We start from the raw sequence: 57,671 nt of genomic DNA on the forward strand, positions 1-57,671 counted from the left end.
GAGCATTACCGGTAAGGCCTCTGCCGAGCATGGCTCGGCACTACCAAGGCATTGCTGGCCAGCGCTGTGGGAGCGGCGTAAGCCGCGAAGCCGATACATCGTCAGGCTGCGGTCTCCGCTCGCCTGGAAACATTGCCAGCTTCGCGGCTGACGCCGCTCCTACCACCGAATTACAGATCTTCCTCGATCGGCACGTCCAGCTCCGGGATCCACTCCAGCAATCGATCCAGGCGCCGCCGCGGGTCGCTTTCCTGCAGCAGCTGCAAGCGCTGGGTTTCGTGCAACGGCAATAGTTCGGCCAAGCGCCAACCCACCCACGCTGCCTGATCCAATTGCGCTGGACCGGCAGCTGCGTACTCGCCGCCTATCTGCTCGATGATGTTTTCCAGCAAGGTGCCGAGCAAGCTGTGCTCGGGCTGCAGCTCGTCGTCGCTGTCGCGCTCGCACCACTCGACATCGGCCATCACCAGACCGTTGTCGCGCACATGAGTCGCGGTTGCGTGGAAACGCCGCGCACCGCGCAGGCGCAGCACGAGCACGCCATCCGGGCCTACGTCGAAATCCTCGACCACCGCTTCAACGCCCCATGCGGCAGGGATTGCCGGCGCACCGACTTCCTCGCCATCAAGAATCAGACAGACGCCAAAGGTGCTGCCGGTACGCCCACATTCGCGCACCAGGTCCAGATAGCGCGGCTCGAATACGCGCAGGTTCAACATCGCACCGGGCAGCAACACCGCGTGCAGGGGAAACAGGGCAAGACTGAGCAATTGCATGATCGGTGTAATGACAGGTGTTCGGCAGACAAGCCGGATGGTACTCCACCACACCACGACGACAATTCATCGCGCGCCAACGCAATCAATGCAGCGCCGGGTTGCATGCAACCCGGCCTGAAAACCGCAGGATCAAACGCCTTGCAGTTGCACCAGGAAACGCCGCGGCGCGCCGTCGAAACCACCGTTGGACATGAACACCACGTGGTCGCCAGCGCGCGCGACATCGCCAAGCTTGGCCAGCAACGCATCGGTATCGCTGACCGCCTGCGCATCGCCGCGCACTGCGTCGATCACTTTGGCCGCGTCCCACGGCAGCTCCGGTCGCGCGAGGAACACCACTGCATCGGCGAGGGCCAAGGACGGCGCCAATGCGTCCGAATGTGCACCCAAGCGCATCGAATTACTGCGCGGCTCCATCGCCACCACGATGCGTGCATCACCAACCTTGGCGCGCAGACCTTCCAGCGTGGTGTGGATGGCGGTTGGGTGATGGGCAAAATCGTCGTAGATGGTTACGCCCTGCGCTTGTCCGATCACTTCCATGCGCCGTTTGACGCTGTGGAAGCCAGCCAAGGCCGGCGCCACGCTGGCGACGTCGACACCCACCGCATGTGCGGCGGCCAACGCAGCCAGACCGTTGAGCACGTTGTGCCGGCCCAGCAGCGACCATTCCACGGTTGCCACTTCGGCACCACGATGCAGGACGGCAAAGGCGCTGCCATCCTGATTGATCAGGCGCGCGCTCCATTCCAGCGACGGCTCAAAACCAAAGCGCTCCACCGGCGTCCAGCAGCCCATCGCCAGCACTTCGGCCAGGTACTTGTCCTCGCCATTGACGATCAGGCGACCGCGACCGGGCACGGTGCGCACCAGGTGATGGAACTGGCGCTGGATCGCGGCCACATCCGGGAAGATGTCGGCGTGATCAAATTCCAGATTGTTGAGGATGGCGACCAGCGGACGGTAGTGGACGAACTTGCTGCGTTTGTCGAAAAAGGCTGTGTCGTATTCGTCAGCCTCCACGACAAACTCGCGCCCTGTTCCCAACCGCGCAGACACCCCGAAATCCTCCGCAACGCCGCCAATGAGGAAACCCGGCTCGCGCCCGGCCGCCTGCAGCAGGAAGGACAGGATAGTGGTCGTAGTGGTCTTGCCATGGGTGCCCGCAACCGCCAGCGTGTCGCGGCCCGGCAACACCTGTTCGGACAGCCACTGCGCGCCCGAGGTGTAGCGACGGCCCGAATCCAGCACCGCCTCCACCGCCGGGTTGCCGCGCGAGAGCGCGTTGCCAACCACTACCTCGTCGCAGTCGGGACTGATATTGCCCGGCAGATAGCCCTGCGACAGGCTGATCCCCAGCGTTTCCAGCTGGGTGGACATGGGCGGATAGACCGCCTGATCGCTGCCTTCGACCTGATGACCGAGTTCGCGGGCCAGAGCGGCCACGCCGCCCATGAAAGTACCGGCAATGCCGAGAATATGGATCTTGCTCATCCCTAGATTGTCGCCGATGCGCCGGATTAGGGGTATCCAGATGCAACCTGAGCTGTATCCCCAACCCGCTGTAGGGGATTCCCCGATACCGTCACGCGACATTCACAATGAAAATACGTGACGCCAGCCTCAGTATCCCTCAGGTCCTACTCCCCAAGAGGCCATCCCCAGGGAGCTCATGCTGATGGGGCCGTGAGCACGCCCTTAGCTGGCTTTTTTTACAAACGAAACGCCCGGATCCAGCTCATGGACCCGGGCGTTTCTGTATGCGTGGCCGCCGCAGCGAACACGCAGATGGGCGCGGCAGTTACCCGCCGGCGCCCTGCATCATCAGCGCTTGATCGCCGCCAGGATGCGGGTCAGCACTTCGTCCAGCGCGCCAACGCCGTCCACACGCGTCAGGGTGCCCTTGGCGGCGTAGAAGTCGATCACCGGTGCGGTGGAATCGTTGTAGACCTGCAGACGCTGACGCACCGATTCCGGGTTGTCATCGGCACGGCCCTGCTCCTGCGCGCGGCCAGCGATGCGCTCAACCAGCAGTTCGGTCGGCACTTCCAACTGCACGATGGCGTCCAGCGGCTGGTTCAGCTTGGCCAGCAGTTCGCCCAGCGCGTTGGCCTGGGCCACGTTGCGCGGGTAACCGTCGAGGATGAAGCCCTTGGCGGTATCGGCCTGCGACAGGCGCGATTCCAGCATGCCCAGCAGGATATCGTCGGACACCAGGTTGCCGGCATCCATCACCGCCTTGGCCTGCTTGCCCAGCTCGGTGCCGGCAGCCACTTCGGCGCGCAGCAGGTCACCGGTGGAAATGTGCGGAACCTGCAGATGTTCCTTCAGGCTCGTCGCCTGTGTGCCCTTGCCCGAACCGGGCGGTCCCAACAGAACCAATCGCATTCCTGACTCCCATATGTTTTGAGGAAACGGGACGGACAGCGGCGTTAGACTCATGGGCCGATTCACGCTGCACCGCAATATGTGCAGCTTACCGCATCCGGCCAATGTCCCGGAATGTCCCCCGCTCTGGAGAGTATTGCCCATGTCCAAAGGCACCTTGCTGTATGCCCAGTCCGGCGGCGTCACTGCCGTCATCAATGCCACTGCCTCGGCCGTCATTACCGAAGCAAGAGCCAGGAAAATCAAGGTCTTGGCCGCACGCAACGGCATCCTCGGCGCACTGCGCGAGGAGTTGATCGACACCTCGAAGGAATCGGCCGCCAACATCGCCGCGCTGGCCCACACGCCGGGCGGCGCATTCGGCTCCTGCCGCTACAAGCTCAAGTCACTGGATGCGGACCGCGCCAAATACGAGCGCCTGCTGGAGGTTTTCAAGGCGCATGACGTGCGCTGGTTCCTCTACAACGGCGGCAATGACTCGGCCGACACCGCGCTGAAGGTCTCGCAGCTGGCCAAGGAGTACGGCTACCCGCTGACCTGCGTGGGCGTGCCCAAGACCATCGACAACGACCTGGCAGTCACCGACACCTGCCCGGGCTTTGGCTCGGCAGCCAAGTACACCGCCATCTCGGTGCGCGAGGCGGCGCTCGATGTGGCGGCGATGGCGGAAACCTCGACCCGCGTTTTCATCTACGAAGCGATGGGCCGCCACGCTGGTTGGCTGGCTGCCGCTGCTGGCCTGGCTGGCGAGAACGCCGACGACGCACCGCAGATCATCCTGTTGCCGGAGCGCGCCTATGACGAGCCAGTGTTCCTGGCCAAGGTCAAACAGGTGGTCGAGAAGGTTGGCTTCTGCGTGGTGGTAGCCAGCGAGGGCATCCATACCGCCGACGGCCAGTTCGTCGCCGACGCCGGTGGGATCAAGGATTCTTTCGGTCACACCCAGCTCGGCGGCGTGGCCTCCTACCTGGCCGGCAAGGTCAAGGCTGAGCTCGGCTACAAGGTGCATTGGACCCTGCCCGACTACCTGCAGCGCTCGGCCCGCCATATCGCCTCCAAGACCGATTGGGAGCAGGCGCAGGCAGTGGGCAAGGCGGCGGTGCAGTTCGCACTGAAGGGCCACAACTCGGTGATGCCGGTGATCGTGCGCAGCTCGGATGTGCCGTACCGCTGGAAGATCGAGGCCGCACCGCTGTCCAAGGTCGCCAACCACGAAAAGAAGATGCCGGCCAGCTTCATCCGCAAGGATGGTTTCGGTATCACCGAGAAGGCGCGTCGCTACCTGCAGCCGCTGATTCGTGGTGAAGCGCCGCTGCCGTATGGCCGCGATGGCCTGCCCAAGTACGTGACCTTGAAGAACCTAGCCGTAGCCAAGAAGCTCCCGAGCTGGGAAGGCTGAAGATCCGAAGATCCGATGTAGTGCCGAGCCATGCTCGGCAGAGGCTTTCCCGGTAAAGCTCCAGCCGAGCTTGGCTCGGCTCTACAAGTGGTGCCTGATCACCGGCATGACTTCAGACAGGTGTGCCGCCCCGATGGGCGGCGCATCCTTCGTCCAAGGTCTCCACACGGGCGGTGCACCATGTTCCGCAAGATACTGATCGGGATGCTTGGTTTTCTCGTCGTCTGCGCACTGGCCGCAGCGGGCTACCGCGTTGGTCAGCAGATGGCACAGCACGACCGCACCGCCCAATCCGCACAACAACGCTGAGCCAGCAGCAGCCTCAGCGGCAGGCCGTGCCCTGCATCGTCAGCTTGGCCGAATACGCCGGCAACGCAGCCAGTCGCCCAGCCGCAGCCTGCGCCTTGGCGTCGCCCAGATAGACCCGGTTCTGGCCCTGCCCGTCCAAGGCCACCTGCTGCCCGGCAGGCTTGCGCCACACCTCGATCACCGCCTGCTGCGAACTGCAGGACGCCGAGGGAATGCGCGCCACTTCGTTGAGCTTCCAGCCGGCCGCCTCGCTGGGGTTGACCTTGCCCGCATCCAGGAACACCGCGCGCGGCTGGCACTGCGGACTGGTGCGCACCAACTGCATGTCATACGGCTGCGCGGCGTTACCGGTGAAGCGGCCCTCGATGCGAGTACAGGCTTCGGGAATCTGCCGCACGGTGTGCACCGCGCCTGTTGCCTGCGCGCTGGCTGCTGGCCGTTCAATCTCGGGCTTGGCGGATGCCGCCAACAACGGCAGCGGCGACAAGGCCGACACGGCAAGTAATAGCAGGGCTTTCATCGGCAGTGATTCCAAATGGACAGGTACACGACGTTGCCAGCATTCGACTGAACCCAACAGCAAGAAGAGGCGGCTGGCGGTCGAGACAGCTGCCAGTCATACTCAGGCCGCCTCAGAGTGTTTGAACACAGCGACACGTACCACAGCCGCACGCGGCCCGGGTCTGTTCCAGTGCTTCGATCTACCCGGCGTGTCCCCGCTTCATCCACAGCTGTATGGCATCCACCAACGCTGGAGGGGTCATGCTCGAACAGTACGGTCTTGTGCTCTCGCTTGTCTGCGCCGCTGTCGCCATCGTCTACGGCATCATCTCGGCCCAATGGGTCCTACGCCAACCTGCCGGCAATGCCCGCATGCAGGAAATCGCCGCCGCCATCCAGGAAGGCGCGCGGGCCTACCTCAACCGCCAGTACCTGACCATCGCCATTGTCGGCGTGGTGTTGTTCGTACTGGTCGGCGTCTTCCTCAGCTGGTACACAGCGATCGGTTTTGCGGTCGGCGCGGTGTTGTCCGGTGCTGCCGGCTATATCGGCATGAACGTCTCGGTACGCGCCAACGTGCGTACCGCCGAGGCCGCGCGCAACGGCATGAGCGCCGCCATGGATGTGGCGTTCCGCGGCGGTGCGATCACCGGCATGCTGGTGGTCGGGCTGGGCCTGCTTGGCGTGGCCGGTTATTACTTGATCCTGCAACGCATGGGCCTGCCCCTGGCCGACAACCTGCACGCGCTGGTTGGGTTGGCATTCGGCAGCTCGCTGATTTCGATCTTCGCGCGACTGGGCGGCGGCATCTTCACCAAGGGCGCGGACGTCGGTGCCGACCTGGTCGGCAAGGTCGAGGCAGGTATTCCCGAGGACGACCCGCGCAACCCTGCGGTGATCGCCGACAACGTCGGTGACAACGTCGGCGACTGCGCCGGCATGGCCGCCGACCTGTTCGAGACCTATGCGGTAACGGTGATCGCTACCATGCTGCTGGGCGGCATGATGATGGCCGAAGTCGGCCGCAATGCGGTGCTGTATCCGCTGGTGCTTGGCGGAGTATCGATCATCGCTTCGATCATCGGCGCGTTCTTCGTCAAGGTGAAAGCCGGCGGCTCGATAATGGGCGCGCTGTACAAGGGCGTGATCGTCTCCGGCGTGCTGGCCGCCATCGCCTTCTGGCCGGTAACCACGCAGCTGATGGCGGACTCCAGCCACGGCGCGACCAACCTGTACATCTGCGCCTTGATCGGACTGGTGTTGACCGGCTTGATCGTATGGATCACCGAGTACTACACCGGCACCCAGTACAAGCCGGTGCAGCACGTTGCACAGGCATCGACCACCGGCCACGGAACCAACATCATCGCCGGCCTCGGCGTTTCGATGAAATCCACCGCGCTGCCGGTGATCGCGGTGTGCGTTGCGATCTGGTCGGCCTTCCATTTTGGTGGGCTGTACGGCATCGCCATCGCCGCGACTGCGATGTTGTCGATGGCCGGCATGATCGTCGCGCTTGATGCCTATGGACCGATCACCGACAACGCCGGCGGCATCGCCGAAATGGCTGATCTGCCGCCTGAAATCCGCAACATCACTGATCCACTGGATGCGGTGGGCAACACCACCAAGGCGGTGACCAAGGGCTACGCGATTGGCTCGGCGGCATTGGCGGCATTGGTGCTGTTTGCCGACTACACCCACAACCTGCAGATGGCACATCCGGGCGAAACGTTCGCCTTCGACCTGTCCGACCATACGGTGATCATCGGCCTGTTGATCGGCGGCTTGATTCCCTATCTGTTCGGCGCGATGGCGATGGAAGCGGTGGGCCGTGCGGCCGGTGCGGTGGTGGAAGAAGTACGCCGTCAGTTCCGCGAGATCCCCGGCATCATGCAGGGCACCGCCAAGCCGCAGTACCACAAAGCGGTGGACATGCTGACCCGCTCGGCGATCAAGGAAATGATCGTGCCTTCGCTATTGCCGGTTGCTGTGCCGGTGGTGGTTGGCCTGCTGCTCGGGCCGAAGGCGCTGGGTGGCTTGTTGATCGGCACCATCGTGACCGGCTTGTTCGTGGCGATCTCGATGACTACCGGCGGCGGCGCCTGGGACAACGCCAAGAAGTACATCGAAGATGGTCACTTCGGCGGCAAGGGCAGTGAAGCGCACAAGGCGGCTGTGACCGGCGATACCGTCGGTGATCCGTACAAGGACACTGCGGGGCCGGCGATCAACCCCCTCATAAAAATCATCAATATTGTCGCGCTGCTGCTGGTGCCGTTGCTGTAGTAGAAGCCGACTGCGAAAAGCGCCCTCACCCCAACCCCTCTCCCGCAAGCGGGAGAGGGGCTCTTGTATCCGGCAGCGGGGTGATCGGAAAGTGCATGGAGCCGTCTAACAGAAAGCAGCACTTGTAGGAGCGGCGTAAGCCGCGAAGCTGACATCGCATCAGCCAGCCGCAAAAAATGACAACACCACTCAACCCGAACGCTTCACCGCATACACCCGACCATCATTACCCCCACCGCAATAGAACAACTCTCCACCATCCGCCTCCAACCCACTGACGCTGATGCCATCCGGCATCTGCAGGCGCTCAAGCACCGCGCCGGTATCGGCCTGCAGGCGGCGGATGTCACTCTGCCCTGCCTCGCCAGTGGCATGCCAAAGCGCTCCATCCACCCAGGTCACTCCGGTGACGAAGCGGTCGGATTCAATCGTGCGCAGGATCTTGCCGTTGGCCGGATCGATCTGGTGAATTTTCCGCTGCCGATACTGACCCACCCACAGGCTGCCTTCCGCCCACGCCATGCCCGAATCGGTTCCACTGCCCGGGGCGGGAATCGATGCCAGCACCTCACCACTTTGCGGATCGATCTTGTCGATACGCGCTTCGGCGATCTGCCAGAGATAGGTCCCATCAAACGCAGTACCGGCGTCACAAGGCACAGCCAAGCTGCGCACCGTTGCGCCATCGCGCGGATCGAAGGCCACCAACGCCGCACCAGTGGCGGCCCATACGTTGTGTCCATCAAAGCTGACGCCATTGATGGTGTCCGAGCCGGCAAACGGGCCGTACTCGCGCACCACCTCGGCAGGGCGAACCTTTGCCGCCGCAACGTTGGGATTCAGGGCTTGGGTATTCATGGCTGCGATCTCCTGGCATGTCCGCGATTGGCTGCCTGCCAGCGACACTAGTCAATCGGCAGCGCAGCAGGGAGTAACAAGATCGTCGTGAATCCGCTCAGCGGCGTCGAACGCCAACGCTGGGCTCGACCGCGCCCGTTGGAGTACACGCGCCCTGCCGCCTCCAACTCCAGCAACGCCCGCTGCACATGGCGCTGACTGCCTCCCAAAGCCAAACCCAACGCCGAAGTCGACCAGGCGGCACCATCGGTAAGCAGCGCGACCAGTGCGCCTTGTTCGCCTTCGATCGGCGGAATCAACACCTTCACCGAGGTCGTAGAACAAGGCATCAAACGGAAGCCCGTCGGTGTTGCCTCGATACGCGCATACGCTGCGATAAGTCGGCGCAGGCGCCCGATCTCCACCCGCAGCCGCGCCCGCAGCGTCTCGTCGTAGTGAGGCATGCCAAATGCACGGGTGATCAATACGTCGCGGTCAACATCGCCCGGCCAGGCCTCGGCCAGTAGCTGCGCAAGCGTAAACAACAGCGGACGCCTTGCCAGCGATTGCCAGTTGACGCCGACCCTGATGCCGCGCCGGCAACCGTCCACGATCAGTGCACCAGACTCCAACAGCGCCTGCACCTGATCGATACGCAGCAACTGATCCGCCCCCCCGCCAACGCACCGGGCAGCAGGTTGATCCAGCTTGGTGCATGCATCTTCCACTTCCGCCTGCAACGCGGCGATACCGGCTTCCGCGGCCGCCATCCGGGCGCGCCCAAGCAGTGAGCGTGCCTGCTCGATCTGCATCTGGCGCATTGCCAGTGTTGCAGCTGTCAGCTCGGTCATCGCGCTCAGTGCCGGAGGCAATCCCCGGCCCTCCAGCCAGCGCAGCGCATGTGCAGCTTCGTACAACTTTCCCAGCAGCAGCAATCGCCGCGCCAGGATCAGCCAAGCTTGCAACGCATTTGCCGTATCACCATGCGAATCAAGCACGGTCGCGATAGCTACCAGCGGTTCGGAAGCACCACCAAGTTCGCGCAACGCCAGCGCCACTTCGGCTTCGGCCAGCCCGCAGCGTGCACGTGCCAGCACTTCGTGCGCGCCAAAGCTGCGCTGCGCGCGTCGCAGCAGCTCGCGTGCACGCGCCAGGTCGCCGAGCTGGGCCATTGCGATTCCGCGCAGGGCCAGTGCGGGCGGGTCGTCGCGCAATGCAACGTGTTTCAGCGCGGCTAGGACGTCACCGGTGGCCAGGGCACGCGCGGAAGCTGCGATGAGGGAATCCATGGGTGCAGGCTAACTGCGAGCAGGCGCGGATGCACTTCTCTGTGCTGGAACCGTTCGCGCAGAGCATGCAGCACCCCGGCCTGCTCAACGCATCGGATGACCATGAACGTCGCTGCCCGAAAACCGTTGCAGTGTATGAGAACGGCGAAGAGCGCCCTCACCCCTACCCCTCTCCCGCTGAGCGGGAGAGGGGACAGCCTTCGTCGATAGGTCGTCTGGGGGCTGCCGCCTACCTGCGATTGATGAAGAACTCCACCGGCACCATCACTTCCACCGGGTCGCCAGTGACGTCCGCTGGCGGTGCCGGCACCGGTGTTGCCCGTGCCACTGTCTCCAGCGTGGCCTCATCCAGGCTGTCATGACCGCTGCTGCGACCGATCCGGGCGTTGCTGACCCTGCCCTGCCTGTCCACGCTGAAGCGCACATAGGCCACGCCTTGCTGACGCAGGCGCTCGGCCAGGCGTGGATAGCGACGGTACTTTTCCAGATGCCCCAGCAGCTGCCCTTGCCAGCTGACCGAGGCCTGCGCCTGCTGCCCGGCCGTGGTCTGGCGGGCGGCATAGCGCTCGCTGGGCTTGGCGCTGACATCTGGTGGCGCCAGGGTCTGGTCCACGGTATGGGCGTCGGAGGCAGGCACGTGTTCGCGCGGCTGCGGCGGCACGTAAGCGTCCACCACCTCGGGCTCCTGCGGCGGCGGCTCACGCTCAACGCGTGGCGCCGGGGTCGGCTCGCTGCGTTGCTGCTCCTGCTGCGGCGGCCCCTGCGGGATCTCGGTTGGTGCGGCTGGTGGAGCCTCAGGCGTCTCGGCCAGATCGACCATTACCGCTTCCAGCGGTTGCTGGTCGGCCAGCAAGGGCGGTGTGCGCAGACTCCACCACAGCGCCGCACCAATCACCACGGCGTGCAGCAACAGCGCCAGCGCAAAGCTGCCACCCCAACGCAGGCGGGAGGATGCAGTAGCGACGGTCACGGCGACTGCTCTACCCCGACCAGCGCCACTTTCAGGTAGCCGGCGCGACGCAGCAGATTCATTGCCTCCATCAGATCGCCATAGCTGACCGAGCGGTCGGCACGCAGGAAGATGCGCTGCGAGTGATCACCTTGTGTGCGCTTTTCAAGTTCTGCGGCCAACGCATCAGCCGATACTGTGGCCTCGCCCAGACGCAGCGACAGATCCGCCTGCACGGTGAGGAACAGCGGCTCGGCATCGCGCGGCTGCGGCTTGGCACTGCTGGCCGGCAGTTCCACCGGCACATCAACGGTAGCCAGCGGTGCTGCCACCATGAAGATGATCAGCAGCACCAGCATCACGTCGATGAAGGGGGTGACATTGATCTCGTGCGCTTCGTCCAGCGCTTCGTCGTCGGACTCACGGGAGGTATGGATTGCCATCGCCCGCCCTCAGCGCGTGTCGCGCGACAGCGCGCGGCCGCAATCCAGATCACGCGAGACGATCTGCTGCACGCTGGCGGAGATGTCACCGCCCAGTGCACGCAGGCTCTGCAAGCGGCGACTGAAATGGTTGTAGATGACGACCGCAGGGATTGCAGCGACCAGGCCCATCGCGGTGGCCAGCAGTGCTTCGGCGATGCCCGGCGCAACCACCGCCAGATTGGTGGTGTTGGACGCGGCGATGCCGACGAAGCTGTTCATGATGCCCCAGACGGTGCCGAACAGACCGACGAAGGGTGCCACCGCGCCGATGCTGGCCAACAGGCCGACGCCGCTTCGCAGGCGTCGGCTGTTGCCCAGCTCGATGCGCTCAAGCCGCGAGCCGAGACGCTCCTTGACCCCATCGTGTCCCTGCGCATCGACTGACAGCGCCAACTCGGTGCGTGCCGCGCCCAGCATGCTGCGTGCCAGATCCGATTGCTGCAGCAGCGGCTGCGCGTCGGCGCCATCAAGACTGCCGCTGACCTCCAGCACCTCGCGCGCAGCCTGAAGTTCACGACCGATACGGCCAAGCTCCAAGGTCTTGGCGATCAACACCGTCCAAGTGGCAAGCGACGCCAATGCAAGGCAGATCATTACCGCCTGCACCACCCAGTCGGCGGACTGGTACATGGCCCAGGGCGTGAGTGCCTGCGTGGCGGCGTTTGAGGAAATATCAGCGTGCATGGAAAGATTCCGGATCGTCGTGAAGGAAAGTCGCACTGGCGATCTGGCTGGTGCGTTGAACGTGGTAGGAAATGGCATCGCGATGGCAACACGCAGCTTGCCGTGTATCGACAGCGGCGGATCGCATCATGACCGCTCCTCACTGGCCGCCGGCTCGCGCGGGCTGGGCCGCGACAGCACATAGGCGGCGCTGGCCAGGAAGAAAACAGCCACCGGCACCGCCAGCTTCCAGCTCGGGTGCGCACCGATGAAGAACAGCACATAGCCCAGCGCCATGCCGCCAGCGGCAAAACATTTGCCCTTGCGACTCACCGCACCTTGCTCGCGCCACTGCCGCAGCGGCCGGCCGTAGCGCGGATGCTGCAGCAGCCACGCTTCAAAGCGCGGCGAGGATTTGGAGAAGCACCACACCGCCAGGATCAGGAAGATGGTGGTCGGCATCACCGGCAGCAACGCACCGATCACGCCCAAGGCCACCATCAGCCAGCCCAGGCAGAACCAGAGCCAGCGGATCACGCCGATGCCTTCATGCTGTCTGCCGGTGCGCCACCCTGCATCAGGCGAATTCCTGCTCGACGTAGCCACGCACAGTGCGGAACGCCGCGTTGGCGCCTTCAATGGCGGCCGCTTCCTGCGCTTGGCTCATGTTGATGGCATCCATGGATGCGGTGAACTCGCGCCAGTGGCGGGCTGCGCCATCGGGATGTGCGGCTAGATGGCTGGCACCGAAGTCGGCACCAAGGCCCAGCTTGCCTGCAAGCTTGAACAGGATGGTGCCACCGAGGTTGGAGCCTTCGGCCACGTACAGCCAGCCCAGCGCCTGCGGCAGCTCGATATCGTCGGGAATGACCGCGGCGGTTTCGGCAGGAACGTCCTGCTGCAGATCACCGAGGTCGGCAACAATCTGCTGCAGCCGCTGGCGCTGTTCCAGATCCGGCAGCAGCGCGCGCAGCAGCGGCGTTGCGTACAGCGCCTGGATGTCGCGGTGGAAACGGTATTGCACCCGCACGAACTTGGCGAAGCGCTCGCGGCTGGCAAAGATGTCCTCGGACATGATGCGTTTGTCCAGCGAATCATGGGTGGTGCTGGTAGCCGCCTTCAGGCGCTGGCTGCGGGTGGGTGCGGCAATGGTTTCGGTCGTGGTCATGGTCTGCAACTACGAAGCGGAGGGGGAAACCGGCTGCATCTTTTGATGGATTCACCGGTCGTCCTGATTGAGACGTCTTTCGGGGGCATCCCCCCAAGTGGCCTGCATGGTGTGCTGCAACCGGTGATCCCGGCGCTGCCGCGCCGGGATCACCTGCTGCATCGATCACACCCTATCCATCAATAGCGGAAGGTCAGTGCCATCCGCGCGGTGCGGCCCGGTGCCGGCAAGATGCCCAACGCCAGCGGGTCCAGGTAGTAACGGTCGGTGGCGTTGTCCAGGTTGAGGTCCAGGTTCCACTGGTCATTGAACGACCAGCTGGCGAACAGGTCGACGATGGTCGCCGGACGGTACAACTGCTGGATCGCCGACAGGCCGACATTCCATTCCTTGTCCAGCTTGCTGATCGGGCCGGCGTTGTGCACCACGCGGGTGCCGAAGGTCAGCCGCTCGTCGAACAGACGCGAACCCAGCGTCACATTGACCGTGTAACGCGGCGGGTTCTGGGTATTGCTGTAGGAGCCTTCAAAACCACCGTCCACGCAGTTCGGCGTGTTCTTCAATTCCTCGATGTTGCGCTTGATGCCGTACTCGCGACGCTCTGCGGCGATATCCGGCGCGCAGTTCTTGGCCTTGAAGTAGTAGTGCGCGGACAGGTCCGCGAACACCTTGCCGGCATCGTAGTTGGACTGGAACTCCATGCCCGACACCTTGAAGCGATCCACATTGCGGATCAGCCCGGCCGACAGCGTGCGGTAATCGCGCGTGATCAGGTCATCCACGCGGGTATCGAAGTAGGCCAGCTTCAGTGCCAGCTGGTCGCCATTGGCGAACAGATCGCGCTTGATGGTGCTGGCGCCGATTTCCCAGCTGCCGGAGCGCTCCGGCTTCAGTTCGCCAACCGGCTTGGCGGCGGTGAACAGGCCCAGCGTGGTCTCGAACAGGCTCGGCAGCTTGGTGCCCTCGGCGTACTTGAGATAGACCATGCTGTCGTCGTCGAAGTGGTAGGTAACGCTTGCAGTCGGCGAGAACGCACTGTCGCGACGCTTGATCGGCTTGGACCAGGTCCAGCTCACCGGCACCATCAGATCTTCGGCGGCATCGGCGTCATAGAAGTTCCAGCCGCCGATGTCAGCCACCGTGCCCTTTTTGTACGGAGAGGCCAGCAGCGACGCTTCAGTGAAGTTGCCATTGGCGTCCGGGTACCAGTTCAGCATCGCGATGCGCTTGGCACGCCACGACGGCAGGCTCGGGTCGCCGTTGAGCAGCTGGGTGTAGCGGTACTGACCATCAGCCTCGAACTTGTCTTCCTTCGCCAGTCGATTGCGGTCGTGCACGTTGACGCGGTTCCAGCGGCCACCGGCCATGAACTCCCAATGCTCATTGGGCTCCCACTTGATCGATGCGACCGCGCTGTATTCCTTGCGCTCGGCATTGCGCAGGAAGCGGTTGTTGACCAGATCGTCATGCATGATCGGCGAGTTCGGGCGGATGTCCTCATCGCTGAGCGACAGGCCGTAGTCAACGGTGAACAGACCGGCGCTGGTTTCCAGCAGCGAGGTATTGCTCACGTCCAAGCCGAAGCGCTTCTGCTTCAGCGGATTGGCGTAGGCATCCTTGTAGCCCGGGTTGCCGCTGAAGCTCGGCGCGTCATACCACTCGGTGCGACGGTCGAAGTACCACGGAGTGATGCCGGTCAGGCTGTTGTACATCAGGCTTTCGGCGTCGGTGTACCAGGCGTTTGCACGCAGATCGACCAGGCTGCTGTCCGGGTTGAAGCGGTAGCGCAGGCTGTAGCTGTCCATGTCAACGTGGCCCGGGTCCCACTGCGGCACGCGGTCGCGGTCCACGCGGATGATCTGCGAGGCCATGATCTCGCCGGCGGTGCCCTCGTAGCGGCGGTAGCCCAGTTCCAGCGTCTGCGCATCGTCGATGCGCCAGGTGCCCTTGAGCAGCGCCGATTCCGAACGTGACGATGTATTGAACACTTCGGTGCGCGGCGGGTTCAGCGGTGCCAGCGTGCGCCGGGTCTGCGGGAAGTCGTCATAGCCGTGCTTGCCGCCGAAGTAGTTGCCGGTGTCGCGCCATGCATACGCCGCCACCAGATCGAAACGATCCCAGCGCTGGGCCACGGCCACGTTGGCGAACTGGTTGCCGGTGGCGTTGCGGTCGGTACGCGGTGCGGCGCTGTAATCGGGCACGTTGTTGGCGCTGTTGTTGGCCAGGCCGGTACGCACGCGGATACCGCTATCGCGGCCTTCGCGCAGCACGTCATCCACCTTCAAGGTCTCCATCTCGACCACGCCACCGATGCCGCCAGAGGCGTTTGCCTTCAGGCTCGGGCCCTTGGTGATGGTGATGTTGGAGATCAGGTCCGGATCGAGGTAGGTGCGCTGCGACTGGCCCGCATAACCGCGGTAGGTATCCATGGTCGACTGGCCACCATCGATGATCACCGGGATGCGGCTTTGCCCCTGGATGCCACGGATGTTCACATCCAAAGCATTGCCCACGCGCGGATCACCTGCGGTCACACCAGCCACGCCCTTGATGATGTCGGCGGTGGAGGTGCCACGGAAGCGTTCGATGGTCTGCTGCGGGATGTAGGCGGTCGAACCGGTGGTGCGGTAGGTATCGAGCAGGCGCGCGGCGTCGCTGCCGCTGCCTTCGCCACCGCGCTGATCGCCGGCCACGCTCAGCGTGCCGGTCACGACCAGGTCGTCCGCGTTGGCACCCGCCGGCAATTTTTCGAGCGTCACCGCACCATTGCCGCTGCGACGGGCAGCGAGGCCGGTGCCGCGCAGCAGCTGCTGCAGCGCCGTTGCCGGTGCCAGCTGGCCGGAAACCGGTGCCGAGGTCGCACCGTCAGCCAGGGCTGCGGCATAGGCCACCTGTACGCCAGACTGACGCATGTACTGACCCAGTGCTGCGGCAAGCGGCTGCGCTGGGATATCAAACTGTGCGCTGGCGCTGGCCACGGTGGCCTGCGCCATTGCGGGAACGGATGGCGTCATCACTGCCAGGCCGGCGGCCAACATCGCGACGTGCAGACGGGACAGGCGCAGGCGTGGGCCGGCGCGGAAAGAACTGGGCATTGAAAATCCTGTTGTCGAAGCCGCAATCAGGCGGCGGAGGTTCGACGTACGTGGCGGCGGCTGAGGTACGGTCGGGGTTAAGACGAATGAGCCGGGCAAACCCCCAAGATCATTCGCCCAGCTCAGCTAGCGACGCGCTGGCAGCTCGTTTTCCTGTGCCTGCACGATGGCGATGCCGAACGGCAACCGCGTCACGCGCAAGCCACTGCCCGTAGCCAGCGCATCCAGCGCCTGCTCGGGTTGATCCAGCCGCAACGCGGCATTGATCGGCGGTAACGCCGACAGATCACCACGCACGAATACATGACCGGGCCGATAACGTCCCAACTCGGCCAGCACCTGCGTCACCGGCACGTTTTCCAGCAACAGCTCGCCGCGTCGCCATGCAGCGACGTGATCAGGCGCCAACTCCGTACCGCGCTCGGCAACGCCGCCATTGCTCCAGCCAGCGACCTGGCCAGCCTGCAGGTACATCCACCCCTGATCCGGCCGCGCTGCAACCCGCACACGCCCCTGCTCGACCGCGGCATCGACGCGATCAGCATCCCGGCTGACCACGAACGCGGTGGAGATATCCTCCACCACGCCATCACCGACGGTAATGCGGAAGGGTGCGCCGGCTTGCGGCACAACTTCGAACCAGGCGCGCCCGCGTAGCAGCTCGATACGCCGCGTGGCCTGGCCGTAGTGCACGGCAATGGCAGCGCCAGCATCCAGCACCGCGGTTGAACCGTCGGGCAGCCTGACATGCTGGATGGCCACATCCGCACGGTGGTCCGCGCGCATGCGCAGCGCCAGCTCCGGCGCCGACATTACCCCACAGAACAACGCCAGCACCGCCACCGCCGCCAACCAGCGCCGTTGCACGTGCCGCGCCGTCCGCTGCACCACCACGGTGGTCTGCGGACGGGCCGCCACGCTGCGCCAAAGCACGCGTTCATGTTCAAACGCATGGCGGTGCCCGGGCAACCGCAACCATTGCTCGAACGCCTGCATGTCAGGCTCGCCCATGGTTCCCGATGCCAGCCGCAGCAGCCAGTCGCGCGCCTGCTGCGCAACGGGATTCTCGGACGGAACGGAAGATGACGGCGGGCGCATGGGCTGGCTCAGGTGATTACGCAGTTGGTGGGTACGGACGGAATACAAGACGATTGGCAGCGCCGCATCCCCAAGGCTAGCTGCCAGACTAGTTGCCGCTGCGCGCCCAGGCCAGGCGCTGCAGGGCCAGACGCAGATGATTTTCGACGGTGGTCACCGATACCCCCATGCGCCGCGCCACTTCCGGCTGGGTCAGGCCCTGCAGGCGGTTGAGGCGGAACATGCTGCGGGTGGGCTCGGGTAAGTGTTCGGCGGCTTCCAGTACCCGCGCAAGCTCATCCTGCGCCATAACCTGCTCTTCGGTGGACAGCACCTCGTCCGCTCCCCACAGATAATTCTCGGCCTGCAGACGCAGCCGACGCGTACGTTCACGGCCGTGATCGGTGGCCAGGTTGCTGGCCAGCCGGTACAGGTAGGCACGCGGGTTGCCGATCACCGGCTCGTTACCGACCCCGCGGACCTTGAACCACACCCCCTGGATGACGTCGTCCGCACCGCCGTCGCTACCAAGGATCTGGCGCACCAGACGCAGCAACGCCGGGCGTTCGCGGATCAGCAGTTCGGTCAAGGTGGCGGCGTTGCTGGACATTGGAGGCTGTGAAGGCAGGACGGGCCGCCTGCACAAGGCGCCCTGGGGCGGGCAAGCATACATTGATAATGATAATGGTTCTCATATGTATTGCGCGACAGTGTGTCCCAGCGCCCCACCCGCCCCAGAGAACGCCCTCGCGGCTGAGGTTTGGTGCGTCGCAATAGTGGTGCGCGTAGAATGGAGCTCTTTTTCAACCAACAACGATTCGGAGTCAGCGCAATGAGCCTGAAATTGGTCTCGCCGGGCAAGAACCCGCCGGAAGAAATCAACGTCATCGTCGAGATCCCGAAGGATTCGGAGCCGGTGAAGTACGAAATGGACAAGGAAAGCGGCGCGATGTTCGTCGATCGCATCCTGTCCACGCCGATGCGCTACCCCTGCAACTATGGCTTCGTGCCGCAGACCCTGTGCGGCGATGGCGACCCGGCCGACGTGCTGGTGGTGCTGCCGCTGCCGCTGGTCCCGGGCTCGGTTGTGCGTTGCCGCCCGGTCGGCGTGCTGAAGATGAGCGACGAAGCTGGCAGCGACGAGAAGATCCTCGCCGTGCCGGTCGCCAAGATCTTCAGTGGCTACGCCCACGTCGAAGACATCGCCCAGGTGTCCAGCCACTGGCTGGAGCGCATTGGCCACTTCTTCGAGCACTACAAGGATCTGGAAAAGGGCAAGTGGGTCAAGATCGAAGGCTGGGGCGATGCCGCCGAAGCCAAGCGCATCCTGGTCGAAGCGCACAAGAGCTACCTTGCCACCCAGGAACAGGACGTCTGATTGGCGCTGCGTGCGGCCGTAATACTCGGCCCTGCGTAGCGACAACCATCACGTTTTCCTGGTAGAGGGCATGACCCTTTGCCAGCAAGCAGCTACATTGACAGGCCGGTTTCCGGCCTGTTTTTTGTGCGGCTTTTGCGTTTTGTCCAAGGGGAAGTGTCTTGCGAATCCTGTTAGTCGGTGGCGAAGCCAACCTGTCGGCCGAGCTGCTTGAGTACGTCGCCGATCTGGGCGATGAGTGGGAAGTACAGTCGGTCCCGGATGGCAGTGCTGCCATTGTTGCGGTGTCCTCGGCCACCATCGACGCGATCATCGTTGCGCCGGTACTGCCCGACCTGGCCCCGGCCACCCTGCTCGGGCAGATCCGCACGCTGCGCCCGGAAACCATCCGTATCGCACTGATCGACGGCGACAACAATCAGCGCGTGCCATCGGCCCGCATCATTGGCGTGGCCCATCGTTTCCTGCCGCTGCCACTGGCCCCGGAGGTGCTGCTTGAAGCACTGACCAGCCTGGAGGAGCTGCGCGAACTGCTGGACAGCCCGCACCTGCGCCAGACCATCGGCCGCATCGAAAAGCTGCCCTCGCCGCCACACCTGTACATCAGCCTGACCCACGCTCTGGAAGAGGACGAAGAAAGCGACTCCGCGGAGATCGCCAAGCTGATCGCGGCCGACCCGGCAATCGCTGCCAAGGTGTTGCAGCTGTCCAACTCGGCGTTCTTCAACAGCGGCCGCGCCATCTCCGATCTGCGCGGCGCGGTCACCCGCCTGGGCATGGCCACCCTGCGCGACCTGGTATTGGCCAGTGAAGTATTCGCCCTGCCCGGCATGTCCGGGCCCGATCGCAACGCACTGCAATCACGCGCACTGATGGCCTCACGCCTGGCCGCCAAGATGCTGCCTGCATCCAGCGCCGAGCTGGGCTCCACCGCCGCACTGCTGGCCGACATCGGCCTGCTGTTGCCCGGCGTACGTGACGAACGCCAGCCCGCCGATGCCGATGACCCGCGTCCCGGCCATGCCGAGGCCGGCGCCTATCTGATGGGCCTGTGGGGCCTGCCGATGCCGATCATCGAAGCCGTCGCCTTCCAACTGCAGCCGGGGCGCTCCAATGTGCGCAGCTTCTGGGTGGCCGGTGCTGTCCACGTCGCCACTGCACTGGCCGCCGGTACCGCAGTTGATGAGCAGTATCTGGCCAATGTCGGCGTACTGCCCAAGCTGGAGCAGTGGCGGGCAATGGCCGATGAGCTGATGGGCGTGAGCCTCGAGGCCTGAGCCAAGGCCAGCGTGCACTGCACGATCAAGCATTGAAAGACAACGGCCGCATAGCGGCCGTTGTTGTTTCAGCGTGTCGAATGCAGCCGCCATGCGTACGGGACGTTGACCACCATTGCATCGTTCATCCCGGGTGCGCGGCGCTTACCCGGGCTACGGGCTCGGACTAAGTGGACTGACTGCACTTGACCATGCTTTCGCAGGCCGTTTATTGGCGATCAAAGCACGCCGCACTGATCCATCGACCGGTGAGCGCGCATAGAAAAAGGGTGGGCCTTGCGGCCCACCCTTTGTCATGCATCACAGTGCTTCGATGGATCAGAAGCGCTGGGTGTACTTCATGTACAGGAAGCGACCGATGTCGAAGCCGCCGTAGTACGGGAAGCTCGAGTTCGGTGCCGAGAACATGATCGGACCCTGGTGGTTGAACAGGTTGTTCGCACCGACGGCCACGGTTGCATCCCACGGCGCCTTCCAGCTGACCTGCAGGTCGTGGAAGGTGTTGGAGCCGGTCTTGCGGATGGCATCGCCTTCACCGTTAGCCATGTGATCCGGCTCGGTGCAAGGACGGTTGGTGACGCAGCTTTCCTTCATACCCGAGTAGTAACGGGCCATGTAGGACACGCCGAAGTCACCCTTCGACCAGTTCACGCCAACGTTGGAACGCACGCGGAACAGACCGGCTTCGCCAACGCGGCCGATGGTGATGTTGTCACCGTTGCCGTTCTGACCCTGCTCATCGTAGGTGGACAGGTAGCTGGTCTGCCAATCGATGTTGAACTGACCGATGGCCAATTCCGGCAGGCGGTACTTGACGCCCAGGTCGTAACCTTCGGTCTTCATCTCGCCCAGGTTGGCCAGGCCATAGGTCATGGCGCTGATGTGGCCGTCCGAAGCACGGGTGATGCCTTCGCAACGAGCAGCATTGCCCAGCACGTAGCAGTCACGCAGGATGCGGTCCACGCTGTCGCTGATGATCATGTCGCTGATCTCGTAGCGGTACCAATCCAGCGAGATGTCCAGGCCCTGCACCCAACGCGGGCTCCACACCAGACCAACGGTCTTGCTGGTGGAGGTTTCCGGACGCAGGTTGGCGTTGGCACCGGAGATGAACTGGTCCGGGGTGGCGCACGGGTACGAGGTGCACGGCTTCATGCTCTGGTCCAGCTGGGTGTAGCCCAGCGGAACGCCTGCATTGTTACAGGCAGCATTGCCATTGACGCTGTTGGTCGAGCCAATACCGCACGGATCGGTGTAGGTCTCGAAGCTGCTGTTGATGCCGCCGTACAGATCGTCGATCGTCGGTGCACGGAAGCCCTGAGCGTAGGTGCCGCGAACCAGCAGCTCGCTCATCGGACGCCACACGAAGCCGAACTTCGAGTTGAGGGTGTCACCGAAGTTGCTGTAGTCCGAGTAACGGCTGGCAACGTTGAAGCTCAGCTCCTTGGCGAACGGCATGTCGCTCAGGACCGGAATGTTCAGCTCCAGGTAGACTTCGTCCAGCTCGTACTTGCCCGAGGTGGTGGTCGAAGCCAGGCCGGTGCTCATGCCCGACTGCGCGAACGCGTCCGGTACATAGCGGCCCTGCTCTTCGCGGTGCTCAACGCCCATCGCGACACCCAGGTCACCGGCCGGCAGGGTCAGAACCGAACCTGCGATGTTGGCGGTGAAGCTGGTGGTCTTGGTCAGGCCGGTGTTGGTGAACTGCGGGAACAGGAAAGCCTGCGTGGCAGCATCGGCCAGCGAGCCCGGGCCAGCCACGCCGTACGGCAGCAGCGGGTTCCACGGACGGCAATCAGACAGTGCAATCGGGTTGGCAGCGGTACCGCACTGAGCCACGCCATCCTTGTTGATGAACGAAGCACCCAGGGCCTGCTCGGAAGCGATCAGGCTCATGTCGCCATGACCGATCTTGGTGGATTCGTTACGGTTCCACAGCGCACCGACGTCCCAGTCGAAGGTCTTGCCAGCGAACTCGAAGTAACCTTCGATGCTCGGGGCGAAGCGCAGGGTCTTCAGCTTGCTTTCGGTGGTGCGCGGCACTTCCCACAGACGACGACGGAAGGTGGTGTCCTTGCCCTTGTTCGGGTTGAACACGCTGTCGCCCGACAGCGGGGTGCCCATCGAGGTGGCCTGGTACGGGTAGCCAGCGATCTGCTGATCGGTGCTGCGCTCGTTGTAGATCACGTCCGCATTGAAAGTGATCGAGTCGGTCAGGTCGTAGTTGCTGTTGACATACAGCGACTTGCGCTCGATGCCGGTCTGCACGCCCATCTGCTGGTTGGCATTGACCGAATCTTCAGCGGTCTGCAGGCGGTAATCCGAACGGTTGGAGGGGTTGCCACCGTCCTTCAGGGTGTACCACAGCACATCCTTGTTGGCCACGTAACCCGGCTGACCCGGCTTGATGCCCGGGGTAGCGCACGGGTCGCAGAACGAACCCTTTTCATTGATCGCACTGGCGCCAGCACCCGGGTAAGCCGGGCCGGAGTTGCCGTAAGCACTGAAGTCACGGTCCTTGGCCCACACCGGCTTGGCCTTGTAGTACTCAGCGGCCATGGTGATGCCACCGCGCTCGCCCTGGGTACCGAGGGTCATCGAGTACTGGGTGGTCTCGCCGTCGCCTTCGCCGTACTGGCCGACATAGGCAGAAGCTTCGCCGCCGTCAAAGCGCTTGCGGGTGATCACGTTGACCACAGCAGCGATGGCGTCCGAACCGTAGATGGCCGAGGCGCCATCCTTCAGGATTTCGATGCGCTCAACCGCGCCCATCGGAATCTGGCTCAGATCCTGCATACCAGCGGTGGTGGCGCCCAGGCGCTTGCCGTTCATCAGCACCAGGGTGCGCTGCGCGCCAAGGTTGCGGATGTCGACGTAGTAGCCGCCCACGTTCTCGCCGGACGACAGCGACTGCGAACGCGAGATGGCCGGGGAGCCGGCCGAGGTCAGGTTCTGCAGAACGTCAGCAACAGAGGTGAAGCCCTGCTTTTCCAGTGCTTCGCGGGTCAGCGTGACGACCGGCTGCTGGGTTTCCATGTCAGCGCCGCGAATACGCGAGCCGGTGACTTCCAGGCGATCCAGAGTGGTCGCACCGGCAGCAGCTTCCTGCGCCGAAGCAAAAGAGGGGGTCAAGGCAATAGCAATGCCGGCCGGGAGCAAGCCCAACCGCACTGCAGAATTACGAAGCTTCATCAATCTCTCCAAAGAGCTAAACAAACGACAAAGTTAGCGGTGTGTTAAACACCCCTGAACGTTACGTTCGTACTGCCACCTTGGTTTTGCGCGAGCCATCCTTAATCTTTGCCGAATCTGGCCTCAACGCCAGTGGCGTCTCTCGATACTGCGTGGCCGACGCACCGAAACGTGCACGAAACGCACGCGCGAAGCTGCAACAGTTGTCAAAACCGCTGGCAGATGCCACTTCACCGATCATCATGTCGGTATCACGCAACAGCATCGCTGCGCGTTCAAGTCGCAACCGCGCCGACAAGGATTGCGGGCTCTCTTCATACAACGCCTGGAAGGTCTTGGACAGATACCAACTGGAGAAGTTGGTCAGCTCGGCCAGCTCGCCAATACGTACGACGCGATGGCTATTGCCTTCCAGATACATGCGCGCACGCTGCATGCGACCAAATACCTGTCGCTTGCGGATACGTGAGCGCCCCGGGCAACGCTGCACGGTGCCGGCGAGATCACGCTGCAGGGAGGCAAGGTGCAGCAACAGTGGACGCAGCTGGTGGATGGTTGAACCCGGCGCCTGCGCTTCGCGCCACAGGCGCAGCGCCAAACGCGCCTCAGTCAGGCTCATTCGGCCACGGCCGGTATAAACACTGCTATCAGCCAGTGTGCCAAGCATGCGCAAGGCATCGGCATCCAGACTGACACCAATGCACATGCCATCACGGCCAGCTTGGATCAGCGGGCGCGATTCCTTCTCGAAGGCGATCCACTCGCGCTGGCGCAAGCGGAACTTGCCTTCCTTGGATTCCACCCATGCGGTGCCACGCAGCTGCAGCCATACTGTGAATACCGTGCCCGAGGTCTGCAGGCTGCCCAATCGCGCCACGCCAACGCAAGCTGGACGCGGGCCATCCTCCGCGGGTTTTTCGAACGATACAGACTGACCACGATCCACCCACGAAACCTGCCGCATGTCGCACACCATCGTTTGCTCTTATTGAGCGAACGTTTTGCCAACTTTGGCGGCGCGGGTCAGGAAAGTCCGGCGAGAATGCTGCGAAATATTCCCGATATGGCTTACGAAAAATTTCCGAAGCCAATATTTCCTACGGGGACAACCACTTAGCCAACCCCATCACCCGGCGAGGCGCGCGATGCGGAATGCGCATCATCCCGATATCGGCATTGTCAGCGGCGGCCAAGGCGATGAAAACCGCACTTCCATCCGGTGCCAGGCTCACACCATTGCTCGCACTGAAGCGGCTCGCGTCCAGGCATTGACTGGCGCCATCACCGGCGATGGCGGTGAGCCGGCTACTGCAGTCCCGACTTATTTCCAGGTACTCCACTGCGCCATTGGCTGCCACGGCCCAAGCGCGATAACGCCAGCGGCTAGGCAGCTCAGCGTGTACGGCTTTCACACTGCCCGCGGCCAAGCTCGGCGCCACCTGCCAAAGACCGCCACTTGCCAATCGGGTGAACAGCACCCTTTGCCCAGCCTGGTCGTATCGCACCTGCGACACGCCCTCCAATGACGCCAAGCGCGTCCACGGCTGCTGGCTGCGGTCAAACAGGGTCAACGCCATCCGCTCGTCGTCGCCGCGTTCCACAACCAGCAGCGTATTGGGGGTAGGCCCATACACAGCCTGCAACGGCTCACGCGCTGGCACTGCCAGCTTTACCCAATGGCCCTCTTCCGGTGCCACTTCGTAAATGCCAGGTGCCCCGTCAGTATCACGTCCAGTCACCAGCAGACGCCGCCCATCGGCGGACCAGTCCATGGGCTGCCGCGCCTCGGGGCGCACCCCTTCAATCATCTGCAGAGAGGCCGGCTCATCCAGGCGCGCCCACCACAGTGCAAACGCACCAGACCGGTCCGAGGTGAAGGCCAACTGCGCACCATCGGGTGAGACCATTGGCTGGCCATCACGCGCGGAGGAAGCAAACAGGCGCTGCGCCGGCCCTGCTCCTGCTCCCAGCGGAATACGGTACAAGCCGAACTGCGGCTGGCTGCGCATGAACGCCAGATTGCCACCGCCACGCGACACCGCGGGGCTCTGTGCGTTATCAATACCCATGTCACGCAAGGCGCGCGTCGCCACATCCAAGCGATACAGGCGCGCCTCGCTGTCGATACGACGGCCGAACACCATTTCATCCGAGCCCAACCAACTCCAACCCCTGATTTCGGCGGCCTCGTCGGTCAAGCGCTGCGCATTGTTGCCATCGGCATCCATCACCCACATATCCCCCACCTGGGGATTGCGTACGAAACCGATCTTTTTCCCATCCGCCGAGTAGCGCGGTGCATAGTCGAAGTCGTCTGCACCAATCTCGTACTGCAACGAGGACCAGCGCCCTGATGCCAGGTCCAGACTGCGGATGCCGCGGCTCGCGTAACGACCGGTCATGGAACCAAACAGCAGGCTGGCGCCGTCCGGCGCCCAGTCAAAGCTGAGCATGTCTGTACCATCGCAACGCGTGGCCCGGCGCAGGCCGGTACCGGTTGCCGACACTACCAACACTTCACAGTCGCCCTGTGGCAGGAAGCGCGCAAAGGCGATATTGCGGCCATTCGGCGACCACACCGGGAAACGGTCCGAGGCCCCGGCAGGCGCTGCCAGCAGTGGCGTGGCGGTCGCATTGCTCACACTCTGTATCCACAGACTGGAGCGATTGTCGCGCTCGCGCGCGAACACAACCAACGCACCATCAGGTGAAAGTGAAGGATTTACCTCAACGTCTTCGGTCGCGGTAATCAACCGATAGGGGCGCGCAGGACTGCCCACCACCCGATTACCCTCGACAACCGTTGCATCCGCCTGCGAAGGCGTTCCACGCCCCCACAACAACCATGCCATCACCAGCGTGCTGAGCAACAAGGCAATGCCGATTGCCAGCAGGCCATAACGACGCACCTTGCGACGTTTGTAGCGTGCTGATTCGCGCGCGTCCGCAGACGCTGGATCAGCGACCGCCGCGTCAGTGCTCTCGAACGCATCAACAGTCGCAGTTTCCGGAGTCGACTCCCAAACCACCGCGGCAAGCAGCCGATATCCGGTCTTGGCGATGGTTTCTATATAAGGTGCACCCTCACCGGCCTCGGTTGCGGCGAACGCCTTGCGCAACTGGGTCACAGCCTGGGTCAGCACGTCATTGGTCGGCATGGTGTCCGGCCAGACCTCGGCAAACAGCTCGTCGCGGGTCACGACCTGGCCTGGCTTACGCGCAAGCGCCAACAACACCCCCACCGATTTCGGTGTGAGCCGCTGAGTCTTGCGTGTCCCTGGCAGATGCACCTCGCGAGAGGAAAGCACCACCAGACACTCACCGACGCGCAGTCGGTCAGAGCTAGGTTTTTCGGTGGGGTTCGTTGCCATCGCGGTCTTTCAAAATCGCTGGCGGACACCAATCCTGTGTCCAGCTTTCCGGGTCCAACCCCTTACAAGCCGCCAAGTTCCGCAAAAGGCATCAACGCACAGAGCAAATGTTTTATCTGGAACAGATATTACTCTAACGAAGTTCCCCACGTGCCAAACGTGGACGACATCAGGCTCTCTCTCGCCGACGAAATTACATAATCAGCTGCATGATTCGCGCCTTCTGGCGCGATTTTTTTATCTAGCGTTCAGTTTTCTCTGCCTTGTAGATGGTCAGGCCAACCAGTCTTGAAACCACCAACGCAACGTACATAACGCCTGCAAACTGCTCCAGCATCACCAAAGCACGTGCCTGCGGATGCACAGGAACCACGTCACTCAGGCCCACCCCTGACAACAAGCTGAAGCTGAGATAAAGCAACTCAACCCAGCTCCTGAAATCGCCTTCGCTGGTGGCTACGAAACTGCCTGGATAGACGTGCTGGCACACTGAATAGGCAAACGCGAACGCCCAAGCCAGCAAGGTAAAGGTGGCGCCAGCGGCAAACAACTCGTCGCGTGTCACCTTGTGGTCCTGCAGCATGTAGGCAATCAAGCTGCATGAGGTATAGAAGTACAGCAGGCTCTCGAAGGCCTGCGCCACCGCGATCAGCGAATGGCGCCCCAACAAGGCACCGGCGATCGAGAACACCACCGCCGGAATCGCCAGCGTCAACGCCAGCCACAGCAGCAACGGGCTGCGCCGCACCACCCATACCGCCAACCCCAGCACCAGCATGCCGAACGCACCGAACAGCGCGCGTCCGGCCGGCATATGCTCCATCGCCGGGTAAAGCAGTACGCCGAGCAACTGCACCGCCAGCAACCACGCCGACGGGTGCCTGCGCGCCATCACGATCCATCTCAAGCGCGAGTGCATACGCATCCCTTCATTGCCGGTGCCGAACGGTGTAGTTGAACCAAGTCCCGCAGGCGCGGAGCTCAGGGGGTGGGGCTAGCTGCCATCCCGGCTCGATACGGATAGGTGGCAAAGATCGCCGCCACCGCCGCATCGATCCGCTCGCCACGCTGTTCCGGCTTCAGCCGTCCGACCGTGCCGACCGCAACGCCTTCCCAAACCAGTTGCTTCTTCCGCACATCCACCACGTCCACGTTCAAGGTGCCTTCCGTGTACTGACGTACATCAGTGCGGTCGCGCCAGTACGGCACGGCAACATAGCCGCGGGCGCGGTAGCTGTAGTAATAGTCGTAATCCACTTCCGGCATCGTGGTGACCTGGGTCTTGTCCTGCAGATAGGCGTTGAGGTTCACCCACAGGTCCGGATTGGCTTCATCGAAGCGGTAACCGCGTGACTCCATCTGTGAACGCACCGCCGCGCGGATGCGGTTGCTGGTGATGGTGGTATAGCCGTGCTGCTCAAGCGCCAGCGGGCTGAAGAACGCGAAGCTGCGGTAGCTTGAAAAATCGGCAGTAGGATCTGCCTGGCTGGCGACGCGCGGGGTGCTGGCGCAGGCGCCCAGCAGGAGCAACGTGGACAAGACGAAAAACAGAGCAACAAAGCGAAGTTTCATGGTCTACCCCTGGTGTGGACGGCTGCACGCTACCACGTCCGTACCCGCGCTGGCGTCAAGCAGTGGCCGGGGCACCCGCGTGGATGCCCCGCCCCGACTCACCGGCCTATTCGACGCGATAGACCTGCGCGCCCTGTTCGCGGAACTGTGCCGATTTCTCGGCCATCCCAATCGCCAGCGCCTGCGCCTCATCCAGCCCCTGCTCGGCGGCGTACTCACGCACATCCTGGGTGATCTTCATCGAGCAGAAATGCGGGCCGCACATCGAGCAGAAATGGGCCAGCTTGTGCGCATCCTTGGGCAGCGTCTCATCATGGAACTCCTTGGCCTTCTCCGGATCCAGACCGAGGTTGAACTGATCTTCCCAGCGGAACTCGAAGCGCGCCTTGCTCAAGGCGTTGTCACGGACCTGCGCGCCAGGGTGGCCTTTGGCAAGATCGGCGGCGTGTGCAGCGATCTTGTACGCCATGATGCCGTCGCGCACATCCTGCCGGTTGGGCAAGCCCAGGTGCTCCTTCGGCGTCACGTAGCAGAGCATCGCAGTGCCATACCAGCCGATCATCGCCGCACCGATCGCGCTGGTGATGTGGTCGTAACCCGGCGCGATATCGGTGGTCAGTGGCCCCAGCGTATAGAACGGTGCTTCACCGCACTCCTGCAGCTGCTTGTCCATGTTCTGTTTGATCAGCTGCATCGGCACATGGCCAGGGCCTTCGATGATGGTCTGCACATCGTGCTTCCACGCTATCTTGGTCAGCTCGCCCAGCGCTTCCAGCTCACCGAACTGCGCCGCGTCATTTGCATCGGCAATGCAACCCGGGCGCAGGCCGTCACCGAGACTGAAGGACACGTCATAGGCCTTCATGATCTGGCAGATGTCTTCGAAGTGCGTGTAAAGGAAGTTCTCCTTATGGTGCGCCAGGCACCACTTGGCCATGATCGAGCCACCACGCGAGACGATGCCGGTAACGCGCTTTGCCGTCAGCGGAACATGTCGCAGCAGCACGCCGGCATGTATGGTGAAGTAGTCCACGCCTTGCTCGGCCTGCTCGATCAAGGTGTCGCGGAAAATCTCCCAGGTCAGCGCTTCGGCGCGACCATCCACTTTTTCCAGCGCCTGGTAGATCGGCACGGTGCCGATCGGCACCGGTGAGTTGCGCACGATCCACTCGCGCGTCTCATGGATATGCTTGCCGGTAGACAGATCCATCACCGTGTCACCGCCCCAGCGGATCGCCCACACCAGCTTCTCCACTTCCTCGGCGATACCGGACGACACCGCGCTGTTGCCGATGTTGGCGTTGATCTTGGTGAGGAAGTTGCGGCCGATGATCATCGGCTCGCACTCGGGGTGGTTGATATTGTTGGGCAACACCGCGCGGCCGCGCGCGATTTCATCGCGTACGAATTCCGGGGTGATGATCTGTTGGATGTTGGCACCAAAGCTCTGCCCCGGATGCTGCGCAAGCAGACCGGCATCACGCACCGCGTCCAGCCGCTGGTTCTCGCGGATGGCGACGTATTCCATCTCGGGGGTAACGATGCCACGGCGCGCATAGTGCATCTGGGTGACGTTGGCAGTGCCGATAGCCCGACGCGGTAACGTGCGCGCGGGAAAGCGTACCGCGTCGAGCTTCGCATCGTGCTGACGGCCGCGACCGAACTCGGAACTGAGCCCGGCCAACTGCTCGGTATCGCCACGCTCCTCGATCCAGGCTGTGCGCACCGCCGCCAGCCCAACTGCCAGATCGATATTGGCCTGTGGGTCCGTGTACGGGCCGGAGGTGTCATACACGGTGACCGGATGATTCTCCTCGCCGCCGAACAAGGTTGGCGTGCGGGTCAGCGCGATCTCACGCATCGGCACCTGCAGATCCGGGCGCGAGCCGGCGACGAAGATCTTGCGCGAACCGGGGATCGGCCGGGTCACCGACTCGGAGAGTTGCTGGGCCTGTTGCTGCAGGCTGGGCTGTGCGTTCATTGGCATTCGTCCTGTCTATCCACACGCGGGGTGCGAAGGCCACGCGAGGGATTCGCATGACGGAACGAAGCGAAGGCGTACGCCAGCCGGCCCTTGCCCATAGCGGGCACAGCGACTGGCGGCACACGAAGCTTCCCTACGCCGGTATGAGCCGGATCAGGTTCGAAGGGTATGTCTCAACCGCGACCCAATGGTCACGGTACCCCCGCTTCGGGCGTCATTAGACCTGCAATCGATGGGAAAGCCAAGCCAGCAGGAGCGTCGGTCAACGGGCTGCAGCTACTGCCAGCAGGCCTTGCCTTGCACAACGTCACAAGCCACTAACGTAGTCGTGACGCGCCATTCAGTAACATCCCGCGCAGGCTCGTTTCGAATGACTGCCTTGCGGCGCTTGCCGCCCCTCCTTTCCCGGCCCGGCACCATGGTGCCAGCCGGCTGTCCTGCAAGCTCAGGCTCGCTCCCCTCAATCACTCACTTGATCGGAGAAGCTCCTTCATGGTGTTTCGTATTTCCATTGCACTGGTCGCGCTACTGGTGCTCATTGCCGGCCTCGCGCCCGGCCCCTTCAACGACGTGGTACAGGCCGCGCTGGCCCAGGTTGTGCGTGGCGCTGGCTGGATGTACCTGCTGATCGTGTTCCTGACACTATCTTTCCTGCTGTACCTGGCGTTCGGCCGCTTCGGCAGCCTGCGCATCGGCGGCGAAGACGCCGAGCCGGATTTTTCCCGCGCCAGCTGGCTGTCGATGCTGTTCGCCGCCGGCATGGGCATCGGCCTGGTGTTCTGGGGCGCGGCCGAGCCGATATCGCATTTCGTCACCCCACCGGAAGGCCTGCCGCCGCAAAGCATGGATGCCGCCCGCGCCGCGATGCGTTATTCGTTCTTCCATTGGGGCCTGCATCCATGGGCGATCTATGCGCTGATCGGGCTGGCAATGGCCTGGTTCCAATACAACCGCAACGGCCGCGGCCTGATCAGCGACATGCTGCAACCGGTCATCGGCCGCCATCATCGCGGTTGGATCGGCAAGCTGGTGAACATTGCCGCCGTGGTTGCCACCGCAATCGGTGTCGCAACCACGCTGGGGTTCGGCACCATCCAGATTGCTGCCGGCCTGCAACGTGTGTTTGGTGTTACCGCAGGCGTGCCACTGCAGATGACCGTTATCGCCATCGCCTTCGTGCTTTACATGCTCTCCACCACCAGCGGCGTGGACCGTGGCATCAAGTGGTTGTCCAACTTCAATCTGGCGCTGGCGGCATTGCTGCTTGCCGCAGTGCTGGTGCTCGGCCCAACCGGCTTCATCTTCGACACCTTCACCACCACGCTGGGCGCCTACCTGAACCAGCTGGTGACGATGAGCCTGCGCATGTCGCCCTTCTCTGGCAGCACCTGGGTCGCCGATTGGACCATCTTCTACTGGGCTTGGTGGATCGCCTGGGCGCCGTTCGTGGGCTCATTCATTGCGCGGGTATCACGTGGCCGCAGCGTGCGCGAGTTCGTGGTAGGAGTGGTGCTGGCGCCTACCCTGCTCGGCTTCCTGTGGTTCTCCGTGTTCGGTGGCACCGCGCTATGGGCGCAGCTGTTTGGTCAGGCCGATCTGGTCCAGGCGCTGGGCAATGGCTATGAAACGGTATTGTTCACGCTGTTCGACAACATGCCGGCCTCGTTGCTGCTATCGGGGCTGGCGCTGGTGCTGCTGGTCATCTTCTTCGTCACCTCCGCCGACTCTGCGGTGCTGGTACTGGCCAGCATGTCCACCGATGAGGCCGGCGATCCACCGCTGTCACGCAAACTGGTATGGGGCATTGCCGTTGCCCTGATCGCCGCAGCATTGCTGCTCGCAGGTGGGCTGGATGCACTGCAGGGCATGATCACCATCGCAGCACTGCCGTTCGCGTTGTTGATGGTGCTGGTGATGATTTCGCTGTACCGGGTACTGGACGCCGAGCACAACCGCCAGCGTCGGCTCGCACAACGCGCGCGACACATGATGGAGGCATGGATCGAACGCGAGCAGGCAGCGCAGGAAGAAGCGCGGGCAGTCACTGAGCGTTCGTCAGGTCTGGACAAGTAGATGGGAGCTGTGAATTGCCGTGGTGGATGTGGCTTGCTTGGCATCCAGCTGCGCAATGTGGCTGAACAATTGGGTGGTAAGTGTGGCAGCGAAGAGCTACCCCTCCCCAACCCTCCCCTTCGCTGCGCGAAAGGGAGGGAGTAGAAGCGGCTCCGTCGCCATCTTGTAGATCGCCAAGAACGGTCCCCTCCCTTTCGCGCAGCGAAGGGGAGGGGTGCTTTGGCTTTGGCTTTGGCTTTGGCCCTGCCACAACCACAAGAAGCGAAGATCAGTACCCCGCCGCCTGCCCATCCTTGCGGCTTTCCGAGGCGCCGTAGTAAACGCCGCTCTCCGGGTCGCGCATGATCGCTTGGTAGCCGCCATAAGGGCCGTCGGCAAACACCACACGATGCCCCTTGCGCATCAGGCTGCGCACCGTCTCATAGGCAAAACCGGTTTCAAGATTGACCTCGCCGCCGTCGCGCATCGCCGTGGCCTGCCCGGTCGGCTCGGTGGAACCTTCATGCTGGATGCGCGGCGCATCGCCGGCTTCCTGCAGGTTCATGCCGAAGTCGACCAGGTTCATCACGATCTGCGCATGCCCCTGCGGCTGCATTGCACCACCCATCACGCCGAAGCTGGCGAACGGCTTGCCATCCTTGGTGATGAAGGCCGGAATGATGGTCTGGAACGGCCGCTTGCCCGGTGCATAGCCATTGGGATGGTCCTTCTGCAGCACGAACATCTCGCCGCGATCCTGCAGGATGAAGCCCAGTCCCGGCGGCGCCATGCCGCTGCCCATGCCGCGATAGTTGGACTGGATCAGTGACACCATCATGCCGTCGGCATCAGCCACGGTCATGTAGATGGTGTCGCCCTGCTCCAACTGCCTGGGCGTGCCCGGCTGCACTTCCTTCAAGGCCTTGTCCATCGAGATCAGCGCGCGGCGCTGTGCGGCGTACTCTTTTGAGATCAGCCGCTGCACTGGCGCCGGCGAGAATGCCGGGTCCGCGTAGAAACGGGCACGATCGGCGAACGCCAGCTTCTTGGCCTCCACGAACAGATGGATGTGTTCGGCCGAGCCAAAGGGAATCTTCGAGAAATCGTAGCCCTCCAGCACATTGAGGATCTGCAGCGCGGCGATGCCCTGGCTGTTCGGCGGCAGCTCCCACACGTCATAGCCGCGGTAATTGCTGCTGACCGGATCGACCCACTCGCCTTGGTGGGCGGCCATGTCCTCGTAGCTCAGATAGCCGCCATTGGCCTTGAAGTAGTCACCAATCCCGCGAGCGATGTCACCTTTGTAGAACGCATCACGGCCGCCGTCAGCAATCTGCTGCAAGGTGTCTGCAAGATTCGGATTGCGCCACATCTGCCCCTTGCGCGGCGCGTGCCCATCGATGGTGAACTGCTCCTTGAAGCCCGGATACTGCGACAGCTTGGGCACCGAGCGATCCCAGTAGTAGGCGATGACCTCCGATACCGGATGCCCTGCGCGCGCATAGGCAATTGCCGGCGCCAGATTCTCGGCCATCGGCTTGCGCCCGAAGCGCTCGTGCAAGGCGAACCAGCCATCTACCGCGCCGGGTACCGACACCGGCAGCGGCCCGGTCGCTGGAATTTCCTTCAAACCACGCCGCTGCAACTCCGCCAGCGTCAGCGAGCGCGGAGAACGGCCCGAGCCGTTGTAACCATGGAGCTTCTGCGTCTTGGGGTCCCACACGATCGCGAACAGGTCACCGCCAATGCCATTGCCGGTCGGCTCCATCAATCCCAGTGCAGCGTTGGCAGCGATGGCCGCGTCCATCGCCGACCCACCCGCCTTCATCACGTCGAGCGCGATCTGCGTGGCCAGCGGCTGCGACGTGGCCGCCATCGCATGCGGCGCGATGACTTCCGAACGGGTGGCAAATTCATGACCAGTGATACGGTCTGCGGCAAACGCCGCTCCCGCCACAGTGGATAGAGCAAGCAACAACGCGGTACGCAGCATGGCGGGCAACCAACAAGGGAATGGCTGGACGATAGCCCAGCCACCGTATCGACGCACGCCTTGCGCATGCGCCTCGTACTGTACTCCCCGTCACCCAAGTGCTCAAACCAGCCAAGCTGGACCGCGGGCATCGGACTGTCTTTGTGGGAGCGGCGTCAGCCGCGAAACAGGGACATCATCAGACGAAGAGGTTCGAGCAACCTCAGCTTCGCGGCTTACGCCGCTCCCACAGTAAGACAGCAAGCTTGCAGACCACCGCCTGCACCCCAGCCCTACATCCGCGCAGACGCCATTCCAATCAAGCCGACTGCCTCGTGTCCGCCGCTGGGCCCACTGCTGATCTGCTCCAGCAGGCCGCGCGTCTCCTGGCCTGGATCCAGGCCCAGCTCCTGCCGCAGTACCGATTCGAATCGCTGGTAGACATTGAGCGCCGCAGCACGCATACCCCTGCCGGCATGAGCGCGCATCACCCGCCGGGTATGTGCCTCATTCCAGGGATCACGCTGACTCAAGGCATTGGCCAGCTGTACCGCGGGCTCCCAACGCGCTGCTTCCAGCATCTCATCGCAGCAGCGCGCCGCCGCATCGAGCAGCTGCGCGTCCAGCAATTGCCGGGTGCTCGCCAGCCAGCTCTGGAAGTTGGAATCGGCTATGTCCTCCATTCCATCCAGGAACACCCGTTGCTCGGCCATCAGGTGGACTGACTCACACGGTGTCTGCTGCAGCAGATCGACATCGAACAGTGGCTCACTGCCGCGCATCAGACCAACCGCAGAGCGCTCGATGCGCAGGATGCCCTCCCCCAAAGCCAGGGTGCAGAAGCGATTGAGGTTGCTCAGCACCTGGCGCAGATTGGTCAGGGCACTGGTCTCACCCAGGTTTGGCCACAACAAGGCCGCCAGTGCTGCCCGCGAATGCATGCGGTTGGACTCGATCGCCAGGTAGCCGAGCAGGGTCCAACCCTTTCGATAGATCAGCGGTGCAGGCAGCCCAACCCCTTGGCCCATCAGCTGCACCAGACCTGTCGTCGGCTCGCCACTGGCTCCGTCACAGCGGTGTGCGCCTGCACACGTGATGTCCTGTCCTGTTAACTGCATCATGGCTTCCTTCCTCCGGCAGGCCCAGAAAAGAGCCTCTTACTTCCTAAACCGGCAAAAGCGGCGCAATCCAATCACCACCGGGCAATATTTTTCTCCCGCGCCAATCCAAGCCCCCCGGATTGGCCCGAATCCGCGCAATCCAGCCTCCGCCGTTGATTGAACCTGTAGGTTTCAGCCGCAACCATGCCGCCACGACGGGGCTTACGCACCGAATCCAGAAAATCACACCTGCAAGCGTTGACACGCACCTGCCTGCGGTGGTTATCTCGACTAATGCTGCAACGCCACAACACCACCGCCAACACGCTTTCGACCCCGGCTCACGCCGCGGCGTCGCTGCTTGTACTCGTACTTATTACCGAACCTACAGGGGCGGGACGAGCTGGCGCGTAGCAGAAAATGCCAGATTCGAACAAAGACCCCGCACCGGCCCCGGCGCGGGGTTTTTCGTTTCCAGCTTCTATTTCATCTGAAACCATGTACCCGACCCCAGACACCTCCAACAAACACACCGCCAACGCCGCCTGCCGCAGCGCTGCGACCTGCATGGTGTCTGCCCCGCCCGCCCCGGCCGCTGCGTCCTGACGCAACGGCCGTTTTTATTTCTGCCTGACTCTCTTCATTGCAAGGAAACCAAGCACCATGAGCACCAACGAACTGCCCCAGATCAAAATCGCCGTCGTCGGTTACGGCAGCCAGGGCCGCGCCCATGCCATGAACCTGCGTGAATCCGGCTTCGACGTAGTTGTCGGCCTGCGCGCCGGCGGCCCCACCGAAGTCAAGGCGCAGGCCGATGGCTTCACCGTCAAGAGCCCGGCCGAAGCGGTCAAGGACGCCGACCTGGTCGCCGTGCTGACCCCGGACATGGTGCAGAAGAAGCTGTACAACGAGGTGCTGGCACCGAACATGAAGCAAGGCGCCTGCCTGCTGTTCGCACACGGCCTGAACGTGCATTTCGGCATGATCGAGCCGCGCGCGGATCTGGACGTGGTGCTGGTTGCACCCAAGGGCCCGGGCGCACTGGTACGTCGCGAGTATGAAATCGGTCGCGGCGTGCCGTGCATCTACGCGGTCTACCAGGACAAGAGCGGCAAGGCCGAGCAGTTCGCACTGGCCTATGCGGCTGGCCTGGGCGGCGCCCGCGCCAACATCATCAAGACCACCTTCAAGGAAGAGACCGAAACCGATCTGTTCGGCGAGCAGGCCGTGCTGTGCGGTGGCGCTTCCTCGCTGGTCCAGGCTGGCTTCGAGACGCTGGTGGAAGCCGGTTACCAGCCGGAAATTGCTTACTACGAAGTGCTGCACGAACTGAAGCTGATCGTCGACCTGTTCTACGAAGGTGGCATCACCCGCATGCTGGAGTTCATCTCCGAGACCGCGCAGTACGGCGATTTCGTCAGCGGCCCGCGCGTCATCGATGCCTCGGTGAAGGCACGCATGAAGGACGTGCTGACCGACATCCAGAACGGCACCTTCACCAAGAACTGGGAAGCCGAGTACGAAGCCGGTCTGCCGAACTACAAGAAGTTCCAGCAGGCCGACAAGGAACACCCGATTGAAAAGGTTGGCAAGGAACTGCGCGCCAAGATGGTTTGGCTGCAAGGTCAGACTGCGTAATCCGCGGTCCCCCACCCGCAACAGGCAAAGGTCGCTGCATGAACACTTCCACCCCCGGTGCGCCCCGTAACGGCGCACGCTGGCTGACGCAGGCTCTGGAAGCCGAAGGCGTGCAAACGCTGTTCGGTTACCCGGGCGGCACCATCATGCCGTTCTACGACGCATTGGTGGACTCCAGCCTCAAGCACATCCTGGTACGACACGAGCAGGGCGCGGCGCTCGCCGCCAATGGCTATGCCCGCGCAAGCGGCAAGGTAGGCGTATGCGTGGCCACTTCCGGCCCGGGTGCGTCCAACCTGGTCACCGGCATTGCCGACGCCATGCTCGACTCGGTACCGATGGTGTGCCTGACCGGCCAGGTTGGTACGCCGCTTTTGGGTACCGATGCGTTCCAGGAACTGGATGTGTTCGGCATGACCTTGCCGATCGTCAAGCACAGCTGGTTGGTGCGCAGCGTCGACGAGCTACCGAACGTGGTTGCTGAAGCCTTCCGTGTCGCCCGCGAAGGGCGGCCCGGTCCGGTGCTGATCGACCTGCCCAAGGACGTGCAGCTGGCCAATGCCGCACATCTGCCCGATCACGTGCCGGCCTCGGTCGACCCGATTCCGGCACCCGCGGCCGAGGCACTGGCCGAGGCACTGGCGGCAATCGCACAGGCCGAAAAGCCGGTGATCTACGGCGGCGGCGGCATCGCCCTGGGCGATGCGGTCGGCGAGTTCCGCCAGTTCGTCGAAGCCACCGGCATCCCCACCGTGCTGACCCTGCGTGGCTTGGGCGCGCTGCCCGCCAACCACCCGCAATACCTGGGCATGCTGGGCATGCACGGCACCCGCGCCGCCAACATGGCGGTGCAGGATTCGGACCTGCTGATCGTGGTCGGCGCGCGCTTCGACGACCGTGCCACCGGCAAACTGGCCGAGTTCGCTCCGTTTGCCCGCGTCATCCACCTGGATGCCGACATCTATGAAATCTCCAAGCTACGCGGCGCGGACATCTCGCTGCCCGGCAATGTCCGCGACGGCCTGTTGGCGTTGACCGGCGAGCGCGCCAACTGCAATACCTGGCGTGCCCGCTGTGCCGCCAACCGCGAGAAGTTCAGCGCCCGCTACGATGCACCGGGCGAGCAGATCTACGCCCCGCGCCTGCTGAAGCGACTGAGCGAAGTGGCCCCGGCGGACACCGTCATTGCCTGCGACGTCGGCCAACACCAGATGTGGGTTGCCCAGCACTGCCGCTTCAACCACCCGCGCAACCACCTGACCTCCGGCGCGCTGGGTACGATGGGCTTCGGCCTGCCGGCAGCGATGGGCGCGCAGTTCGCCTGTCCCGATCGCACCGTGGTGCTGGTCTCCGGTGATGGCAGCTTCATGATGAACGTGCAGGAGCTGGTGACCATCGCCCGCTGCAAGCTGCCGATCAAGATCGTGCTGCTGGACAACTCCTCGCTGGGCATGGTCCGGCAGTGGCAGGAGCTGTTCCACGCCGAGCGCTACAGCGAGATCGACCTGTCCGACAACCCGGACTTCGTTGCCTTGGCGCAGGTATTCGGTATCAAGGCCAAGCGCATCGTCGACCGCAATGATGTGGAAGACGGTCTGGCCGAGCTGTTCGATTGCAGCGGCCCGATGCTGCTGCATGTGTCCATTGATGCACGCGCCAACGTGTGGCCGCTGGTGCCGCCCAACAACGCCAACAGCACCATGCTGGACAGCAACCCAGCCCATGCCAAGGCAGCGCAGGAGAGTTCCAATGCAATACCGGCTTGACCTGGTGCTGAAGCCTGCCGAAGGCGCGCTGGTGCGCGTGATCGGCATGGTCGAACGGCGCGGCTTCGCCTTCAGCAACATCGCCGGCAACCGCAATGCCGACGATGCCGGCCGCTGGCACGTGCAGATGGACATCCATGGCACGCGCCCGCCGGAAACCCTGTGCCACCAGCTGCAGAAGGTCTACGACTGCGAGTCCGTGCGGCTGGTGCCGGTAGCAGGTGCCAGCGTATGAACGTACGCCGCGGGAATGGGGAATGGGGAGTAGGGAATAGCAGGTTCCAGCGAGCGGCAGCTCTGCGTGCACAACGGAGGCGTCTTCTTCAATGCCCCTCGGTACTCCTCCATTCTCGATTCCCGGCTCCCGATTCCCGGCAGAAAAATGCCTGACCGTGGCCGCGCCGTCGCAGTTGCAACACCCGCTGACGCGTTGAACGTCAGCGTTGCCGACGTATTGGCCGCGCAGGCACGCCTGCGCCGTTTTTTGCCGCCTACCCCGCTGCATTACGCCGAACGCTTCGGCACCTGGCTCAAGCTCGAAAACCTGCAGCGCACCGGCTCCTACAAGGTGCGTGGTGCCTTGAACGCGATGCTGGCTGCACTGGAGCGCGGTGACGAGCGCCCGGTGATCTGCGCCTCGGCCGGCAACCACGCCCAAGGCGTGGCCTGGGCCTCGCACCGCTTGGGCGTGCAGGCGATCACGGTGATGCCGCATGGCGCACCGGCCACCAAGATTGCCGGCGTCCAGCATTGGGGCGCCACCGTGCGCCAGCACGGCAACAGCTACGACGAAGCCTTCGCCTTCGCCCGTGAGCTGGCAGAACAGAACGGCTACCGTTTCCTGTCCGCCTTCGACGACCCCGACGTGATCGCCGGGCAGGGCACGCTGGGCATCGAGCTGGCACCGCATGCACCGGACGTGGTGATCGTGCCGATCGGCGGCGGTGGCCTGGCCTCCGGCGTCGCCCTGGCCCTGAAGTCCCAAGGCGTACGCATCATCGGCGCGCAGGTTGAAGGCGTGGACTCGATGGCACGCGCGATCAAAGGCGATGTGCGCGAAGTTGATCCTGTGCCAACCCTGGCCGATGGCGTCAAGGTCAAGATTCCAGGCTTCCTTACTCGTCGCCTGTGCGCCAGCCTGCTCGACGACGTGGTCATCGTGCGCGAAGCCGAGCTGCGCGAAACCCTGGTGCGGCTGGCGCTGGAAGAACACGTCATCGCCGAAGGTGCTGGCGCACTGGCGCTGGCCGCAGGCCGCCGCGTTTCCGGCAAGCGTAAGTGTGCGGTGGTATCCGGCGGCAACATCGATGCCACGGTATTGTCGACCTTGTTGTCTGAAGTACGCCCCAGCCCACCACGCAAACCTCGACGGCGTAACGCCGAACGACTTAGAAGCCGTGTCGTTGCATCGACACAGCGCAGTTCCAAATCCGAATCCCCCAAAATTTCCGTTACCGCCGCAGTCGAGGAGACCCTCTGGTGAATACTCCAACCAACAACACCCCGCGAATTACCATCTTCGACACGACCCTGCGTGACGGTGAGCAATCACCCGGCTGCAGCATGACCCCACCACAGAAGCTGGTGATGGCAAGGGCGCTGGCGGAACTCGGCGTGGACGTGATCGAGACCGGTTTCCCCGCAAGTTCGCAGTCCGACCGCGAAGCCATGGCCCTGATCGGCCGCGAGGTACGACAGCCGGTCCTGGCAGTGCTGTCGCGCTGCCTGGCCGGCGATATTGAAACCTCACTCAAGTCATTGGAAGCCGCAGCGCGCCCGCGCCTGCACGTTTTCCTGTCCACCAGCCCCCTGCATCGTGAGCACAAGCTGCGCATGAGCAAGGAGCAGGTGCTGGAATCGGTGCACAAGCATGTGAGCATGGCGCGCGGCTATCTGGATGACATCGAGTTCTCCGCCGAAGACGCTACCCGCACCGAACTGGACTTCCTGACCGAAGTCACCCAGGTCGCCATCGCTGCCGGTGCGCGCACCATCAACCTGCCCGACACCGTTGGTTTCACCACGCCGGAAGAAATCCGCGCGATGTTCCAGCACGTGATCGGCAATGCCGCCGGTGCCGACAAGGTCATCTTCAGCACCCACTGCCATAACGATCTGGGCCTGGCCGTGGCCAACTCGCTGGCCGCCATCGAGGGCGGTGCGCGTCAGGTGGAAGGCTCGATCAATGGCATCGGCGAGCGCGCCGGCAACTGCGCGCTGGAAGAAATCGCGATGGTGCTGAAGGTGCGCAACGCCTTCTACAACTTCGACACCGGCTTCGACACCCAGCGCATCGTTCCTACCTCGCAGCTGCTGCAGCGCCTGGTCGGCATGCCGGTCCAGCGCAACAAGGCCATCGTCGGCGCCAATGCCTTCGCCCATGAATCCGGCATCCATCAGCACGGCATGCTGCGCAACCGCAACACCTACGAAATCATGCGTCCGGAAGACGTGGGCTGGGAGTCCTCGCAGATGGTGCTGGGCCGCCACAGCGGCCGCGCCGCGGTCGAAGCACGCCTGCGTGCGCTGGGCTATTGGTTGGAAGAGGAAGAGCTGAAGCTGATCTTCGAGCAGTTCAAGGCGCTGTGCGAACAGCAGCGCGTGGTCACCGACGCCGACCTGCAGACCCTGATGCAGGGAACCTCCAGCAGCGACGGCTACCGCCTGGCCTCGATGACAATCAGCGACGTCGGCAGCCGCGCCAATGCGCTGGTCGAACTGTCCGATCCGGAAGGCAACCGCGTCGCCGAAACCGCGCAGGGCGACGGCCCGGTCGATGCCTTGTTCTCGGCATTGTCTGCGGCCACCGGCGTGCAGCTGACCCTGGACAGCTACCACGTGCACAGCGTCGGCATCGGCGCCGATGCGCGCGGCGAAGCCAACCTGAGCGTGCGTCACGAAGGCGAGATCCTCGAGGGCACCGGCACCAGCCGTGACATCATCGAAGCCAGCGCGCTTGCCTGGCTGGATGTCACCAACCGCCTGCTGCGCCAGCGCGAAAGCAGCACCACCGAGGAAGCCGTCAGCGCCTGAGCGCGACGGCAGAACATAGGCAACGGAACGAACCAATGAGCTCCGCACCCAAAACCCTGTACGACAAACTGTGGGACGCCCACGTTGTCGTTCCCGAAAGCGACAGCGCGCCGGCCGTGCTGTACGTCGACCTGCACCTGATCCACGAAGTCACCTCGCCGCAGGCCTTCACCGAGCTGCGCGAGCGCGGCATCAAGCCGCGCCGCACCGACCGCACCAAGGCGACGATGGATCACTCCACGCCGACCCTGCCGGCCGGTCCGGATGGCAAGCTGCCGTATGCCAGCAAAGCCTCCGAAGCGCAGGTCGAAACCCTGGCCAGGAACTGCGCCGAGTACGGCATCGAGCTGTTCGACCTGTCCTCGGCCAACCGCGGCATCGTCCACGTCATCGCCCCGGAGCAGGGTTTCACCCAGCCGGGCATGACCATCGTCTGCGGTGACAGCCACACCTCCACGCATGGCGCGTTTGGGTCACTGGCGTTCGGCATCGGCACCAGCGAAGTCGGCCATGTGCTGGCCACGCAGTGCCTGCTGCAACGCAAAGCCAAGACCATGGCGATCACCGTCGATGGCGCGGTTGCGCCGGGCGTGGGTGCCAAGGATGTTGTGCTGCACATCATCGGCGTGATCGGCGTCAACGGCGGCACCGGCCACGTGCTGGAATTCCGTGGTTCTGCGATCCGCGCGATGGACATGGAACAACGCATGACCTTGTGCAACATGTCGATCGAAGCCGGCGCCCGCGCCGGCATGGTGGCACCGGACCAGATCACCTTCGACTGGGTCGCCAAGACCCCGCGCGGCCCCAAGGGCGCCGACTTCGACAAGGCCGTGGCGTATTGGTCGTCGTTGAACAGCGACGAAGGCGCACGCTTCGATGTGGAAGTGCAGATCGATGCCGCCGACATCCGCCCGACCCTGACCTGGGGCACGCACCCGGGCACCGCGATTGCGGTTGATGCGCCGATTCCGGCCGCCAATGACGCCGCCGCGCAGAAGGGCCTGGACTACATGAAGTTCGAAGCAGGCCACAGCTTGATCGGCACGCCGGTGGACGTGGTGTTTGTCGGCTCCTGCACCAATGGCCGCTTGAGCGACATGCGCGAAGTGGCACAGGTGCTGCGCGGCCGTCGCGTCGCCGCTGGCGTGCGCATGCTGGTGGTGCCGGGTTCGGAAATCGTCAAGCGCGATGCCGAGGCCGAAGGCATCCACGAGATCGTGCGTGCCGCCGGCGCCGAATGGCGCGAACCGGGCTGCTCGATGTGCATCGCCATGAACGGCGACCTGGTTGCACCGGGCCAGTTGGCGGTCAGCACCAGCAATCGCAATTTCGAAGGCCGCCAAGGGCCGGGCTCGCGCACCTTGCTGGCCTCGCCGATGAGCGCGGCGTGGGCGGCGGTGAATGGCCGCGTCGCCGATACCCGCGATCTGTTTGCCAAGGAGGTGGCGTGATGGCCGCACTGACCACGATCACCTCGCGCAGCGTGGTGCTGCGCCAGACCAATATCGACACTGACCAGATCATTCCGGCGCGCTTCCTGTCCACCACCGAGCGTGCTGGCCTGGGCAAGAACGCCTTCAATGACTGGCGCTGGCAGGCCGATGGCGCGCCGAATGCCGAATTCGCCTTCAACCAGCCGCATAACCAGGGCCGCGCCATCCTGTTGGCCGGACGCAATTTCGGCTGTGGCTCCTCGCGCGAACATGCGCCGTGGGCGCTGACCGATCTGGGCCTGCAGGCAATCGTCAGCAGCGAGATCGCCGACATCTTCCGCAACAACTCGCTGAAGAACGGCCTGCTGCCGATCGTGCTGGACGAAGCCGATGTGCAGGCGCTGATGCAGAACCCGGACGACGAGCTGACCGTGGATGTGGCGGCGCGCGAGCTGCGTACTTCCAGCGGCAAGACCTATAGCTTCCCGCTGGATGGTTTCTCGCAGACCTGCCTGCTGGAGGGCGTGGATCAACTGGGCTGGCTGTTGGGCCGGGTCGATGAGATCGAGCGGTATGAGGCTGCGCGCGCAGCGTGATGCTTCAATCCTTCTCCCTCCGGGAGAAGGTGCCCTGAAGGGGCGGATGAGGGTAGGGGCGAAGCCACGCAGTTAAGTAGTGCACCGTAGCTCCCTACCCTCACCCCAACCCCTCTCCCGCAGGGAGAGGGGCTTCAAACAAAACAAACAGCAACCGGAACCCCTACATGCAAGCCAACATCGTCGTACTGCCGGGTGACGGCATCGGTCCAGAAATCACCGCCGTCGCCGTCGACGTGCTCAAGGCCATCGCAGCCCGTTTCGGCCATAGCTTCAGCTTCAGCGAACACGACATCGGTGGCATCGCCATCGACAACCACGGCGAGCCGCTGCCGGCTGCCACCCTGGACGCCTGCAGCAAGGCCGATGCGGTCCTGCTCGGCGCCGTCGGTGGCCCGAAGTGGTCTGACCCGAACGCCAAGGTGCGCCCGGAGCAAGGCCTGCTGGCGATCCGCAAGGCACTGGGCCTGTACGCCAACCTGCGTCCGGTGCGCACCCACCCGGCCGCGCTCAATGCCTCACCGATCAAGCCCGAACTGCTCAAGGACGTGGACTTCGTGGTGGTGCGCGAACTGACCGGCGGCATCTACTTCGGCGACAAGAGTCGCGATGCCGACAGCGCCAGCGACCTGTGCCGCTACACCGTGGTCGAGATCGAGCGCGTACTGCGTAGTGCCTTCCGTCTGGCCCAACAGCGTCGCGGCAAGCTCACCTCGGTGGACAAGGCCAATGTGCTGGAAACCTCGCGCCTGTGGCGTGACATCGCCGCACGCATTGGCCGCGAAGAATTCCCGGATGTGGAACTGGAGCACCAGCTGGTCGATTCCATGGCCATGCATCTGATCGCCAAGCCGCGCGTCTACGATGTGATCGTCACCGAGAACATGTTCGGCGACATCCTCACCGATGAGGCCTCGATGCTGGCCGGTTCACTGGGCCTGCTGCCTTCCGCCTCGTTGGGCGAACAAGGCAAGGTCGGCATCTACGAGCCGATCCACGGCTCGGCCCCGGATATCGCCGGCAAGGGCATCGCCAATCCCTATGCCACCATCCTCAGCGCGGCGATGCTGCTACGCCATTCGTTGGGGCTGGAGGCGGAAGCCGCCGCGATCGAACAAGCGGTGAGCGCCGCACTCGACGGCGGTCACTTCACCGCCGACCTCGCCGCGCAGGGACAGGCGCTCAATACCCAGCAAGCCGGCCAAGCCGTACTTGCGCAGTTGAACTGATGTAACCGGACGCGGCCTTTGGCCGCGTCTTTTTTTCGCGGGCTGTTCCCGCCAGGTGGATACCACGCCGTTTCTTCATTGGACCTGTCACTTCAAGTCCCGCACCAACAAAGGAATGACTTTGAACTACCGCACCCCCGACGACTTCCTGGCCTATGTGGCCAAGCGCGACCCCAACCAATCCGAGTTCCTGCAGGCGGTAAAGGAAGTGGCACACAGCCTGTGGCCATTCCTGCAGCAGAACCCGAAGTACACGCAATATGGGTTGCTGGAACGTCTGGTCGAGCCGGAGCGGGTCATCCAGTTCCGCGTCGCCTGGGCCGATGACAAGGGCCAAACCCACGTCAATCGCGCCTGGCGTGTGCAGCACAGCTCGGCGATTGGTCCATTCAAGGGCGGCATGCGTTTCCACCCATCGGTGAACCTGTCCATCCTCAAGTTCCTGGCCTTCGAGCAGACCTTCAAAAACGCGCTGACCACCCTGCCGATGGGCGGCGGCAAGGGCGGCTCGGACTTCGACCCCAAGGGCAAGAGCGATGGCGAAGTGATGCGCTTCTGCCAGGCCTTGATGTTGGAGTTGTATCGCCACCTTGGTCCCGATACAGATGTGCCGGCCGGTGACATCGGCGTTGGCGCACGTGAGGTCGGCTTCATGGCCGGCATGATGAAGAAGCTCAGCAACGACGCCTCCAGCGTGTTCACCGGCAAGGGCCTGGCGTTTGGCGGCAGCCTGATGCGACCGGAGGCTACCGGCTTCGGCACGGTCTACTTCGTCGAGCAGATGCTGCACCACGCCAAGCGCCAGACCCACGGTGCCAAGGTGCTGGTATCAGGCTCCGGCAACGTCGCCCAGTACGCGGCAATCAAGGCCAGCGAACTCGGAGCGAAGGTGCTGACCTTCTCCGACTCCGGCGGCACCCTGTACGCACGCGATGGCTTCGACGAACAAGCCCTGCAGGAAGTGATGACACTGAAGAACGAACGTCGCGGCCGCCTGTCGGAGCTGGCCGACGATGCCCGTTTCGAGTTCCTCGCCGACCGTCGCCCCTGGCATATCCCGGCCGATATCGCCCTGCCCTGCGCCACCCAGAACGAGCTGGACGAAGCCGACGCACGCACCCTGGTCCACAACGGCGTGCTGTGCGTTGCCGAAGGCGCCAACATGCCGTCGACGCTGGAAGCAGTGGATGTGTTCCTGCAGGCCGGCACCCTGTACGCGCCAGGCAAGGCCAGCAATGCCGGTGGCGTGGCCACTTCGGGTCTGGAAATGAGCCAGAACGCTTTGCGCCTGTCATGGCGCCATGCCGATGTCGACGAACGCCTGCATGTGATCATGAAAGAGATCCACGCCAACTGCGTGCAGCACGGCGTACGTGCCGATGGCAGCGTCAACTACGTGGACGGCGCCAACATCGCCGGCTTCGTCAAGGTCGCCGACGCCATGTTGGCGCAGGGCCTGTACTGAGTCATCCAGCCTGCGCAAGAATCGAAACTGACGGCGCCTGCGGGCGCCGTCGTTACGACAGCACTCGATTACGGCCTTCGCGTTTGGCTCGATAGAGCTGCCGGTCAGCCGCCGCCAACAAGGTGCGCCCGTCAGCCTGACCTGGCCCCAAAGCTGCTACACCGATACTGACGGTGACGCTGACCTCGGCATCCACGTCCTCGAAGCGCAGCCGTGCAAGGCGGGTCCGCAGTTCCTGCAACACCGCCACCGCCTCCTGCAGCGATATGCCGTGTATCACCACCAGGAACTCCTCACCGCCATGCCGCGCCACGAACTGCTCCTTGCCAAGCCGTAGCTGCAACAGACTGGCAATGTCGCGCAGCACCTGATCGCCGGCATCATGGCCGTAGCGGTCGTTGATCTGCTTGAAGTGATCCACGTCCACCAGCGCCACGTTCAATGGCGTGCCCTCGGCACTGGCGCGCTGCAGCGCCTGCTGCAGATAGGCGTCGCCGGCACGCCGATTGGGCAGGCCGGTGAGTGGATCGTGCATCGCCTGATGCTCCAGACGCTGCAATAGACTTGCACGTTCGGAGTCGGCCTGTTCCAGCGCCCGGTTCTTCTCGCTCAATTCCTGGGTGCGTGCGGCGATCTCGCTACTCAGACGCTGCTGCCCGCGCCGGTAGCTTGCCGCACGCCAACCTGCCAGCAGCAGAATCAGGCCGAGTACGGCAACAGCACTCAACCAGCGTACCCACGGGCGTTGCCATAGCGGCGCAGCGATCTCCAGGTCCAATAATGCTTCGCCGCCACGATTGGTATTTTCCCAATCCAACGGCAATGACATCGCCTGGATACGCAACCGATACTTTCCTGGCGGCAGATTGGTATAGATCGCTTCGATACGACTACCCGCATCCACCCAATCGGCATCAAAACCTTCCAGTCGATAGCGGTAACGCATCTTGTCCGGCGCGCGGAAGCCCAAGCCGGCGTAGGCCACAGCAATGCGATCCACGCCGGCGGGCAGGAAATATGCACTGCGTAGCGGCTGTGGATCACCATCGATGACCACATTCTCGATGGCCACCGGAAACTTGCGGAAGCGCGTATTGCCATCGACCCGCTGCGGATCGATCACCGCCAAGCCACCGCCGGTCGGGAACAACAATTCGCCTTCGCGCGTGAGCCATCCTGCAGGGGACGAGGCGCCATTGCCCTGACTGCTGGGCATGCCATCGGTATGGTCCAGTACCTGCACGGCAAGATGCGTACGTGCGCCGGCCGCCACCGCAATCAAGTCACTGCGATCAAGCCGGAACACACCTTGATTGCTGGGCAGCCACAGATGACCGGCGCCATCATCGATCACCCGGAATACCTTGTCGCGCGGCAGCCCGTTGCGGTGATCGAAGGCAATGATGTCCAAACCACGCTTGCGCAGTAATCCGTGGTCGCTGGCGATCCACAGGTCACCATTGTCGTCGCCAAGGAAATCGAAAACATAGCGCGCTGGGAAACCGACATCGGGCGACCACGTCTGCAGCTTGCCGTCCTTGCCCAGCCCCGCCATACCGCCGTTGGTACCTATCCAGAGTACCCCGGCAGCGTCGCGGTACAGCGCGTGCACTGCCAGCCCCGGCAGACCTTCCTCCAGCCCGTAGTGATGCAGCTTGCCCTGCTGGGAATGGAACAGCCCCTCCGAGCTGCCTATCCACAGACCGCCATCGCTTTCGCTCAACAGACTGCGGATCAATGGCTGCACGGTGCCGGGCAAGCTGATCCGTTGCACGACCCGACCGGCCACATCCAGGCCGAGCACGCCCTGGTTGTAGGTGCCTGCCCACACGCCCGGGCCTCGCTCAGCCAAGGCCAGCACCGATGCGTCGCGGCCAGTGCCAGGCAACAATCGCACCGCGCTGATTGCATCACCGCGCATTCGGTTCAGGCCTTCGGAATGCCCGATCCAGACATCGCCGTTGTCGGACTGAATCAGTGCCCGCACATAGTCCGATCCCAAGCCGTCTTCAGTGGTCAGGCCGCGCGCGGCGCCCTCATCGATGCGGAACAAGCCATCGGTGCTGCCTGCCCAGACCAGACCTTCGCGGTCGATCAACAAGGCCGGGCTCACCTGCCCGGGAACCCCGATCCGCTCGGTCTTGCCTCCTGCCAAACGCACCAAACGGCCAGCTGACAGACTCAGCCACAACGCGCCTTTGGCGTCACGCCGCACCGCATCCACGCGTTCGCCAGGCAGCAGATGCTGCCGTTGACCATCACCATGCAGCCAATGAACACCGTCGTCGGCAGCAACCACCCAACCATCGTTGCCATCATCGACCAGGTCACGCACCACCCAACCAGCAGTATCGTTCCATGGCACCAAGCGTCCCTGCTGCAACTGGTAGACACCTTTTTCGGTAGCCACCAGCACCGCGCCGTCGGCCGTCAGGCGCAGCGCGGTGACCGGAACTTCGGGCAGACCCAGCGTAGCGCCGGCATCGAGCAGCTGCCCGGACGACAGCAAGCGCAGCAGCCTGTCCTTGGCAGCAATCCACAGATCGCCAGACGGATCCCGCAGCAGCGCGGTAACCGATAGATGACGGGCATCGGCACCGCCCAAGGCCTCCCAACGCCCGCGGTGGTAGCGATAGACGCCGTCGGAAATGGTCCCGAACAGCACCGCGCCATCGGCTTCGGGCAGGATGCTCAGCACACCGGACAGCTCCACGCCCGGTGTGTTCTGCCGATCAAATACGGTGAAGCTGCGGCCGTTGAAGCGGACCACGCCTTCCCAGGTGCCCAGCCAGATGAAGCCGTCACTGCCCTGTGCCACCGACTGCACCAGGTTGTGCGGCAAGCCCTGCTCCATGCCCCAGCCGGCCACGGTATGCCGCGAGGCCTGTGCCAGCGGCAGGGTCAAGGCCCATAGCAGCGTTGTTACGAGCAGCGCACACAACCCCGCCGCCAGCCGGTTTCGGCCTGCAAACCATGCAGCTGTGGCGTCAGTAATCCTCTGGCGTCTGTACAAACCCGCCTCCGCAGGTCGCGTCGGCTCCCCCGCCGACGCGACAATTTACCATCTCAACCGTGAAATCCGTCGTCGAATCTTACGGCTGGCCTTACGACCGGCTTCTCGTCAAGCGCAGCGACGACGGATCACCCAAGGCCAGCCTTCAGTGACTGGCCTCGTCCGGGCGCACCCGGAACCAGGCCGCATACAGCGCCGGCAGGAACACCAGGGTCAGCACCGTGCCGACGATCAACCCGCCCATGATCGAGATCGCCATCGAGCCGTAGAAGGCACTGCGCGACAACGGGATCATCGCCAGCACCGCCGCCAGCGCGGTCAGCACGATCGGCCGGAAGCGGCGCACGGTTGCATCGATGATTGCGTGCCAACGATCGTGGCCGGCGTCGATATCCTGCTGGATCTGGTCGATCAGGATCACCGAGTTGCGCATGATCATGCCGGCCAGGGCAATCGTGCCCAGCATCGCCACGAAGCCGAACGGGGCCTGGAACAGCAGCAGGAACCAGGTTGCACCGATGATGCCCAGCGGTGCGGTGATGAACACCATCGCCGCCCGCGAGAAACTGCGCAGCTGCACCATCAGCAGCGTCGCCACCACCACCAGGAACAGCGGCATGCCGGCCTTGATCGAATTCTGGCCACGCGCCGAGTCCTCCACCGTGCCGCCGGTTTCCAGCAGGTAGCCACTGGGCAGGGCGTCGCGGATATCGCTCAGGGTCGGCACGATCTGCTCGACCACGCCTACCGGCAGCATGCTGTCGCCAATGTCGGCGCGCACGGTGACGGTCGGCAGGCGGTCGCGGTGCCAGATGATGCCGTCTTCAAAGGCATATTCCAGCTTGGCCACCTGCGACAGCGACACCGGTTTACCGCTGGCAGTCGGGATGGACAGGCTGCCCAGCATGTCCAGGCGCGCACGCTCGTCATCCGGGCCACGCAGCAACATACCGATCTGGCGATTGCCTTCGCGGTAGGTGCTCACGCTCATGCCCGACAGCGAGCTGGTCAGGAACTGCGCGATCTGCGCACTGCTCACACCCAGTACGCGGGCACGGTCCTGGTCCACGACCAGGCGCACCACCTTGCTCGGCTCGCTCCAATTGAGGTTGACGTTGGTGGTATGCGGGTTCTGCCGCACCTTTTCCGCCACCTGCGCGGCGATCGCCTGCACGCGCTCGATATGCTCGCCGGAAATACGGAACTGCACCGGGTAGCCAACCGGCGGGCCGTTCTCAAGGCGGGTCACACGCAGCTGCACGTCACCGAACTTCGGCACGACCTCCTTCAACAGCCAATCACGCAGTTCCTCACGCGCCTTGGTGTCCTCGGCCAGCACCACGTACTGGGCGAAGTTGGTGGCCGGCAACTGCTGGTCCAACGGCAGGTAGAAACGCGGCGAACCATTGCCGACATAACCGACGAAGTTGGCCACGCCCTTGTGCCCCTTGATCAGCGCCTCGAACTTCTGCGCCTGTGCCTGGGTGGCGGTCAGCGACGCGCCTTCGGCCAGTTCGATATCCACCATCAGCTCGGGCCGGGTCGAATCCGGGAAGAACTGCTGCGGTACGAAACGGAAGATCGCCAGCGAGAACACGAACAGCCCGGCGGTGGCCAGGATCACCAGCCAGCGACGACGCAGGCAGGCGTCCAGGAACACCCGGAAGCGCTGGTAGAACGCGCTCTTGTAAGGGTCATGGTCGTGCGCCAGTTCCTTCGGCTTGATCAGGTTGGCCACGGCCGGATTGCGATCAGCCCAACGCAGGCGCATGGCGTGCCATCGCCCGGCGATGCTGCCCGGCTTGGGCGGCTGCGGGTTGTGCAGGTCCGGCAGCATCTTGTCGCCCAGGTACGGAATGAACAGCACCGCGGCGATCCACGACACCACCAGCGCGATGGTCACCACCTGGAACAGGGAACGTGTGTATTCACCGGTGCTGGATGCAGCCGTGGCAATCGGCAGGAAGCCGGCCGCGGTGATCAAGGTGCCGGTCAACATCGGGAAAGCGGTGGATGTCCAGGCAAAGCTGGCCGCACGCAGACGGTCGTAACCCTGCTCCATCTTGGTGGCCATCATTTCCACCGCGATGATCGCGTCGTCCACCAATAGACCCAGCGCAAGCACCAAGGCGCCCAGCGAGATCTTGTGCAGACCGATGTCGAATTGATGCATGACGAAGAAGGTCATCGCCAGCACCAGCGGGATCGACACCGCCACTACCAGACCGGTGCGCCAACCCAGCGAGAAGAAGCTCACCAGCAGTACGATCACCACTGCCTCGGTCAGCACCTTGACGAACTCGCCCACCGATTCCTTCACTGCGTGCGGCTGATCGGAAACCTTGCGCAGCTGCATACCGGCCGGCAGCGTCTTCTGCAGCTGCTCGAACTCGCTGTCCAGTGTCTTGCCAAGCTTGAGGATGTCGCCACCGCTCTTCATCGCCACGGCAATACCGATGGCGTCCTCGCCCATGAAGCGCATCTTGGCCGAGGCCGGATCGGCGAAGCCGCGCTTCACTTCAGCGATATCGCCTAGGCGAACGGTGCGATCACCGGCCTGGATCGGGAAGTTGCGGATGTCTTCGACCGAGGTGAACTGGCCGCTTACACGCAGCTGCACGCGATCAGTGGGCGTTTCGAACCAGCTGGCCGGGGCGACCGCATTCTGCTGAGCCAGCGCCTGCTGTACCTGCTGCATCGATACGCCCAACGTCGCCAGCTTGGTGTTGGACAGCTGGATCCACACCTTTTCGTCCTGCAGACCGAGCAGATCGACCTTGCCCACATCATCCACGCGCTGCAGCTGCAGCTGGATGCGGTCAGCGTAGTCGCGCATCAGCGCATAGTCGAAGCCCTTGCCGGTCAGCGCATAGATATTGCCGAAGGTGTCACCGAACTCGTCGTTGAAGAACGGCCCGATCACCTCTGCAGGCAACTGCGAATGGATGTCGCCAACTTTCTTGCGCACCTGGTAGAACAGCTCGGGCACGTCCTTGGACGGCATCGAGTCGCGCGCCATGAAGATCACCTGCGACTCGCCCGGGCGCGAATAGGCTTGGATGAATTCGAATTCGCCGGTGTTCATCAACGCTTTTTCAATCGGCTCGGTGACCTGCTTGGACACCTGCTCGGCGGTGGCACCGGGCCACATGGTCTGCACCACCATTGCCTTGAAGGTGAACGGTGGATCTTCGGACTGCCCAAGGTGCTTGTACGACCAGGCACCGATGATCGCCATCGCGATCATCATGAACAGCACCAGCGGGCGGTTACCGAGCGCCCATTCGGAGAGATTGAAGCGTTTCACGCCTCACTCCCCTTTCTTTGCGGATGCAGCGGCGGGCGCAAGCACCGGGCGGTTGCTCCTGTCCACGGCAGTCACCTGTTGCCCTTCGCGCAGCAGATGTCCGCCGGCGGCAACCACCCAATCATCGGCCTTCAAACCCTGCAACACCGGCACGCTTTCCGGGCCATAAGCACCCAGCGTCACTGCGCGCGCCTGCAACTTGCCATCGCCCGGGTTCACCACCCAGACGCTGGCCTGCTGCGGCTGCTTGCCGGCCTGCACCGCCGCCAGCGGCACGCTCATCACACCATCCTTACCGTGGGCGATGAACACCCGCGCGCTTTGCCCGAGTTCGACGGCGTCCAATGCATCGGCAGCCAGACTGACCCGGGCGGCATAGGTGCGCGCCTGCGGATCGGCAGCGGCAGCAATCTCGCGGATGCTGCCTGACAAGGGCTTGCCCGGCTGATTCCACAACTCAACCTGCACTGCCTGGCCAACGCTGAAATCGCGGATCGTGCTTTCCGGCAGCGCAATGGCAACCTCGCGCGCGCCATCAGCAGCCAACGTATAAATGGTTTGGCCAGCGGCAACCACCTGCCCGGCCTCGGCCTCGCGGCTGGCGATCATGCCGCCTTCCGGCGCATGCAGCTGGGCGTAGCCGGATTGATTACGCGCAACATCGAGATTGGCTCGCGCCGCATCGGCCTGGCCCTGCGCCGCCTTCAATGCCGCAGTCTGCGCGTCCAGCGCGGATTGGCTGACCAGCTGCTGGCTGGCCAGCGCCTGGTAGCGCTTGTGCTCATCGCGGGCACGCACCAGATCAGCCTCGGCCGCAGCGAACTGTGCCTGCGCCGCACGCGCCTGCAGGTTGTAGTCGGCCACATCGAGTTCGGCCAGCAACTGGCCCTTGCTAACCCGCTGGCCGGCATCCACTTCACGTCGCAGCAACTTGCCGCCGACCCGGAAGGACAATGCGGTTTCCTCGCGGGCGCGCACCTCGCCCGGATAGGCGCCGACCGCCACCCCGCCATTACCGGCCGGGTGCTCCACCAACACGGGTACAGCATGTACAGGCGCGGTTTCAGGCTTGCCGCAGGCAGCAAGCAAGGGCAACAGCAGGCAACAGCCAATCCATCGAAGGTGGGTCATAAATAAGGTCGCTGACGCAAGGGGAGAGAGGGGACGGGATTTCACCGCCATTACTAAACGCATCGGTATAGTATAAATATCGAACCAGCTGGTCTAGTATTACCTGATGTCTCCGAAAAAACCCTCCTCAGCGCCCGCGACAGCGGCTCCACGCAGCTCCGGTCCGGGGCGCCCCAAGGACCTGGGCAAGCGCGCGGCCATCCTGGACGCGGCCAAGGAGTTGTTCATCGAGCAGGGTTTCAACGGCGTCAGCATGGACGAGATCGCCGCCCGTGCCAGCGTCTCCAAACTGACGGTCTACAGCCATTTTGGCGACAAGGACACCTTGTTCAGCGAGGCGATCCAGGCCAAGTGCATGGAAATGATGCCCGACGAGTTGTTTGTCACCGACAACGAGGCACCGCTACGCAGCCAGTTGCTGGGCATCGGCCACGCGTTTTTTGCCCTGATCAGCAGCGATGCGGCCATTGCCACCCAACGCATGATGATGACCCCGGACACTGATGACCGGGTGCGGCAGATGTTCTGGCAGGCCGGCCCGGCCCGTACCGAGACCGCCTTGGCCGAATTTCTCGGTGCCCGCGTTGCCCGTGGCCAGCTGGCCATTGACGACCTGGCCCTGGCCTCGCGGCAGTTCTTCTGCCTGATCAAGGGCGAGGTCCATGCGCATATGATGTGTGGCCTGTGCGCCGCCCCGGATCCGCTCAATGCCGACGTGCATATCGCCGCCAGCGTTGATTTTTTCCTCCGGGCCTGCGCCCCGCGCCAGCAAGCTGAATGAACCGGAGGTGCGAATGACTTCCGGCACTGCGTCCAACGCGGCCCTCGCCGCAATGTTGGGCCCGTACTTTGTGTCTGGTAACCGGTAAAATGGCCGGCCCACTGCGCTGGAATGATGAGCTTCCCATGACGATCGATTACTCCCACGTCCGCGAAATGATGGTTGAACAGCAGATCCGGCCCTGGGATGTGCTGGAGGTCCGCGTGCTGGACGTGCTGGCCCGCCTGCCGCGCGAAGCATTCGTTGCCGAATCGCACCGCGCTCTGGCCTATGCCGATATCGAGCTGCCGCTGGGTCATGGCCAGAAGATGATGAAGCCGGTCATCGAAGGCCGTACCTTGCAAGCGCTGGATCTGCAGCCCAGCGACGAAGTGCTGGAAATCGGCACCGGCAGCGGCTTCCTGAGCGCCTGCATGGGCGAACTGGCGCGCGAAGTGCTGAGCCTGGAAATCCAGCCGGAGCTGGCCGAGCGTGCCCGCCAGAACCTGGACACCGCCAAGCTGGGCAGCAATGTCCGCATTGAAGTGGCCGACGGCCTGAATTGGCAGAGCCAGCGTCAGTTCGACGCCATCTGCATCACCGGTGCGGTAGAAACCGTTCCAGTGGAACTGCTGAAGCTGCTGCGCACCGGCGGCCGTCTGTTTGCCATCCGCGGCGTCTCGCCGGTGATGGAAGCGGTGCTGGTCCAGGCCGACGGCAGCGTTGCCTCGCTGTTCGAAACCGATCTTGATTACCTGCAGGGCGCTGCGCCCGCACCCCAATTCCAACTCTAAAACCGTCCAAGGAAGCCGCAATGATCCGCCGATCCCTCACCCTTGCGCTGGCAGTCGCCCTCACTCCGCTGACTTCCCATGCCGCCGACCTGTTGCAGGTCTACGAGATGGCCCGCAACGGTGATACGCAGCTGGCTGCGGCTGAATCCACGCGCCTGATCAACAAGGAAGGCCAGGTGCAGGCACGTGCGGCATTGCTGCCGCAGATCGGCGGTGAGGCTTCTTTGAACCGCACCCGCACCTCGAACGACAACATCAGCGGCAGCAGCACCGTCAAGAACCGCACCTACGGCATCAACGGCAGCCAGACCCTGTTCAACTGGAGCCAGTTCGCCAACCTGCGCGCGCAGCGTGACGTCAGCAAGGCTGCTGATTTCGACCTCGAGTCGTCCAACGACGAACTGGTGGTGCGCACCGCGACCACCTATTTCAACGTACTGGTTGGCATTGAATCACTGACCGCTGCCGAGACCAACGAAGCCGCTGCCAAGAAGCAGTTCGACTACGCCGACAAGCGCCTGGAAGTGGGCCTGGCGCCGATCACCGATGTGCATGAAGCCCGTGCCCAGTACGATCAGGCGCGTGCCGATACCATCCTTGCCCGCAACGCGCTGGAAGACGCTTACCAGGCACTGACCGAATTGACCGGCCAGCCGGTGCGCGACGTACGCGGCCTGCCGGTCGACTTCCGCCCGGAAGTGCCGGCCAACCGTGGCAACGTCGACCAGCTGGTGACCGATGCGGTCTCGCGCAACCCGGCGCTGAAGTCGCAGGAACTGCAGGTCAGCGCAGCGGAGTCCAACGTGTCTGCCGCGCGCGGCGGTCACTACCCGACCCTGTCGTTGGGCGGCAGCTGGGGCAAGAGCGCACGCTGGGGTGACGGCGTGGGCAGTTCCACCTTGGGCCCTGATGCCACCACCAACTCAATCGGTCTGACCCTGAACGTGCCGATCTTTGCCGGTGGCGCGACCCAGTCCGGCGTGCGCCAGGCGCTGGCCCGTCGCGATATCGCCCAGGACACCTTCGAACAGCAGAAGCGTGCCCTCGACCGCAATACCCGCAATGCCTACCAGGCACTGGTCGCCGGCATCAGCGAAGTGGAAGCACGTCGCCTGACCGTGGTCTCGGCAAAGAGCGCCTATGACGCCTCGCAGGTCGGCTTGGAAGTCGGCACCCGCACCGTGCTGGACGTGGTGCAGAACCAGAAGACCCTGTTCGCTGCCGAGGTGGAGTACGCGAAGTCGCGCTACAACTTCCTGCTGGCCCGCCTGCAGTTGAGCCAGGCCATCGGCGATCTGGAAATCAATGAAGTCCAGGACATCAACCGTCTGTTGACAGTAGATGCTAGCTCCAAGCTGTAAAAGCAATCCGCAGTAATAGGCAGTTACAGAAAACGGGCCCTTTCGGGCCCGTTTTTTATGGATAAATGAAACACGTACCTCCTACACCAACATCCCATCCCCCCGTCAGGTATTGATGGGACATAAACACAGAAGTGCTGACCAGGCTCCCACCCTGCTGGGCACACGCAAGGGCTGCGCTTTGGTTCGCCCAGGACAGGGCCGCCTGCTCCTGTGCCGTAAGCTGTTATATGAGCATAGGAAGCCAATGCAGGAGCAGAGTAAGCACCCAACGCCGTAGCCAAGACACCAAGGATCAACAGTTTCGGCGAAACATTCATCGACATCGCACATCCTCCTTGATCGCTGCGAAAGTGCAGCGAAATCATGATCCGGCAAAGACTCCGGACATGACGTGGCAACACTCCGGGCACAAAGTCCTCGGTAGTGGCAGCCTTCAATATTGCCGTCGGCACCGTAGCCCAGCCAGGCGTAGCGCGCACTGGAAACAGCGTTATGCAGGTCTTCCCGGCTCTGCATGGAAGTCCGCTGGCCCACTGTGCATACCCGTGCCATCCCGGCCGGCACCGGTCACTTGTGGGAGCGGTGTAAGCCGCGAAGCAGGGGCATCATCAGATGGCACAGGAACCAAGGGCTTCAGCAAGGTCAGCTTCGCGGCTGACGCCGCTCCCACAGACAGTCGACAGCACCATCGCACCGGGTAAGCAGCTACGCAGCGGACTCACTAGGAGGCGGCAACTGCGGTGTGATCAAAGCAATCGTATGCTCCAGCGCGCCACGGCCATTGGCGACCAGTGCACGTCCCGCCTGCACCATGCGCTCGCGCTCGACTTCGTCCTGCAACAACCGCGACACGGCTGCACCCACTTCGGTCGCATCAGCACAGATGCACAAAGCACCAGCCTCATCCATCCGCCGCGAAATTTCGGCGAAATTATGCAGGTGCGGGCCTGTAACTGCCGCGGTCCCCATCGCAGCCGGCTCCAGCAGATTGTGGCCGCCGATGGCCTGCAGAC

Annotated in this window: 45 protein-coding genes and 1 riboswitch (1 of these 46 running past the window's edge); of the genes, 18 read left to right on the plus strand and 27 right to left on the minus strand. The window is 63.5% G+C overall.

Annotation, left to right across the window (positions count from 1 at the left end; all coding sequences use genetic code 11):
• Nucleotides 1-170: 170 nt before the first annotated feature.
• The 3 genes from ACVOLZ_RS11955 to ACVOLZ_RS11965 all read right to left on the minus strand — a co-directional run bounded on the left by ACVOLZ_RS11955 (nucleotide 171) and on the right by ACVOLZ_RS11965 (nucleotide 3,167).
• Nucleotides 171-776, minus strand: a complete 606-nt coding sequence (locus ACVOLZ_RS11955) for an LON peptidase substrate-binding domain-containing protein (protein WP_481516333.1) — start codon at nucleotides 774-776, stop codon at nucleotides 171-173.
• A 132-nt stretch (nucleotides 777-908) separates the two neighbouring features.
• Entirely contained in the window at nucleotides 909-2,273 is a 1,365-nt protein-coding gene (gene mpl / locus ACVOLZ_RS11960) for a UDP-N-acetylmuramate:L-alanyl-gamma-D-glutamyl-meso-diaminopimelate ligase (RefSeq protein WP_481516334.1), read from the minus strand.
• 330 nt (nucleotides 2,274-2,603) lie between these two features.
• Entirely contained in the window at nucleotides 2,604-3,167 is a 564-nt protein-coding gene (locus tag ACVOLZ_RS11965; protein WP_481516335.1) for an adenylate kinase, read from the minus strand.
• Nucleotides 3,168-3,309: 142 nt separating this feature from the next.
• Here ACVOLZ_RS11965 and ACVOLZ_RS11970 point away from each other — a divergent pair, with 142 nt between their 5' ends.
• The gene (locus ACVOLZ_RS11970; RefSeq protein WP_481516336.1) at nucleotides 3,310-4,566 is read left to right on the plus strand and encodes a 6-phosphofructokinase; all 1,257 of its coding nucleotides are present in this window, start codon (nucleotides 3,310-3,312) and stop codon (nucleotides 4,564-4,566) included.
• A gap of 180 nt (nucleotides 4,567-4,746) precedes the next feature.
• Nucleotides 4,747-4,875 carry a hypothetical protein gene (locus ACVOLZ_RS11975; RefSeq protein WP_481516337.1) on the plus strand — a complete coding sequence of 43 codons (129 nt, stop codon included), beginning with the start codon at nucleotides 4,747-4,749 and terminating at the stop codon, nucleotides 4,873-4,875.
• 13 nt (nucleotides 4,876-4,888) lie between these two features.
• On the opposite strand, the gene ACVOLZ_RS11980 is transcribed toward ACVOLZ_RS11975, so the two are convergent.
• Nucleotides 4,889-5,395: a hypothetical protein gene (locus tag ACVOLZ_RS11980; RefSeq protein WP_481516338.1), complete on the minus strand. Its 507-nt coding sequence runs from the start codon at nucleotides 5,393-5,395 to the stop codon at nucleotides 4,889-4,891.
• 242 nt (nucleotides 5,396-5,637) lie between these two features.
• On the opposite strand from ACVOLZ_RS11980, the gene ACVOLZ_RS11985 reads away from it, so the two are divergent.
• On the plus strand, nucleotides 5,638-7,665 hold the full coding sequence (locus ACVOLZ_RS11985) for a sodium-translocating pyrophosphatase (RefSeq protein ID WP_481516339.1): 2,028 nt from the start codon (nucleotides 5,638-5,640) through the stop codon (nucleotides 7,663-7,665).
• A 189-nt stretch (nucleotides 7,666-7,854) separates the two neighbouring features.
• Here ACVOLZ_RS11985 and ACVOLZ_RS11990 read toward each other — a convergent pair whose 3' ends face one another.
• The 11 genes from ACVOLZ_RS11990 to ACVOLZ_RS12040 all read right to left on the minus strand — a co-directional run bounded on the left by ACVOLZ_RS11990 (nucleotide 7,855) and on the right by ACVOLZ_RS12040 (nucleotide 17,838).
• Nucleotides 7,855-8,523 (minus strand): glutaminyl-peptide cyclotransferase, encoded by a 669-nt coding sequence (locus ACVOLZ_RS11990; RefSeq protein ID WP_481516340.1) that lies wholly within the window; start codon nucleotides 8,521-8,523, stop codon nucleotides 7,855-7,857.
• A 47-nt stretch (nucleotides 8,524-8,570) separates the two neighbouring features.
• Nucleotides 8,571-9,791 (minus strand): helix-turn-helix domain-containing protein, encoded by a 1,221-nt coding sequence (locus ACVOLZ_RS11995; protein WP_481516341.1) that lies wholly within the window; start codon nucleotides 9,789-9,791, stop codon nucleotides 8,571-8,573.
• A 229-nt stretch (nucleotides 9,792-10,020) separates the two neighbouring features.
• Nucleotides 10,021-10,761 (minus strand): energy transducer TonB, encoded by a 741-nt coding sequence (locus tag ACVOLZ_RS12000; RefSeq protein ID WP_481516342.1) that lies wholly within the window; start codon nucleotides 10,759-10,761, stop codon nucleotides 10,021-10,023.
• Nucleotides 10,758-11,183, minus strand: a complete 426-nt coding sequence (gene exbD, locus ACVOLZ_RS12005) for a TonB system transport protein ExbD (protein WP_481516343.1) — start codon at nucleotides 11,181-11,183, stop codon at nucleotides 10,758-10,760. Before exbD ends, ACVOLZ_RS12000 begins: the two co-directional genes overlap by 4 nt.
• 9 nt (nucleotides 11,184-11,192) lie before the next feature.
• Nucleotides 11,193-11,909 carry a tonB-system energizer ExbB gene (gene exbB, locus ACVOLZ_RS12010; protein ID WP_481516344.1) on the minus strand — a complete coding sequence of 239 codons (717 nt, stop codon included), beginning with the start codon at nucleotides 11,907-11,909 and terminating at the stop codon, nucleotides 11,193-11,195.
• Nucleotides 11,899-12,036, minus strand: coding sequence for a hypothetical protein (locus ACVOLZ_RS12015; RefSeq protein WP_481516345.1), 138 nt, complete (start codon nucleotides 12,034-12,036; stop codon nucleotides 11,899-11,901). The genes exbB and ACVOLZ_RS12015 overlap by 11 nt, the downstream gene beginning before the upstream one ends.
• Complete coding sequence (locus ACVOLZ_RS12020; protein WP_481516380.1) at nucleotides 12,036-12,422, minus strand: YbaN family protein; 387 nt, start codon at nucleotides 12,420-12,422, stop codon at nucleotides 12,036-12,038. The genes ACVOLZ_RS12015 and ACVOLZ_RS12020 overlap by 1 nt, the downstream gene beginning before the upstream one ends.
• A gap of 43 nt (nucleotides 12,423-12,465) precedes the next feature.
• Nucleotides 12,466-13,056, minus strand: a complete 591-nt coding sequence (locus tag ACVOLZ_RS12025; protein WP_481516346.1) for a biliverdin-producing heme oxygenase — start codon at nucleotides 13,054-13,056, stop codon at nucleotides 12,466-12,468.
• Between the two features lie 179 nt (nucleotides 13,057-13,235).
• Nucleotides 13,236-16,151, minus strand: coding sequence for a TonB-dependent receptor (locus ACVOLZ_RS12030; RefSeq protein WP_481516347.1), 2,916 nt, complete (start codon nucleotides 16,149-16,151; stop codon nucleotides 13,236-13,238).
• Nucleotides 16,152-16,277: 126 nt separating this feature from the next.
• Nucleotides 16,278-17,249 carry a FecR family protein gene (locus ACVOLZ_RS12035; RefSeq protein ID WP_481516381.1) on the minus strand — a complete coding sequence of 324 codons (972 nt, stop codon included), beginning with the start codon at nucleotides 17,247-17,249 and terminating at the stop codon, nucleotides 16,278-16,280.
• An 88-nt stretch (nucleotides 17,250-17,337) separates the two neighbouring features.
• A complete protein-coding gene (locus ACVOLZ_RS12040) occupies nucleotides 17,338-17,838 on the minus strand; it encodes an RNA polymerase sigma factor (RefSeq protein WP_481516348.1) in 501 nt (166 codons plus the stop codon).
• A 222-nt stretch (nucleotides 17,839-18,060) separates the two neighbouring features.
• On the opposite strand from ACVOLZ_RS12040, the gene ppa reads away from it, so the two are divergent.
• The gene (ppa, locus tag ACVOLZ_RS12045) at nucleotides 18,061-18,606 is read left to right on the plus strand and encodes an inorganic diphosphatase (protein WP_481511682.1); all 546 of its coding nucleotides are present in this window, start codon (nucleotides 18,061-18,063) and stop codon (nucleotides 18,604-18,606) included.
• Between the two features lie 161 nt (nucleotides 18,607-18,767).
• Complete coding sequence (locus ACVOLZ_RS12050; RefSeq protein WP_481516349.1) at nucleotides 18,768-19,883, plus strand: HDOD domain-containing protein; 1,116 nt, start codon at nucleotides 18,768-18,770, stop codon at nucleotides 19,881-19,883.
• Nucleotides 19,884-20,201: 318 nt separating this feature from the next.
• Here ACVOLZ_RS12050 and ACVOLZ_RS12055 read toward each other — a convergent pair whose 3' ends face one another.
• From ACVOLZ_RS12055 to thiC, 6 genes are all read right to left on the minus strand, one after another.
• On the minus strand, nucleotides 20,202-23,075 hold the full coding sequence (locus ACVOLZ_RS12055; RefSeq protein ID WP_481516350.1) for a TonB-dependent receptor domain-containing protein: 2,874 nt from the start codon (nucleotides 23,073-23,075) through the stop codon (nucleotides 20,202-20,204).
• 61 nt (nucleotides 23,076-23,136) lie between these two features.
• Nucleotides 23,137-24,039 carry a helix-turn-helix transcriptional regulator gene (locus tag ACVOLZ_RS12060; protein WP_481516351.1) on the minus strand — a complete coding sequence of 301 codons (903 nt, stop codon included), beginning with the start codon at nucleotides 24,037-24,039 and terminating at the stop codon, nucleotides 23,137-23,139.
• Nucleotides 24,040-24,172: 133 nt separating this feature from the next.
• Nucleotides 24,173-26,446 carry a winged helix-turn-helix domain-containing protein gene (locus tag ACVOLZ_RS12065; protein WP_481516352.1) on the minus strand — a complete coding sequence of 758 codons (2,274 nt, stop codon included), beginning with the start codon at nucleotides 26,444-26,446 and terminating at the stop codon, nucleotides 24,173-24,175.
• A gap of 241 nt (nucleotides 26,447-26,687) precedes the next feature.
• Nucleotides 26,688-27,371, minus strand: coding sequence for an ion channel (locus ACVOLZ_RS12070; RefSeq protein ID WP_481516353.1), 684 nt, complete (start codon nucleotides 27,369-27,371; stop codon nucleotides 26,688-26,690).
• Between the two features lie 56 nt (nucleotides 27,372-27,427).
• Nucleotides 27,428-27,985: a DUF4136 domain-containing protein gene (locus ACVOLZ_RS12075; RefSeq protein WP_481516354.1), complete on the minus strand. Its 558-nt coding sequence runs from the start codon at nucleotides 27,983-27,985 to the stop codon at nucleotides 27,428-27,430.
• A gap of 139 nt (nucleotides 27,986-28,124) precedes the next feature.
• On the minus strand, nucleotides 28,125-29,999 hold the full coding sequence (gene thiC, locus ACVOLZ_RS12080) for a phosphomethylpyrimidine synthase ThiC (protein WP_481516355.1): 1,875 nt from the start codon (nucleotides 29,997-29,999) through the stop codon (nucleotides 28,125-28,127).
• Between the two features lie 115 nt (nucleotides 30,000-30,114).
• Nucleotides 30,115-30,216: riboswitch (TPP riboswitch) on the minus strand.
• 278 nt (nucleotides 30,217-30,494) lie between these two features.
• On the opposite strand from thiC, the gene ACVOLZ_RS12085 reads away from it, so the two are divergent.
• A complete protein-coding gene (locus ACVOLZ_RS12085; protein ID WP_481516356.1) occupies nucleotides 30,495-32,075 on the plus strand; it encodes a BCCT family transporter in 1,581 nt (526 codons plus the stop codon).
• Between the two features lie 268 nt (nucleotides 32,076-32,343).
• On the opposite strand, the gene ggt is transcribed toward ACVOLZ_RS12085, so the two are convergent.
• On the minus strand, nucleotides 32,344-34,047 hold the full coding sequence (gene ggt / locus ACVOLZ_RS12090; RefSeq protein ID WP_481516357.1) for a gamma-glutamyltransferase: 1,704 nt from the start codon (nucleotides 34,045-34,047) through the stop codon (nucleotides 32,344-32,346).
• Nucleotides 34,048-34,319: 272 nt separating this feature from the next.
• Nucleotides 34,320-35,144 (minus strand): AfsR/SARP family transcriptional regulator, encoded by an 825-nt coding sequence (locus tag ACVOLZ_RS12095; RefSeq protein ID WP_481516358.1) that lies wholly within the window; start codon nucleotides 35,142-35,144, stop codon nucleotides 34,320-34,322.
• A gap of 645 nt (nucleotides 35,145-35,789) precedes the next feature.
• Between ACVOLZ_RS12095 and ilvC the strand changes: the two genes are divergently transcribed.
• The 9 genes from ilvC (at nucleotide 35,790) to gdhA (ending at nucleotide 46,289) form a co-directional block, all read left to right on the plus strand.
• Complete coding sequence (gene ilvC, locus ACVOLZ_RS12100; protein WP_481516359.1) at nucleotides 35,790-36,764, plus strand: ketol-acid reductoisomerase; 975 nt, start codon at nucleotides 35,790-35,792, stop codon at nucleotides 36,762-36,764.
• 38 nt (nucleotides 36,765-36,802) lie between these two features.
• A complete protein-coding gene (ilvG, locus tag ACVOLZ_RS12105; protein ID WP_481516360.1) occupies nucleotides 36,803-38,530 on the plus strand; it encodes an acetolactate synthase 2 catalytic subunit in 1,728 nt (575 codons plus the stop codon).
• The gene (locus ACVOLZ_RS12110) at nucleotides 38,514-38,765 is read left to right on the plus strand and encodes an ACT domain-containing protein (protein ID WP_481508604.1); all 252 of its coding nucleotides are present in this window, start codon (nucleotides 38,514-38,516) and stop codon (nucleotides 38,763-38,765) included. Before ilvG ends, ACVOLZ_RS12110 begins: the two co-directional genes overlap by 17 nt.
• Before the next feature lie 195 nt (nucleotides 38,766-38,960).
• Entirely contained in the window at nucleotides 38,961-40,013 is a 1,053-nt protein-coding gene (locus ACVOLZ_RS12115; RefSeq protein WP_481516382.1) for a threonine dehydratase, read from the plus strand.
• Nucleotides 40,010-41,563, plus strand: coding sequence for a 2-isopropylmalate synthase (locus tag ACVOLZ_RS12120; RefSeq protein ID WP_481516361.1), 1,554 nt, complete (start codon nucleotides 40,010-40,012; stop codon nucleotides 41,561-41,563). Before ACVOLZ_RS12115 ends, ACVOLZ_RS12120 begins: the two co-directional genes overlap by 4 nt.
• A gap of 35 nt (nucleotides 41,564-41,598) precedes the next feature.
• Nucleotides 41,599-43,017 (plus strand): 3-isopropylmalate dehydratase large subunit, encoded by a 1,419-nt coding sequence (leuC, locus tag ACVOLZ_RS12125; protein WP_481516362.1) that lies wholly within the window; start codon nucleotides 41,599-41,601, stop codon nucleotides 43,015-43,017.
• Entirely contained in the window at nucleotides 43,017-43,595 is a 579-nt protein-coding gene (gene leuD / locus ACVOLZ_RS12130; RefSeq protein WP_481516363.1) for a 3-isopropylmalate dehydratase small subunit, read from the plus strand. The genes leuC and leuD overlap by 1 nt, the downstream gene beginning before the upstream one ends.
• Before the next feature lie 167 nt (nucleotides 43,596-43,762).
• Nucleotides 43,763-44,824, plus strand: coding sequence for a 3-isopropylmalate dehydrogenase (gene leuB / locus ACVOLZ_RS12135; RefSeq protein ID WP_481516364.1), 1,062 nt, complete (start codon nucleotides 43,763-43,765; stop codon nucleotides 44,822-44,824).
• A gap of 115 nt (nucleotides 44,825-44,939) precedes the next feature.
• Nucleotides 44,940-46,289 (plus strand): NADP-specific glutamate dehydrogenase, encoded by a 1,350-nt coding sequence (gene gdhA, locus ACVOLZ_RS12140; RefSeq protein WP_481516365.1) that lies wholly within the window; start codon nucleotides 44,940-44,942, stop codon nucleotides 46,287-46,289.
• A gap of 52 nt (nucleotides 46,290-46,341) precedes the next feature.
• Here the strand turns inward: gdhA and ACVOLZ_RS12145 are convergent, their stop codons facing one another.
• The 3 genes from ACVOLZ_RS12145 to ACVOLZ_RS12155 form a co-directional block, all read right to left on the minus strand.
• Nucleotides 46,342-49,194, minus strand: coding sequence for a ligand-binding sensor domain-containing protein (locus ACVOLZ_RS12145; protein ID WP_481516366.1), 2,853 nt, complete (start codon nucleotides 49,192-49,194; stop codon nucleotides 46,342-46,344).
• Nucleotides 49,195-49,447: 253 nt separating this feature from the next.
• Nucleotides 49,448-52,609, minus strand: a complete 3,162-nt coding sequence (locus tag ACVOLZ_RS12150; RefSeq protein ID WP_481516367.1) for an efflux RND transporter permease subunit — start codon at nucleotides 52,607-52,609, stop codon at nucleotides 49,448-49,450.
• Between the two features lie 3 nt (nucleotides 52,610-52,612).
• On the minus strand, nucleotides 52,613-53,740 hold the full coding sequence (locus tag ACVOLZ_RS12155) for an efflux RND transporter periplasmic adaptor subunit (RefSeq protein ID WP_481516368.1): 1,128 nt from the start codon (nucleotides 53,738-53,740) through the stop codon (nucleotides 52,613-52,615).
• Nucleotides 53,741-53,846: 106 nt separating this feature from the next.
• On the opposite strand from ACVOLZ_RS12155, the gene ACVOLZ_RS12160 reads away from it, so the two are divergent.
• The 3 genes from ACVOLZ_RS12160 to ACVOLZ_RS12170 all read left to right on the plus strand — a co-directional run bounded on the left by ACVOLZ_RS12160 (nucleotide 53,847) and on the right by ACVOLZ_RS12170 (nucleotide 56,655).
• The gene (locus tag ACVOLZ_RS12160) at nucleotides 53,847-54,521 is read left to right on the plus strand and encodes a TetR/AcrR family transcriptional regulator (RefSeq protein WP_481516369.1); all 675 of its coding nucleotides are present in this window, start codon (nucleotides 53,847-53,849) and stop codon (nucleotides 54,519-54,521) included.
• A gap of 125 nt (nucleotides 54,522-54,646) precedes the next feature.
• Entirely contained in the window at nucleotides 54,647-55,294 is a 648-nt protein-coding gene (locus tag ACVOLZ_RS12165; RefSeq protein ID WP_481516370.1) for a protein-L-isoaspartate O-methyltransferase family protein, read from the plus strand.
• A 20-nt stretch (nucleotides 55,295-55,314) separates the two neighbouring features.
• Entirely contained in the window at nucleotides 55,315-56,655 is a 1,341-nt protein-coding gene (locus tag ACVOLZ_RS12170) for a TolC family outer membrane protein (protein WP_481516371.1), read from the plus strand.
• Nucleotides 56,656-57,363: 708 nt separating this feature from the next.
• Here the strand turns inward: ACVOLZ_RS12170 and waaA are convergent.
• Nucleotides 57,364-57,671, minus strand: partial view of a lipid IV(A) 3-deoxy-D-manno-octulosonic acid transferase gene (gene waaA / locus ACVOLZ_RS12175; protein ID WP_481516372.1) — the final stretch only. It continues 1,000 nt past the right edge of the window; 308 of the gene's 1,308 nt are visible here — the last part of the coding sequence; its start codon lies off the right edge, out of view; the stop codon is at nucleotides 57,364-57,366.

The sequence above is a fragment of the Stenotrophomonas sp. STEN020 genome, from assembly GCF_056760195.1.

Excerpts from the sequence above, each read along its gene's own strand:
- ACVOLZ_RS12030 (WP_481516347.1), bottom strand. The coding sequence starts at position 16,151 with ATGCCCAGTTCTTTCCGCGCCGGCCCACGCCTGCGCCTGTCCCGTCTG.
- ACVOLZ_RS11955 (WP_481516333.1), bottom strand. The coding sequence starts at position 776 with ATGCAATTGCTCAGTCTTGCCCTGTTTCCCCTGCACGCGGTGTTGCTG.
- ACVOLZ_RS11990 (WP_481516340.1), bottom strand. The coding sequence starts at position 8,523 with ATGAATACCCAAGCCCTGAATCCCAACGTTGCGGCGGCAAAGGTTCGC.
- ACVOLZ_RS12160 (WP_481516369.1), top strand. The coding sequence starts at position 53,847 with ATGTCTCCGAAAAAACCCTCCTCAGCGCCCGCGACAGCGGCTCCACGC.
- mpl (WP_481516334.1), bottom strand. The coding sequence starts at position 2,273 with ATGAGCAAGATCCATATTCTCGGCATTGCCGGTACTTTCATGGGCGGC.
- exbD (WP_481516343.1), bottom strand. The coding sequence starts at position 11,183 with ATGGCAATCCATACCTCCCGTGAGTCCGACGACGAAGCGCTGGACGAA.
- ACVOLZ_RS12110 (WP_481508604.1), top strand. The coding sequence starts at position 38,514 with ATGCAATACCGGCTTGACCTGGTGCTGAAGCCTGCCGAAGGCGCGCTG.
- ACVOLZ_RS12060 (WP_481516351.1), bottom strand. The coding sequence starts at position 24,039 with ATGCGGCAGGTTTCGTGGGTGGATCGTGGTCAGTCTGTATCGTTCGAA.
- ACVOLZ_RS12035 (WP_481516381.1), bottom strand. The coding sequence starts at position 17,249 with ATGCGCCCGCCGTCATCTTCCGTTCCGTCCGAGAATCCCGTTGCGCAG.
- ACVOLZ_RS11970 (WP_481516336.1), top strand. The coding sequence starts at position 3,310 with ATGTCCAAAGGCACCTTGCTGTATGCCCAGTCCGGCGGCGTCACTGCC.
- ACVOLZ_RS12095 (WP_481516358.1), bottom strand. The coding sequence starts at position 35,144 with ATGCAGTTAACAGGACAGGACATCACGTGTGCAGGCGCACACCGCTGT.
- exbB (WP_481516344.1), bottom strand. The coding sequence starts at position 11,909 with ATGCACGCTGATATTTCCTCAAACGCCGCCACGCAGGCACTCACGCCC.
- ggt (WP_481516357.1), bottom strand. The coding sequence starts at position 34,047 with ATGCTGCGTACCGCGTTGTTGCTTGCTCTATCCACTGTGGCGGGAGCG.
- ACVOLZ_RS11965 (WP_481516335.1), bottom strand. The coding sequence starts at position 3,167 with ATGCGATTGGTTCTGTTGGGACCGCCCGGTTCGGGCAAGGGCACACAG.
- ACVOLZ_RS12165 (WP_481516370.1), top strand. The coding sequence starts at position 54,647 with ATGACGATCGATTACTCCCACGTCCGCGAAATGATGGTTGAACAGCAG.
- leuB (WP_481516364.1), top strand. The coding sequence starts at position 43,763 with ATGCAAGCCAACATCGTCGTACTGCCGGGTGACGGCATCGGTCCAGAA.
- ACVOLZ_RS12040 (WP_481516348.1), bottom strand. The coding sequence starts at position 17,838 with ATGTCCAGCAACGCCGCCACCTTGACCGAACTGCTGATCCGCGAACGC.
- ACVOLZ_RS12070 (WP_481516353.1), bottom strand. The coding sequence starts at position 27,371 with ATGCGTATGCACTCGCGCTTGAGATGGATCGTGATGGCGCGCAGGCAC.
- ilvC (WP_481516359.1), top strand. The coding sequence starts at position 35,790 with ATGAGCACCAACGAACTGCCCCAGATCAAAATCGCCGTCGTCGGTTAC.
- thiC (WP_481516355.1), bottom strand. The coding sequence starts at position 29,999 with ATGAACGCACAGCCCAGCCTGCAGCAACAGGCCCAGCAACTCTCCGAG.
- ACVOLZ_RS11980 (WP_481516338.1), bottom strand. The coding sequence starts at position 5,395 with ATGAAAGCCCTGCTATTACTTGCCGTGTCGGCCTTGTCGCCGCTGCCG.
- ACVOLZ_RS12015 (WP_481516345.1), bottom strand. The coding sequence starts at position 12,036 with ATGCGATCCGCCGCTGTCGATACACGGCAAGCTGCGTGTTGCCATCGC.
- ilvG (WP_481516360.1), top strand. The coding sequence starts at position 36,803 with ATGAACACTTCCACCCCCGGTGCGCCCCGTAACGGCGCACGCTGGCTG.
- ACVOLZ_RS11995 (WP_481516341.1), bottom strand. The coding sequence starts at position 9,791 with ATGGATTCCCTCATCGCAGCTTCCGCGCGTGCCCTGGCCACCGGTGAC.
- ACVOLZ_RS12155 (WP_481516368.1), bottom strand. The coding sequence starts at position 53,740 with ATGACCCACCTTCGATGGATTGGCTGTTGCCTGCTGTTGCCCTTGCTT.
- ACVOLZ_RS11985 (WP_481516339.1), top strand. The coding sequence starts at position 5,638 with ATGCTCGAACAGTACGGTCTTGTGCTCTCGCTTGTCTGCGCCGCTGTC.
- gdhA (WP_481516365.1), top strand. The coding sequence starts at position 44,940 with ATGACTTTGAACTACCGCACCCCCGACGACTTCCTGGCCTATGTGGCC.
- leuD (WP_481516363.1), top strand. The coding sequence starts at position 43,017 with ATGGCCGCACTGACCACGATCACCTCGCGCAGCGTGGTGCTGCGCCAG.
- ppa (WP_481511682.1), top strand. The coding sequence starts at position 18,061 with ATGAGCCTGAAATTGGTCTCGCCGGGCAAGAACCCGCCGGAAGAAATC.
- ACVOLZ_RS12025 (WP_481516346.1), bottom strand. The coding sequence starts at position 13,056 with ATGACCACGACCGAAACCATTGCCGCACCCACCCGCAGCCAGCGCCTG.
- ACVOLZ_RS11975 (WP_481516337.1), top strand. The coding sequence starts at position 4,747 with ATGTTCCGCAAGATACTGATCGGGATGCTTGGTTTTCTCGTCGTCTGC.
- leuC (WP_481516362.1), top strand. The coding sequence starts at position 41,599 with ATGAGCTCCGCACCCAAAACCCTGTACGACAAACTGTGGGACGCCCAC.
- ACVOLZ_RS12065 (WP_481516352.1), bottom strand. The coding sequence starts at position 26,446 with ATGGCAACGAACCCCACCGAAAAACCTAGCTCTGACCGACTGCGCGTC.
- ACVOLZ_RS12085 (WP_481516356.1), top strand. The coding sequence starts at position 30,495 with ATGGTGTTTCGTATTTCCATTGCACTGGTCGCGCTACTGGTGCTCATT.
- ACVOLZ_RS12055 (WP_481516350.1), bottom strand. The coding sequence starts at position 23,075 with ATGAAGCTTCGTAATTCTGCAGTGCGGTTGGGCTTGCTCCCGGCCGGC.
- ACVOLZ_RS12170 (WP_481516371.1), top strand. The coding sequence starts at position 55,315 with ATGATCCGCCGATCCCTCACCCTTGCGCTGGCAGTCGCCCTCACTCCG.